The following is a 57,671-nucleotide window of genomic DNA, read 5'->3' on the forward strand; positions in this document are numbered from 1 at the left end:
GAAGCATGCGCTTCTGTGCGCTTATGCGGTATTAGCAGTCATTTCTGACTGTTATCCCCCAGTACAAGGCAGGTTACCCACGCGTTACTCACCCGTCCGCCACTAGAAACAGACCAAATCCGCCGAAGCCTCAATGAAATGTTTCCCGTTCGACTTGCATGTGTTAAGCACGCCGCCAGCGTTCATCCTGAGCCAGGATCAAACTCTCTGATAAAGTGTTTGATGTACTCAAGACAACCAACTAGCTTAGTTATCTCTCGTCATTACTGTTTTTAAAAGTTTCATTCGAAAATGAATTGTATAAAGAAATTTTCGAGAATCGTATGTGTTTCACTGTTTAGTTATCAAGGTTGTTCGCTGTCAGCTCTTTGCGACAGCTTATTTACTTTATCATATCTTCCAGATCTTGTCAAGCACTTTTTTCAAAAGTTTTTGAGATCTTTCAGACCGTATCTAAAGTTGTTTGTTTCTGTCGTTCTGTTTAAGCGACTTGATTACTTTACCATAAGTTCAGTCGATTGTCAACAGTTAATTTGAATTTTCTGAAAACTAATTTATTTTTCAGCATTTCAGAAGCAATTTCTTGCGACAGCTTATTTATAATACCACTGCCGCAAGGAATCGTCAAGCACTTTTTACAAAAAAGTTGATATTTTTTTGTGTAACTTACTATCCAACATTTTTTCAGATAAAAAAGTCCTATTTCCAGGTCAGTTTTCCATTTTTTATCTGCATTGTATATACCTGATCGTAGCGAAGCCGGAATGGATAGCTGGATCTTTTTACCAGAAACAGGTTCTTATTAGTATGTGCTCTCTGCATACTGCAATCAATCATCCGCCATGAAGAACCAATCCGTACTTCACACCATCCATGCTCTGACAACGGATAGCCGGCTCCGCGAGCAGTAACTCCCCCTCCGGCCACACGGCTTTCAAAGCCAAGTACTCTTGCAATATACGCCATTGCCGCTCCATAATAATAACAATCCCCTCGCTTGGACGAGAACATACTTTTTGCAAACGAAGGCATTTTAGATGCACTTACCTTATAATATCTGCCAAAATATGGATATTTGCATAAGGCCTTAAAGCATTGTTTTAAACGTTGGCGGCTGCTGGCTTTTGGATCGGAATTCTTTACCACAAAATTTACAGCCTGTTTTACTTCTTTGTTGGTTACCCTGATCCCATTCTTGTCTACATAGTAATAGCCTTTTTTCTTAGAACCCACAATTTTGTTTTTCGCAAGCCCGTTCTTCCTATCAAAATAATAATATAGCTTTCCTATTTTCTTCCATCCAGTACACTTTTTCCCACCGGCATAATAGAATTTTTTCCCATTCTCTACTCTCCAGCCATAAAAAGTCTTTCCAGTCTCATCACATAGACGACCATTTTGTACCGTATACGTTTTCCGTTGAGTCTCTTCTGCACGCACATGAACCGGCAGCAAAAGCACAGCCAATAACGCTGCGATCAAAATCCAGGTTCTTTTCATTTTCTCTTTCCTCCTTATTTGACCACCACCTTGCAAGTCACCGTTTTCTTTCCGGCTTTTACTTTAATGGTGGCTTTTCCTTTTTTCATAGCTTTGACCACGCCTTTTGAAGTTACCGTTGCAATCTTCTTATTGGAACTGGTATAAGTTAGTTTATCACTGCTGGTAATCGGATTCAAGACCGGTTTTAAAGTAAGTTTTTTTCCTTTTTTCAGAGTTACTGTTTTCTGGACTCCTGTGATCTTAGTGGTGGCAATCTTGCTGTTCTTTACCGTCACTGTCACTTTTGCAGAAGCACCGCTCTTCATAGTTACGGTAATAGTTGCTTTACCTGCCTTCTTTGCTGTGATCTTGAAAGTCTTATTATTGACTGCTGCCACTTTGGCGTTGCTTGTTTTTAAGGAAGAAATGCTGTCACCGAACTTCATGCCTGCGATCAGGGATTTTGCGGAAACAGACTTTTTCACCTGGACTGGCAGGGAGCCAGTGGCGGGAGGATGCAGATAAGACGCAGACTCAGATTGCAGAATACCTTGGTACTTCTCAGACCATGTACGCCCGTTACGAGCGCGGTGCCAATGAGATGCCGATCCGTTATCTGGTTGCTCTGTGCAAGTACTATCAGGTTTCTGCGGACTATATCCTCGGATTTACCAACAGGAAAATCCCCCTGCCCTCTGACACTTCCCGAAGAAAATAACAAATCCGTAACTGTTTTCCTTTTTAGGATGTCCGTTACGGATTTGTTATTTTATACAGGTTATTTGTCGAATCCTGTCGAACTTTTTTTCTTGCAAAATAGCCCAGGCTGTACTATACTATAACAAAGCATTTCATTTCAGTAAGTCTATTTGATATCATCTCTGGTATCCTCGGCGCTCTGCCACTTCAGAAATCTCATGCTTTTCCCATATAACAGCAGGAAGGTTTCTGATCAGAACACAGGAGATCTTATAAGAGGCCTTCCACCATCTTTATAAGGAGGTCTTTTATGAACAACATTCCTTTACCTGTGAACCGAATCTATAAGGACAGGCTTTACAAGATGATCTTCAATGACAAGTCAGAGTTACTGAAACTTTACAATGCAATCAATGGAACCAGCTACGAAAATCCCGAAATGCTCACCATCACCACACTGGATAACGCAATCTACATGACAATAAAGAACGACCTCTCCTTTATCATTGATATGCGCCTGGCCCTTTATGAGCAGCAATCCACGGTGAATCCCAATCTGCCTTTACGTTTTCTCATGTACATAACAGATATTTATTCATCCTACACGAGAGACATGAACCTGTATAGTTCTGCTAAAGTACAGATTCCGCAGCCTTCCTTTGTTATTTTTTATAATGGATCCGCAGCGCAGCCTGACCGGACAGAATATCTTCTGTCAAGTCTCTTCTGTCCTGCCACCGATGAACCAGCACTGGAGCTTAAGGCCATTATGTTGAATATTAATAAAGGACACAACCAGAAATTAATGGATGCCTGCCATACTCTCAGAGATTACTCTGAATATGTTGCACGCATTCGCATCTATTCTGCTGAACTGCCACTTTCTGACGCTGTTGAGAAAGCAATCACCGAATGCATTCAGGAAAATATCTTACGGGATTTTCTACTAAAGAACCGAGCGGAGGCGAAAGCTATGAGTATTTATGAATATGACGAAGAAAAAACAATGCGGATGTTTCGTGAAGAAGCGTTTGAGGAAGGTAAAATCCAAGCGACCATTGAAATGTGTTTGGACTTTAACCTCCCTTCAGATGACATTTTACAAAGGCTAATGACTAAATTTCAGCTTTCTGAAAGCCAGGCCCAGGAATATCTTGACAAATATGGCGCATCCGAGACAGCCCCGTCTCCAAATAAAGACTCTTAACCTATGCAAGCTTTACCCCAAAATGTTACCCCTTCCAAAGGTCAGGCAGAAGATTATCTTAAAGAAATTTTTCAGCCACCAACTCTTGACTAATTATAGTTGTGTAATATTCTTGTACAAAAGCGGCGGGGATAAATTCTTCCCTCGTCTGGAAGGACCTTTATCCCCGCCATCTTATTTCTTACAGAAACTCCTTCAATTTCTCCACATTTTCCTCTTCAAATTCCTGCAGCCGTTCCATCAGTTTTTTGATGTCTTTTTCCACGTCATTTTCGTACTGATGCAGTTTTTTCACGGCTTCAGTAATTCCCATGCTGCTGCCCTGGATCAGCATTTTGGCAATGTGGGAGGTGGAGGCGTCGGCCATGGTCTGAAGGTTGACCATCAGGTAGGTGCGTATTTTTTCAAAAGTGCCAAGACCTTTCTCATCATATCCGTTTCGGTTTAGGATGTCCCTGGCTTCATTGTGAAATTTCCGGTATCCGGTAAGCTGTTTTTCCAGATAAGCCTGGAGCTTCTCATCCTCCGTAATCTCCAGAAGCTGCTCCAAGGTGTCCACACCCATCTGGGAATTCTGATACACATAGTTTAAAAATTCTACATTGGCATTCATTAGCAATTCTCCTTTGCTGTAAAACATATTTCTTACATGTGTTTCTCTATGCTATTGTAGAATTTCCAATTTTGCCATTATTATTCCAAGATGCACTTATGTTTTGCATTCCTGGCTATTTCCCTCATTTTAGCAAGACTTGCAACCATCCTTTTTTCCTTAAGTCATCCATCATTCATACTTCACGATTTCTTTTTTCAGCCTCTTCATGATCCGCTTTTCCAGCCTGGAAATATAAGACTGGGAAATTCCCAGAAGGTCAGCTACCTCCTTCTGTGTTTTCTCCCGCCCTTCCTGCCTTCCAAGTCCGAAACGCAGCTTGATGATGGTCTGCTCCCTTGGAGAAAGTTTGGAGATTGCTTTTCCCAGGAGCTTGATCTCTACCTCATCCTCCAGACGCCTGGAGATCACATCGTCATCCGTTCCCAGAATGTCTGAAAGAAGAAGCTCGTTTCCATCCCAGTCCACATTCAGCGGTTCGTCTATGGAAACCTCCATCTTCGTCTTGCTGTTTCGTCTCAGATACATCAGGATCTCATTTTCAATACACCGGGACGCATAAGTTGCCAGCTTAATATTTTTCACCGGATTAAAAGTATTGATTGCCTTGATCAGCCCGATGGTGCCAATGGAAATCAGATCCTCCACACTCACACCTGTATTGTCAAACTTCTTGGCAATATAAACCACCAGTCTGAGGTTGTGTTCGATCAGAATGGATTTTGCCTCTTTTTCCTCAGAAGTCCCAAGTTTCTCAAGAATCCTCGCTTCTCTCTGGGATTCCAACGGCGGCGGTAAAATGTCACTTCCGCCAATATAATAAACCTCTCCCTGTCTGCCAAGCAGAAATCTTGGCATTACCTGAAATGGATAATAAGCTGCACTTGCTGATCTGTTCATAGATGCGTCCCCTCCTAATGCAATATTCTGGAATTTAACAGTACCTGGTACTCTTTTCCCAAAGCAGAGGGTTCCACAGCCAGCGCCAGCACCGGATTTGCGACATGAATCACCTCCCTGGGAGTGTGAATACAAAGGTCCTCTAACACCACCGCCAGCATCACGCCCTCCTCCCCAATGGTCTGATAGGGTAAAAAGTGCGGGTGCAGGTCGGTAAGTTCTGTACCTTCCAGCTCCCCCGGGTTCTCCTTAAGGTGCCTTAGCCTGTCTGCCTTTTCTTCTGGCATCATCGCTTCCAAAACCTCAGGTTTTATAACAAAAACCTCTTTCTGGTTCATCGGGTCTACAAGCAGATTTCCTGTGTCCAAAAGCCCGAAAAACTGTTGTACATTGCCCTGGTAGGACAAGGTGACCGGATAAATATTTTTCCATCTGGCGCGAAAAGAATCGCTGAGATAGATCAGTGCGTCAAGCCCCATATAGGCTCCAAGTGCCATCACCAGGAACCGGATCAGCGTCATATTTTTTACAGGAGCCGCTTCCATAAGCCCTCCCATAAAAAAAGCCATCAGATAAACGGTCACCAGCGCTTTCAACAGCAGTCCGTTTTTCTTAAGATCCAGTCCAAGCACCAGCATGATCCAGGCGCATCCTCCATGTAAAAGCACCTTCACAGGAAAAATCCCATCCGGCAGTACATATAAGATGAGGCAGGAAAACAGAGCGCCAATGGCTGCCGCCAGCAAAATCCTTCCACGATTTCTTTTTCGCAGGAAAAGCTTTCCCACAATGCGAAGAAGAAGGTAATCCATTAAGAGATTCGTCAGAAAGACGATGTCTATGTATACGTCATAATACATAAAAAGCCCCCTGTGGCCTGTCATCCGCTGCCTTTTACAGCAGCGGCAATCCTTCACTTTGGTAAGTGAACCCATTATACGGTCACAGGGGGCGCAGATTTTGTCAAAAAGGGACGGGAAACCTTAAGAATTTCTCGTCCCAAATCGACAGCATGATCTGTCATTTTTCGTTATTTTATTATTGATTCTTTCTATTATTCAATGTTTCATCTACTGTCATAAGCTGCGCAAACTTGCATTTCTTTGCGCAGATCAGCCTTCTTCATTCTTCTTATGCAAAGCATCCAGAAGACTTCTCAGCTCTCCAATTGGAAACTGTCCCGGTGCAGAAGCGGCGCCTACCGTTCCGAAGGTAATGCCGGAACCGAAATTTTCTCCGGAAATACGGGTAATAGAGCCAATGCTTCCCATAGCCATGGATACCAGCGGTTTTTCACTCTCCTGGCGCATGGCGTTGGTAGCTTCCATAATGGCTGCCACGTCTTCAAAACCTTTTGGCATAACTGCCATCTTCAAAATATCAGCACCGGAGTTTTCCATTTCCCGTAACCGGTTCAGAAGCACCTCCTGGCTGTCTGTTTTGTCAAAATCGTGGGAAGAAGCGATTACTTTCACACCTTCTTTTTGAAGCTCTGCAACCAGTTTTTTCTTCTCCTCCGGATTTCCCATTACTTCCACATCCACCAGATCCGCCTTTTTGCTCTTTGCGGCATTTATGCAGCAGGCAGCGTAATCCTCCAGGGAAATGGAAATATTTCCGCCTTCTTCGCTGGTTCTTATGGTAAAAAGCAATGGCGTTTCTCCAAGGATTTCAGCCAGTGCTTCAAGCACATTCTGGCAGGCTTCGGGATCAAGCAGTCCCTGAAAAAAATCAGCACGCCATTCCACCAGGTCTGCTGCCGCTTTTTTAGCAGCCTCCGCTTCCTGGCAGATTTTTTCCCTGGTGGTTCCGATCAGAGGGACGCAGATTTTCGGGATTCCAGAGCCGATTGTCAAATTCTTTATCTGAATGGGTTTTGTCATTTCTTGACATCTCCTTTCGCATAGAATAATATATACATAGTAACGCTTTAATGATTTCCAGTTTTAAACTAAATGAAAGTTCACGTTCCAATACCTTAAGGCTGTTCATGCCAACCTGGCTCAGTTATGGTGATTGTCCCGAACTTTCACAATAATAGAAACCTCAGGAGGTACCTTATGATTCCAATTACCGGTCACACACAGCTTACCGCACTTCTTGGAAGTCCGGTGGCGCACAGTATTTCCCCCCTTATGCACAATGAAGCTTTCCATCTTCTGGATCTTGATTACACGTATCTTTGCTTTGATGTAAATGAGGAAAATCTGGAAGCAGCTGTCACAGGACTGAAGACCTGCGGCATCCGCGGTTTCAACCTTACTATGCCAAACAAAAATAAGATCGTAGAGCTTCTGGATGAGCTTTCCCCTGCTGCCAGGTTGATTGGTGCCGTGAACACCGTTGTCAATGATAACGGGCACCTGACCGGATACAATACAGACGGTGTGGGCTATATGCAGGCCGTAAAAGATGCCGGATACGATATCACAGGTAAGACCATCACCGTCATGGGTGCCGGTGGCGCTGCTACTGCCATCTGTGCACAGGCTGCACTGGACGGGGTAAAAAAGATCCACATTTTTGCCCGGGAAACCAGCCGTTTCTGGGAGCGCACACAGAAGCTGGTGGAAAATATCAACGCCACACTTCCCTGCCAGGCTGTTCTTCATGAAAACAAGGATAAAGAAGCTCTGGCACATGCCATTTCGGAAAGCGCCCTTCTTCTGAATGCCACTTCTGTTGGAATGGCACCTAATACAGAGGGTACTATTATTGAAGATACCAGCCTTTACCATCCGGATCTGATCGTGTCAGATGTGATCTACAATCCTCGGGAAACACGCTTCCTGAGGGAAGCAAGGGAAGCTGGATGCCGCACCTTCAACGGTATGTATATGCTGCTCTACCAGGGGGCTGAGGCTTTCCATCTGTGGACGGGGAAAGAGATGCCGGTGGAGGAGATTAAGGCAAAATATTTCTCTGAGTCATAGAAAAAACATGCTGCATCGCTTCCCTGCAAGCTCAGCCATTAAACTCAGCAGATTTGCTTTAATATTTATAACATTTTTCAAGAAAGGCGCCGCATCTCACAGCAGCGCCTTTCTTTTATGGAAATCACTTTCCTATTTTTTCACTTCAAAACGTTCTGGCGATCCGGCCAGCGCGTCCAAATTATTTTTTCTCTTCCTGAACCTCTACTTTACGGTTCTCTCTGCTCTTGATCTCAGCTTTGATAGAAGTAATGAACTCACCAAGATCCTTTGCACCTTCGTCTCCAAGGAAACGGCTTCTTACAGAAACTTTGCCCTCTTCCTCTTCCTTCGCACCAACAACCAGCATGTAAGGAATCTTCTGAAGTCTTGCCTCACGGATCTTGTAACCGATCTTCTCTGCACGGGTATCGATTTCAACACGGATGCCAGCCTCTTTCAGCTCATCCAGGACTTTATTTGCATAGTCCATGTATTTGTCAGAGATCGGAAGGACTTTAACCTGTACAGGAGCAAGCCATGTTGGGAAAGCACCTGCAAAATGCTCGATCAGGATACCGATGAAACGCTCGATAGAACCGAATGCAACACGGTGAATCATGATCGGACGATGTTTCTCGCCGTCAGCTCCGATGTACTCGCAGTTAAAACGAAGCGGAAGCTGGAAGTCAAGCTGGATAGTACCGCACTGCCAGGTTCTTCCGATGGAGTCCTCAAGATGGAAGTCGATCTTCGGTCCGTAGAATGCTCCATCTCCCTCGTTTACCACATAGTTCAGGCCAAGGTCATCAAGAGCTCCGCGAAGAGCATCTGTAGCCATCTCCCAGTCCTCATCACTTCCCATGGAATCCTCTGGACGTGTGGAAAGCTCTACATGATATTTGAAACCAAACAGCTGATATACTTCGTCGATCAGTTTGGCTACGCCTTTGATCTCATCACGGATCTGCTCTGGCATCATGAAGATATGGGCATCATCCTGTGTGAAGCAGCGTACACGCATAAGTCCGTGAAGCTGTCCGGATTTCTCATGACGATGTACCAGACCAAGCTCACCCATACGAAGCGGCAGGTCACGGTAAGAACGTGGCTCGGACTGATATACAAGGATACCGCCTGGACAGTTCATTGGTTTGATTGCGAAATCCTGGTCATCAATTACAGTGGTATACATATTTTCTTTATAATGATCCCAGTGTCCGGATGTCTCCCAAAGATGACGCGCCAGTATAATTGGTGTGGAAATCTCAACATATCCTGCTTTCTGGTGAATCTCTCTCCAGTAGTCCAGAAGTGTGTTCTTCAGAACCATTCCTTTCGGAAGGAAGAATGGGAATCCAGGACCTTCGTCGCTCATCATGAACAGGCCAAGCTCTTTGCCAAGCTTTCTGTGGTCACGTTTCTTAGCCTCTTCCATACGATTGATATACTCTTCCAGATCTGCTTTCTTGGTGAAAGAAGTTCCATAGATTCTGGTAAGCATTTTATTTTTCTCGCTTCCTCTCCAGTAAGCACCTGCAATGCTGGTAAGCTTAAATGCTTTTACCGGTTTGGTTGTCATCAGGTGAGGTCCTGCACAAAGGTCCACAAACTCGCCCTGCTGATAGAAGCTGATCTCAGCATCCTCTGGAAGGTCCTCGATAAGCTCTACTTTGTATGGCTCGTTTTTCTCTTTGAAGAAAGCAATTGCCTCTTCTCTGGATTTGGTGAAGCGGGTGATCGGGAGAGCTTCCTTTACTACCTTCTTCATCTCTGCTTCGATTTTCGCAAGATCCTCTGTTGTGATCGGGTTCTCGCTGTCAATATCATAATAAAATCCGTCTGCAATAGATGGTCCGATTGCAAGCTTAACATCTGGGTACAATCTCTTGATGGCCTGTGCCATAATGTGGGATGTGGTGTGACGGAAAGCGCCTTTTCCACCTTCATCCTCGAATGTAAGAATGCTTAACTCGCAGTCCTCATCAACCACATGTCTAAGGTCAACTACTTCCCCGTTAACCTCTCCTGCACATGCAACTCTTGCAAGTCCTTCGCTGATATCAGAGGCAATGTCGATAACGGATTTTGCTTCTGCGTATTCTTTTTTAGAACCGTCTTTTAATGTGATAATCATGATTCGTGTCTCCTTTTTCTTTTTCTGAAACTGTATCACCGCCAAAGGAGGTGATACTTATAAAACGTATGATAACGTTTGCCTTATACAGGGACGAGATGCGCTTCTGTCCGATAGGGCTTTCTATATAATAGACAGTTCCAACGGAATTTCCTATTACATAAAAAAGCCCCTTACAATGCTTCCTGCACTGTAAGGGACGAATATACTCGCGGTTCCACCCTGCTTGCCATAGCATACGTATCTGTAAACCAGGCCACTTATTTGATGGTAACGGAATCACCGGACCGGATTAGGGCCACTCAGAGGTAGTTTTCGACTGCTTCCTGATAAGGCATTTCCAGCTGCCTGCCTCTCTCTGAAACATTCCACAGTTTACTCTTCTCGTCAACGTGTTTTCTTATCACTATGCCCCATTATAGCCTCGGCGTTTTCGTTTGTCAATAAGTTCAAAATAAATATTTCACTGTTGTCCACAGTAACACTTTTTCAGATATTTCCTTTTAGCTTCTCCTTCAAAAGCGCAGCAACCTCCCGTACCACATAATGGACCTGCATGATTGGATCTGATGCTGCTGCAATTCCACAAGGATGTTCATAGCCCATCTTTCTGGCAAGCTTTATGGCACGGTACACGTGAAAATTATTGGACAGGATTCCTGTATTCTTCCTGCCACAACCGGTAAGTGCATCTGAAAACTTCAGATTCTCTTTCGTGCTGGTAGATTTTTCCTCCAGTACCAGTCTTTCCTTATGGATTCCGTGGACCGTAAGATAGTTCTCCATACATTTTGCCTCTGTAATATCTTCCCCGAATCCTTGTCCGCCGGAAAGGATTAAAATAGTATTCTCGTTCTCCCTGGCATAATGTAGTGCTGCTTTTAACCGAAGCTCCAATGCTTTCGAAGGCACATCACCTTTTACGTGAGCTCCTAACACCACCACATAATCCAGATTCTTTTCCCCTGAGGATTTCATTCCAGAGATCACGTGACTGCACAGGATTCCAAAACACAATATGCCAGACAGAGCTATCACTGCAATTCCATATTCCAGCCATTTCAGGGAAAATCCAGGATGCTTCCTTCCATAGCGAATCAGCAATGCTATTCCTTCAAAAAATGCTGCAAGCACTACCCAGATCCAGGCAAAATCTGCTGTGATCCCGGCATATACCACGATCAACAGAAAATATGCCAGACAGATAATACCTGCGCAAAAACATAATAAATTCAAATTCTTATCCCGCTTTCCTGTATATCCTTTCCCATATACACAATCTCTTTCCATATACACAAAACGGATTGCACGGTGGTCATCTCCCCCTGCAATCCGTCTCTTTCTTATCTGGAAGTTATCTGTCTTCCGATTTCCAAAGTCGTAAAAGTCTCTGGCAAATATGCTTATTTATTTCTGCCACAGCAGAATTTATATTTCTTACCGCTGCCGCATGGACACGGATCGTTACGTCCGATCTTGTGTGCCTTTACAACTGTACCGGACTTCTTCTGCTCAAGATAAAGCTCTTTACGCTTCTCAGGTGTAAAGATCTTATCCCACTGTGGAAGGTTGTAGAGCCAGTCAGCCTTAGCATCTACCATGTTCTTGTAAAGAAGCTCTTTGTCGAAGCAAAGGCTTACAGTTGTATTCTCATCCATGGTCTCGATCGGGTTCTGAACCTTAAGGCTGTCATTGATTCCATCAAGGAAACCAACCATTACAAGGACATCCAGTTTATATTTCTCAGCCAGCTCTTTAACAGTACCGGTAACTACTTCGTCCGGATTCTCAAGGAGCTGTGCGTAAATGTTCTTCTCAATATTAAAATATTTCGCCCAGAACTGCTGGAGTTTATTACGATCTGCCTGCTGGTCATAGGCAATGGCACGCCACTGCTCTAAAATGGTCTTGTCGCTCATTTCTTATTCCTCTTTTCAACAAAATTTCGTAATTATGCCGTTATACAGCTGAAATTTATTATACCATCTTTTTAGTGAAAACACAAATCCTATTTTTTCTTCCATATTTTTCATAAAATTTAAGTCCTTTTTATGTGAGAAATGTATAAAAAGCCAGAATCAGGTTCATACTATGACTGTTCAGTAAAATGAACATAAGATTCATTGAACCCCCTTCAATGATACCGTGTTATTACCAGAAGAATGGAATAATACAATACAAAAGATAAGCGAGATTAACTTATATCCTCCCCGAAACGCCCCGGGTTCCTGCATACGTAAGGAAGCCGGGGCGTTCATAATACAGAGATTGATTTTCAGATGGTTATTTTACCCCAAGCTTTTCCAGCTCTTTGGCTGCCTGTTTCAAGTCATGGAACTGGATGGCATGGATGCCAAGGGCTCTCGCTGCTTCGCAATTCTCTGGACGGTCATCCAGAAATACACTTTCCTCTGGCTTCAGACCAAACCTGGAAAGAAGTGTCTCATAAATGTCAGCATCTGGTTTGATCTGCTTTACCTCGCAGGAAAAGATAACACCATCCATATTTTTCAAGAAAGGCATCTGGGTGCTTCTGGTCTGCTCCAGCATATATTCACTGTAATTTGATAAAATATACAGATGATAGCCCTGGCTTTTCAGATAGCTGGTCCAGGTTTCCGCATAATCTTTGGCTTCGATGGTTCTTCCAGATTCTATTATTACCTTTTCCAGATCATCGGCATATTCTGGCGGAAGAGCCTGTGCAAACTGCTTCCGGTACTCTTCTTCTGTAAGAGCGCCCCGGTCTCTCTCGTTCCAGATCTGGCTCTTGAACACTTTTTCACCGATCAGCTTCTCTTCTTCTGCCGGAAAATGGAAGCTTTCCAGATAGCCTTCCCAGTCATAAGAAACCAGAACTTTACCTACATCAAAAATAATATTTTTCACTTTTCCGTCTGCCTCCTTCTCATCTTTCTTCAGAAGTTTATAGACCATAAAAAATACATACGCCAGTACCGGCACCAGGATCACACATCCCACCGCCGCCTTAAAATTCCCCTGGGCATTCTCTCCGCTTCCAAAAGCAAAGATCATGGGCAGGCAGCACACTGCCAATAAAACGATCACACCCAGAATGGCTGCTATTTTTTTAAAATTTTTCATTCTTTTATCCTTTAATATAATATACAACACGCGCCGGAGAAAAACTCCGGCGCCTCTTATCCATTCTTATAAATGGCTTTTTGATTCTATTCTGATTATTTGTTTCTGTAGATGATATCGTTTCTTCCTGGTCCATTAGAAACCATGGTGATCGGATATCCGATCTTCTCCTCGATAAACTCGATATATTTTCTGCAGTTCTCCGGAAGATCCTCGTATTTCTTAATTCCACGGATATCACATTTCCATCCCGGAAGCTTCTCGATAACAGGTTTTGCTTTCTCAAGCTTAGCTGTGGTCGGGAAGTCTGTGGTGATCTCTCCGTCAATATCGTAAGCTACACAAACCGGAATCTCATCCAGATAACCAAGTACATCAAGTACCGTAAATGCCACATCAGTAGCACCCTGCAGACGGCAGCCGTATTTGGAAGCAACACAGTCATACCATCCCATACGTCTCGGACGTCCTGTAGTAGCACCGTACTCTCCGCCGTCACCGCCACGTCTTCTAAGCTCATCAGCCTCTTCGCCGAAAATCTCAGAAACGAAAGCGCCGGCTCCAACAGCACTTGAATATGCCTTACTTACAACAACGATCTTCTGGATCTCATATGGAGGTACACCTGCTCCGATCGCACCGTAAGCAGCCAGTGTGGAAGAAGAAGTAACCATCGGGTAAATACCGTGATCCGGGTCTTTCAGAGTTCCAAGCTGACCCTCAAGAAGAATCTCCTTGCCCTCTTTCAGCGCATTGTTCAGATACAGGGAAACGTCACATACATATGGTGCAACCATTTTCTTGTACTCCATCAGCTCTGCAAAAAGCTCATCAACATTCAGAAGAGGTTTGTGGTATAAATGCTCAAGAAGAACATTCTTAGTCTCACATACACTTGCCAGTTTCTCTTTCAGATGGTCTTCGTCAAAAAGCTCGTTTACCTGGAAACCAATTTTTGCATATTTATCGGAATAGAAAGGTGCAATACCAGATTTGGTAGAACCAAAGGACTTGCCGCCCAGACGCTCTTCCTCATACTGGTCGAACAGGATATGATATGGCATAACTATCTGTGCCCTGTCAGAAATAAGGATCTTCGGTGCAGGAACACCTTTGCTTACTACTTCATTATATTCTTTAAAAAATACAGGAATGTTCAGTGCAACACCATTACCAATTACACTTGTGGTATGTCCGTAAAATACACCTGACGGCAGAGTGTGAAGTGCGAATTTACCATAATCATTAACGATGGTATGTCCGGCATTTGCGCCACCCTGGAATCTGACGATAATATCAGCTTTCTCAGCGAGCATGTCGGTAATCTTACCTTTACCTTCATCTCCCCAGTTTGCTCCAACTACTGCTTTTACCATAACTTTATTTCCTCCTATCACACATTAATCTCGGCTGTCATTCCAAGCATTTCACTATGGGAATCCAGAACTGGCTTCACAACCTTGGCAATAAAGGCCTCTGTCTGTTCTTTGGCACGTCCCACATATTTCTTCGGATCCATGGTCTTCTGAAGTTCCTCCAGAGTCAGGTTAAATGCAGGATCTGCTGCGATCAGCTCGAGAAGATTGTTGTCCTTGCCTTCTACCTTCACATTCTTACCAGCTTCCATGGAAAGCTCACGGATACGCTCATGAAGCTCCTGACGGTCTCCACCGGCTTTTACAGCGTCCATCATAATATTCTCAGTTGCCATAAATGGCAGCTCAGCCATCATATGCTTCTCAATAACTTTCGGATAAACCACAAGGCCATCCACTACATTGAGACACAGATCCAGGATTCCGTCAATTGCCAGGAATCCCTCTGGGATAGAAAGACGCTTGTTAGCAGAATCATCCAGTGTTCTCTCAAACCACTGGGTAGCAGAGGTGATAGCCGGATTCAGGGCATCTACCATTACATATCTGGAAAGGGAAGCGATACGCTCACTTCTCATAGGATTTCTCTTATACGCCATAGCAGAAGATCCGATCTGGGATTTCTCAAATGGTTCCTCCACTTCCTTCAGATGCTGAAGGAGACGAATGTCATTAGACATCTTATGTGCACTTGCAGCGATTCCGGCAAGGATATTCACAACACGGGTATCAACCTTACGGGAATAGGTCTGTCCGGATACCGGATAGCATTCTTTAAAGCCCATCTTGGCAGCGATCATCGGATCGATCTTATCGATTGTTTCCTGGTCTCCGTCAAACAGCTCCAGAAAGCTTGCCTGTGTACCTGTAGTTCCCTTAGAACCAAGAAGCTTGATGGTGCTAAGAACATACTCAAGATCCTCAAGATCCATCAGAAATTCCTGTGTCCAGAGTGTGGCACGTTTTCCTACTGTAGTAGGCTGTGCAGGCTGGAAATGGGTAAATGCAAGTGTAGGCTGGTCTTTATACTTATCTGCAAATTTGGAAAGCTCGGCAATTACATTCACCAGCTTCCTGCGGACCAGCTTCAAGGCTTCTGTCATAACAATAATGTCTGTATTATCTCCTACATAACAGGATGTTGCTCCCAGGTGGATAATTCCCTTTGCCTTCGGGCACTGTACACCGTAAGCGTATACATGGGACATAACATCATGACGCACTTCTTTCTCACGGGCCTTGGCAACATCATAGTTGATGTCATCTGCATGGGCTTTCAGTTCGTCGATCTGTTCCTGGGTAATGTTCAGTCCAAGCTCCTTCTCAGTCTCAGCCAGAGCAATCCAGAGTCTTCTCCAGGTGCGGAATTTCATATCCTGTGAAAAAATGTACTGCATTTCCTTGCTGGCATAACGCTCAGACAAAGGGCTTGTGTATCTGTCTGTACTCATTTTCTCTCTCCTGTTTCTTTTCTAATCAAGTGGATATTTCCTACATTTCGCGGATCATCTGCTTTATTTTGCAGCACAGACTGACAATTCAGCCTGTTTTTCCGTATACAAGGGGATTATATAACATACAAAGATTTTAAGCAAGCCCCTGATGAAATTTCCCCAAGAATTCCTTCATCCGCACATGGTCTGCAGAAAAGACCTCTTCCGGCGTGCCTTCTACTGCGATCAGCCCGTCGTCCATAAATATAATACGGTCTGAAATATCCCGCGCAAAGCTCATCTCGTGGGTGACGATCACCATGGTGATATGCTCTGCTGCCAGATCCTTGATAACCTTCAGAATCTCTCCTGTCAGCTCCGGATCCAGTGCTGAGGTTGGTTCATCAAAGAAAAGAATATCCGGATTCATGCAAAGAGCCCTTGCAATGGAAACTCTCTGCTGCTGGCCACCGGAAAGCTGATAGGGATAATAATTTTCTTTCTCGGAAAGACCCATTTTCTTAAGAAGCTCCCTTGCCTGTGCATAAACTTCTTTTTTGTCTCTTTTCTGTACCTTGATCGGTGCATCCGTAATATTCCGGATCACGGAAAAATGGGGAAAAAGATTGAAATTCTGGAACACCAGACCTATTTTTCCGTTTTTGATGATCTCACCGCCAGCCGGTGTCTCAAGGCCAGTGGCACACCGAAGCAGTGTAGACTTGCCAGAACCGGACGGACCGATGATACTAAGGACTTCTCCTTTTTCCACCTCCAGGGAAATATCCTTAAGCACATCCAAAGCTCCGAAGCTTTTCTTTATATGTTTCATTTCAAATAATTTCATAATTGAATTGCTCCATTCTTTAAATCTTGTATCTGTCTTTCATTCATTAACAGGCGCCAAAGCGTGTCCAAAATAGTTCTAACGATAGTAATTCAGTTTTTTCTCCACCTTATCCATGATCACAGCTACCAAAAGATTAAACACATAATAGAATACCGCAGCCACAACAAAGGGCACCATAGTAGTCTGGGAGCTGGCAATCTGCTTGGCAAGAGTAAACATCTCCGCAACGGCCACGACAAAGGCAAGGGATGTATCCTTAACCAGGGTGATGATCTCATTTGTAACAGATGGAAGGATTCTTTTGATCACCTGCGGCAGAATGATTCTGAAAAAAGTCTGTGCCTTGGAATATCCCAGGATTTTCGCAGCTTCATACTGTCCCACAGGCATTGATTCGATTCCTCCACGGTATATCTCGGCAAAATACGCCGCATAATTAATGGTAAACGCAATAAATACAGCGATCAGACTGTACCCCATGGAAATCCGGATTCCAAAAATAAAGTAAGGTCCGAAATATACTACCATCAGCTGCAGCATAAGAGGTGTTCCACGCATAATAGAAATATAGGCGGAAATGATCCACCGTATCACCGGTATTTTTGACATTTTCCCCCAGCATACCAGAAGTCCTAATGGCAGGGAAAAAATAAGGGTTACAAAGAAAATTTCTGTGGTCACCGTCATTCCCTTTGCAAGCTGGCTTAACATTACACTAAAACTCATTGTTACTACATTCCTCCTGTTTGTCTTTCCGCCAAGAAAAGAGGGTGCACCAGGTACCCTCTTTTCCGCTCTTTATCTGTACATTATAACGTTCCTATCATCATAATAACTTTCAAAGCACCAATGGTGCCATATTTCCATTTATTCTGCCTCATCCTCTGCTGTAGTCTCTTCTGTATCAGCAGCATCCGCACTTGCATTTTCCTCATCCGCATCTGCGCTTTCCTCATCCCCGAGGCAGAGCATATCTGCTACTTCATACTGCTGGGCCAGTTTATCGATCTCCCCATCCTCATACAGCTTCATCACTTCTGCCCATACAGTGTCACGGAGTTCTTCATTTCCTTTGGCAAATCCGATACCATACTGCTCACTCTGGATCGGCTCATCCAGGATCTTATATTTGCCTTCTTCTCTCTGTGCAAGCTGGTACTTGGCAACACCGATATCTACAGCAACTGCATCTGCTGCACCGGAATCGATGTTCATAAATGCTGTATTGTAATCCGGATTCTCAGTAAGGGAACCGAAGCTGTCTGTCAACGCCTTATTGTCATCGCTGTTCAAGGCATCAAGTGCAGCGGAAGCAGCCTGCACTACAACATTCTTACCAGCAAGATCAGCTAATGTCTCAATTCCGGAATCAGAAGCCACTACCATAACCTGCTCATTATTCAGATATGGAGCAGACCAGGTGTAATCGTCCTCACGTCCATTGATTGTAAATCCGTTCCAGATGCAATCGATATTTCCGGAATTTAATTCCATATCCTTGGAATCCCAGTTGATCGGCTTCTTCACAAGCTCCCATCCAAGATTATCACATACCTTCTGGGCAATATCCAGGTCAAAGCCTACATACTCTCCATTTTCATCCATATATCCGAAAGGTGGATACTCCGCATCGAATCCAACTGTTAAAGTCTTGCTGTCCGCATCTGCATAAACAGTCACACCAGAGCACACACCAGCTGCCATCAGGGCACTCATCATAATTGCCAGCATTCTTTTCTTCATAATATCTATCCTCCTGAAAAAATCATTCTATAATTTTAGTACGTTTTCACGCTACCATGCTAAAGCATGTTTGTATGGTAGCATACGAAGCTTGTTCTGTCAACACAATTTTTATTAAAAAAGCACAGGTCCCATCATGAACCCGTGCTTCTATGATATTCTCCAGTCAGTTTCTCCAGAATTTCATCTGTCTTCCCTGGCCTGATGCTGACTTCTTTTTTCTGTGCAAAATTATCCAGAGCCTTTTTTAAGGCTTCCTTTACTTCTTCTGATACCTTCAGCTCCTTTACCCGGTTTTCATATTCTCCCGGCTTCTTCACGCTGCGGTAAGCGAGCAGGTAGCACACCAGCTCTTTCTCATTACTTTCTGTGAGAAATGCCTCCCAGAAGCACTCCATTGCTTTCTCCATCTGGAACAGATAACTGTATGCACATCCAAGATTATGCCAGATACTCATAGTCAGTCCCGGCTTTACCTGATCCAGGCCTTCTTTTTTCAGAAGCTCCTGATAAACCTTTATCGCACTTACATACATCTTATTTTCCACCAGGGCATCCCCTTTTCTCTTTTTCCGAAGAAGTGGTGCTTCCTGATCCAGTCTGGCAAGCTTTACATTTAGTGCTTTCAACTCATCATAAGTAAGATAATTGATCTCTTTGAACACTGGATACAGCACATCTTCTGCGCTGGCAAACTTGCCAAGATGGGGACGAAGCTTGGCTGCCAGCCTTGGCAGATCCAGTTCTTCACTGATCCAGGTACAAAGCGTCTCATTCATAATGGAAGAATCCACCAGATACAGATTGTGGTACAGATAATAACAAAGCTCTTCCAGGGAATATATATTGGTATTGATGCTCTCTACAAAAAATGGCTTATCCGCCTTTTTTGTCTGACATAAAATATAACCGCTCATTCTCTGCCTCCTTTACCACTCTACCAGCTCATCCCAGACCTTGCCGCTTGATGGGAACATCTCCCCGAATCCAAGATCCTTTGCAACAATACGGCATTTTTTCCGGGATACATATGCAAGAGACAGGGATAACCTGGTTGTTTTATTCGGCCGCACAGGAAGCCCTGGAAGTCCCATGATAACCTTCTTTTTCTGCTTTTCCCCAAAGGTACCAACGGTGAAAACAAGCTCCGTTACATCATCCAGGATCAGCTCACATTCCGCTTTGCATTCATACCAGTTTTTTCCGGCTTCGATAAGCGGATAATAGGCTGGTGCGCCCATCACGCGCATATCCATTCCCACATCCTTCAGTACAAGGGCCGGGCTCATATAACGGTAACCTTTTAAAATCTTATCTTCCAGTCTCTCCTTGCCTGCTGCGCATGCACCCTTAGCAAAAAGATTATTTCCATAATACACTTTTCTTCTCTGCATGCAAAGGCTTCCAACTGACAGTTTCGCCCATTTGGGGCTGAACCCATATCCAGTGATCTGGATACTGGAAAAAAGTCCTGTACCAAGAGTTTCCCGGATGAAATCGCGGAAAGCCTCATCTCTTGCCTCAACTGCCTTCTCCCCCTCTTCTTCCGGTGCTGTAAGAGATGGAAGGACAGCCCTCTTTGGTTCCTCAAGCCGCACCAGAACCGGTCTGGTACTGCTATCCATAGTCAGCTGCTGGAACTTCACCTCGTCCTGGTCAAAAGAATACCAACCAATACTGCGGTTCCAGGTTTCTCTTTTCTGGGTAAGGGAATAATAATAAAAGCTCTCCCCATGATCTATCAACATATACTGACTCTTGGAAAAGCCAATGGCTTCACAGGCTTTTTCCATATTTTTTACCTGGATGTCCTCAAGCTGCGGGCTTGTGAGCACCAGGCATTTTGTGTTTTTCACAAGATCTGCCACCCCAAGGAATTTCAGCATTCCTTCCAGAAAAACCTGAAGCAGCTCCCAGGGTTCCACCTGTTCTCCAAGAATCTGTACTTTTTCCTCTTTCTTACAGATCCCATACAGGTCATCGATCATCTGTCCGCCTTTTTCCCTGGCGAAATAAACGGCTTCAAGGCCGATGGTGTATTCTTTATGCTCTCCTCCACGCCTGCAGATACAGGTCGGTGCCTCATATTCCTGTGCCCCGACTTTCATGGACACAGAACAAGGCTCCTCCCCTTTGCGGTCATAATAACAGATCTGGGAATAATCTTTTCCAAAATCAATTCCTATGATCAAATCACGAATTTCGTTCATATATTCAGTCCTCTTCTGTAATGACAAACATTTCTTTCACATATTGTTCCTGGCGGAGATACTGCTTCAGCGCTTTTTTCACCTCATCATGCTTGTCCAGCTTCCTTGCAGACAGGATCTGGTTGATCATCTGGTATTTGCTGAACGGTGTGCCTTCCACCTTGCTCATATTCAGCACTCTCTCCGGTGATTTTTTCGTCTGTCCGTCACATTCTTCCAGGAAATAGTAGTGCAGGGTTTCCCCGTAGAACATGGTAAATGGTTTGGTAAAAATCCCCTGGTATACATTCTTAAGAGGCTCTGTTTTGTATTCCAGCTTTCTGCCAAGACCTGTATCCAGAGCGTACACAAGAGTCACCTTCGCCTTCGGATCCGTATGATACTCCACGCAGGTTTTATCATCCATCTGATACAGACTTAAAATTTCCGTTGGGAGTCGGTGGAAGAAAGAAAATACCATTTCTTTCTCCATACACATCTTAAGAAGCTCTTTTTCTATGGAAAGAAGAGTCTCATTTCTGCCTTTTTCCCTGGAAAGCTCTTTAAACAGGGCAAGATGGCACACTTCGTTCACCGGCCATTTCTGCATATAAGCATTTATCAGACAGTTTTTCACAAAGGGACTCATGGTATACTCTTTTACAAAAATACCGTAGGAAACATGAGTCAGGTAACCACTTACGATCCATTCCCTTCCGGAATGACGGATATAGGACTCCAGCACATGCTCCCCTTCCTTGCGGTAATCTGCTGTAAACATAAGAAGCTGAAGGATCTTCTCTTCCAGGTCGTAGGTATCCAGCTCGAAGCCAACCGCACTTTTCCAGATGGAAAAGATTTCGTCCATAGGGCCGAAACGGTATTTCATCAGATAAGTAAGGGTTACCTCATCATAAAAACCATTTCTGTACACATCCGAAGCAAGGGCAAGAAGCTCCTCATCTTCCAGCATATCACAACGCACGATCATACGGCTGACAAGCTTAAGGAGGCTTCTCATATCCACAGCTTCATAGCCAAATTCCTCGATGATTCCCTGTGCCTGGGAAAATAAACTACGGCTTATAAGAACCTCCAGAAGCTTCTGTCTGTCCACCCGGGCATATTCCCGGTAGTCCATCTGCTTCAGGTATTGGTCAAGGTCTTCGCCGAATACATGCTCTGCATAATAATCCAGGATTCTGTGGCGGACCTTCTGTTTATATTCCATGCAAAAGGCATCTGATTTCACCAGTCTCTGGAAAATGTCCAGATTGTTTTTATCCAGTTCATGGCTTTCACAATAATGAAGAAGCACACCTGGCTCTGTTACGCCAAGGGACAATACTTTCTTAACTGCCTCTTCTTCATCCATGGTTTTCTTAAGACTGTAATCTACCGTCGCACTGTATCTGCGCTGTTTATCATCCTGGAAAAGAATAGCGGCATCTTCTGTATAAATTCTTGGATATGCCACTCCCTGGACACAGGTATAAATCTCTTCCAGCTCCATCTGACTATGCCGCACGATCACATAGCGGACCTTTTTGTCATCAAAATACAACCGATGGGTAAACATCCTCTGTGCTATAGGATCTGCTGCCTCTTTGGTCCTGGGGCTAAGAAGGAACTCCTGATACAGAACTGCATAGCTTTCATTCATTTTGCCCTCAGACAGCTTTTTCTTCGCAAACTCCCGCATACTCTGCATATAGCGTTCGTATGCAGCAGGCTCTTTCTCTTTATTCGCGATAATACAGGAATAGATGAATGCCCTCTTGGAATCTCCCAGTGAATCACTGTTATAGGTAAAGTACATCAAAAGGGCCTTTGGCAGCTCGATCCGCCTGGAGGTATCCATGGTCTCCACATAATACTCATAAAGCCTTGTGAGACGCAGGCCATGCTCCACTGCAAGGGAAAACCAGCGGAAATATTCCGTTTTCCTTGGGTTTCCCTTCATCACATACTTACAGATAGCTTCCAGGGTATCATCCGAAGAATACTGATCATAGCCTTTTGTCATTGCCTGGTAAATACTCTCATTATAGTCTTTCTCATATCCTGAAAGATATGCAAGACGCATTACCAGTTCTTCTGTGAGAAGGTTTCTTCTCGCAGCAAAACGGAACACCTGTCCCCAGAAGCTGTTCAGCCTGTGGAGAAGTGTCATATCCTTACAGATAATTTTCCATGCCTCCAGATAAAGGAACGGACTCCTGCAGCCCTTGTCAAACTGCTCTTCCAGCACAAACAAAGCCTTGGAAGGAGTCTCCTTATATGCCGGATCCAGTTTCAGAAGGATCCATAACAGGGCAAAGCTGTCACTTTTCTGCATATAGAAGTTACGGATTCTGGACACCGCATGGACTTTATCTTTATACAATCCAGTTAACGTACACAGATACAGGTAAATTCCTGCAAACTCCAGGTCATCTCTTGTATAAGATTTGTCCTGATAGCTCTCCAGAAGCTTCCTTGCGTCTTCATGATGATTCTCCATATACAAAAGGAAGGCCTCATACATCTGGTATTCCGGATAATCACAGCCAGACTGGTGCAGCTGGTTCAGAATATAATGACTGCTTGCACTCCATGTGGAAAAATCCATCCAGCCCTTCGCTGCAGGATTCTCTTTCCCCGTCAGACAACTGGCAGCAGCAGTTTCATAGCACAGATAAGCCAGGCAGTCTTTCAGAAGTTCCAGCTTGCTTTTCTCCTGCGCAATACGGATATCCACATCCAGCTTACTGCCTGTAGAAGCAACAATCGTGTAAGTAAGCTCCTGATAAGGACTTTTCACCACGATCCTGCCGAACTGGTTTCCACTTCCAAGCTTCTCCCTGTGGACCAGATATTCCACCTCGTAGTGGCTTCCGAGAAAATCTTCATCTGTCACTACCTTACGGGGAACTTCAAGAAAATCGCCATATGTTTCCACATCAAGACGCAGATGTCCCCATCCGCTTCTCTGAATGTAAAAAGATTCCTTTACCGAATCATTCAGTTCGTAATATTCTTTTGCCACATCCCTGGCACTTATAAGCACTTTTTCTTTCCTGCCAGCGGCAATCAGAAATTCCTCAAGATGCTGGTAGGTTACAGGCTGCCTGGAAAATCCCTGATATAAGGTCTGGATCTTCTGGTCTTCTTTTTCCAGGATCCTGGCAAAACTGCCATCCTTAAAAATGCGGAATGCCTCTTTAAAATCATCCTTCGCAATCTGTGCAAACCCATCCAGATCTTCCACAACACCGGAAAAGCTGCGGATCTCTTCTTTCTCAATTTCCACTTCAAATGGAAGACGGGCTTCTCCCACATTTGTAGTAAAGCACAGCCAGCCCTTCAGACTGTCACCAGGTGCAAGACCTACGGTATCCACGCCAAATGGAAGGCGCACGGTAGTCCCTGAAATATGGTCCATTGCCGGTACTAACCGGCGGCTGGAAGAGGTCACATAACCGCGGATCTTACGGTTATCCTCTGTCCCCACATATACCTCACCCCGTTTGGTCTCTCCTGCCTTCATCCTCAGGGAAATTTTTTCTTTCGAAAATACAAGCTGCGGCTGTTCATATTCAAAATTTCCGTTTAAAAGCTGTTCGATCTTTTTTTTCAAAATCATTCACCTTACGTCTTTCGTATTCTTGCGACGTTACTGCTTTCCTCGCAATCAGCAGTTACTCTTTCATTATTATAATGATTTTCCCCCTTTATTTCAATGTAAATATTGTAAAAAGGATCTGTGGATACAAAAGCCTGGTTTCAGACATGCTCTGGTTTCCTTATAACGAAAAAGCTTTCGCGCCGGGCCGCCGTAAAGCTGCCCTGCTGCGAAAGCTTTTCGTAATTTTTTATCTTACTTCTATACCCTTATTTCTTTTTGTTTCTTTTTCTATAGGAGCAGATTGTCAGTACTTCCCACAATGCAAGAAGCAATACAATAACAACATCAGCTGTTCTGACTATCATTACCCATCCCGGTGTCTTCATATTCCGTTCATCCATAGCATTGGAATTAGCAAGACTGTAAAGAATATTATGGCAAGCCTGACGCATAGCCGTTACAGTTCCAGGATTTTCCACATCTGTCGCATATGCCTTTGCATCACCGGCAGAACTCAGCATTTTATCTCCTCCGGTTCTGATTGCTGCATTTGCATACATAATACCGTCAGTTGTTCCGTTGAACCAGTCAGAAACTGTAGATCCAACAAAGCCCCATTCGTCGCGCAGTACAGTCTGAAGCAGTTCCTTACAGGATCCAGCCCATACATTTCCTACATAGTTAAGCATGTTTCCACTAAATCTGCTATATTCAGAAGAATTTACCTTCACCGGAATATGTACGCAATTTTCAAAGCTTGCCGTATCCGAAACCTGCATTTCTCCATTTCCATGACCACGCAATTCTATGGTTATACCAGTTGGATCAGAAATTTCGAAGTATTTAAACCCAGCTACTGCGCCATCCTGCATATTAGCAATATACTGTCTGGCATTCACATCCCCATCCTTTTTGTCCTGTGTAAAATAAGGATGATCTTTCAGCTTTTTTTTCGGTTTTCCTATATCATATCTTCCTGTTCCCTCTTTTGCCCATAAATGACAAGCGATTCTGGCTTCGTAGATGCCTTCTCCCCGAAGCGGTCCGCCATTTAAGCCACAGCTGGTCATTTCCGCCTGCAGAAATTCACCGTTTTCATTTCTGATAAGCGGCTCTGCACAAGCCTGTCTGGAATAAGAATTCTGGTTTGTCTGCCTGTGATAGAAAATATAGTATTGACTGTCTATTTTTAACATTCCACCATGGTTATTGCCAATATAATTTTTCGCATCTTTTTCTTCCATATGTCTCGTAGGAAAAATATCTCCATTGCTGATCAGTGTTCCCTTGTACACAAAGCCTTCTGTAGGAGAATCGCTGACTGCATAACATAACTCATGGTTTACCCTTGATGAATAAACAAAATAATATTTTCCATCATATTTCCGGATTGAACTTGCCTCAAAAAATTCATGGTTAAAAAATGAGCCGGTTCCCTGCTTAGGAAACAATAGTTTTTCCGGTGTTTTAATGGTTACCATATCTTTTTCCAGCTCCAACACATAGCCGCCCTCACTTTTGAGTTTGTGAAAGCCGGTTACAACAGCTGGAATTGGCGTATAAAATCCGGAATACAAATAAACTTTCCCATCATCATCTACAAGAACCCCGGGATCAAATGGAAAAGAGTCTCCTTTTTTTCTCCCCCATACCGTGCCATCCTTATAATGCACATGCCCATAAAACTCATAAGGTCCTGCAGGGTAGTCACTTACCGCAACCCCCATGATTCCCATAAAATCGAATGCATAATAAAGATAATATCTTCCATCAGCACCAACTACAACATCTGGCGCAAACAGCAGCCGAAGCCCCAGTTTATTTTTAGGATCCTGGTTTCTGCGATAAATAACGCCTTCGTACCGCCAGTCTGACAGATCGCCTTTCGGAGCTGAATAGCACACATAATCATTTGCACAAAACATGGGAAAATTAAATCTGTCATGGGACCCATATACATAAACCCGATTTCCAAATACATACGGCTCTCCATCCGGAATGTATTCATATTGAGGCAAATACGGATTCACGGCTTGCTTCTTCACTTTTTCCCTCCTTTTTTTATTTTTTATCATAATGCCTCCTTATCTGGTGCAAAAATGATCTTATTCACCACAAAGAAAATTACCATGGACACACCGCCATTTAAAACAGTGGTGCCAATATTGTAAAGAAAACTTGGCACATAGCTTCCGGCAACTGCCACCCAGATACAATTAACTGAGTTGACAATACAGGTTACGACACCAAAAGAAACAAGATACGCCAGTCCCTGATACACGATATTTCCCTTACTTCGAAAGACAAAATTTCTCTGTATTGGAAAATTCACACACTCTCCTGCAAACATCGCAATCATATATGCACAAAAATAGGGCAGTCCCCCATGAGACGCATCATATCCAATTATATTCCACTTGAAAGTCTCCCCTAACAAGGTGATCTCTTTTCCCGGAAATCCAAAATCAACCACCGGCAGATTTTGAAATGCATAGGGAAGAAACTGCAGCAGCAGATACTTAAAAACCGTGATCAGATTACAAACGACCACATACAAGCCACCTTCCCGCACCCATTTCGCCAGTCTCGGATTTTTCTTTACAAAGCCCTTCCATTTTTCTGAAAGATACTTCAAAATATTCCTCCTTTCCTTCGTGCAAGATCATCCTAACATATTTTCCCTCTATTGGTTTACCCATTTCATAAACGGATTTTTTATTTCATAAAATGTTTCTTTCTACAAAAAAGGCAAAAGAAGAAACGCTTTTCTCCTTTTGCCGTTCTGTTTTAAATTTCTGTCTTTTAATGTTCAACTTTTTCCTGTGGAGGAAGAGGAATCAGTATATTAATGGTAACCCAGTGATTCTCCGCTTTTATCTCCATTGTTCCATGATATTTTTCTACAGAATACCGAATACTTTTCAGTCCAAAACCATGATTGGCTTTATCCTTTTTTGTGGTTGACGGAAGTCCATTTTCTATTTTCAGTTCCTCCTGCAGATAATTTTCAAACCGGATCAAAACAAATTCTGCCATTTTGGATACCGTCACGTGAATCAGTCTTTTTTCTTTGTCCTCAATCTGTATCACATGTTCAATCGCATTGTCCAGTGCATTTCCGAAAATCGTACACAGATCCATGACATAAATATGATTCAGCAATGTTCCATCTGCTACACAGGTGAAAGTAATGTCACGTCTGGTACATTTAAAGCTGGTTCCGGTAAGCAATGTATCCAGTACACCATTTCCTGTTTTAAACATGGATTCATAGTCTTTGATTCCCTGTTCAATTTCCTCCAGATAAGCTTCTTTCTTGTCCGGATTTTTCTCCTGACGCAATATATTGATCTGATGCTTCAGATCATGATATTTATGATTGATAGTATCAATACTTTCCTGGGATAAACGGTATTGGGAATATTGTGTCCGCAGAATATTCTGTATCGCAGACAATTCTTTTTTCATATGTGCTTCCGAAAGCTGCAGATGATAGGCCAGCAAAAACGCATATCCCCCAACATCGATCAGCGTCCGGATATTAAACGCCTCTCTTGCAAAAGGACTGCTAAATGGCGTATTCGAATAAACATAGCTTAAATTACTCAGACAAAAACACACAATTCCCAGTATAGCTGTAGTCAGCAGCTCCTTAGCCGTAGCACCATCCAGAATATGTTCCTGTCTGCTTTCCACAAAATAAATTCCAGCAGCTCCTGCTATGTACACTGCCAGCATAAAACCGTGTTCAAACACCCTGGTAGCTGTAATCAGGTTTTCCGTTATAAAATAAGAAATCTGCCATTCCAGTGATGCCATCATTTCTGCCAGAACAAAAGCTCTTACCAACCAATAGCCAGCAGTGATCCGATTGCTTTTTCCGCACAAAATGAAAAATCCATACATAACTGTCACAGCCACGATCATCCCTGGAATCCAGAACATCAAAGGAGCCGCACCAATCGCCACCTGAATCATGGCCAGTAGTATCAGTGTTCCCCCAGATACCAGCCATTCTTTTTTGGAAAATGGATTTCCCTTTCGCATAATCACAAGATAAACCATACAGGAAAGCCATTCTGCAAGTGCAGTATATATTTTGGGTATATCCCTGATTGCCGTTACACTATCCATTATTTTACATTTTCTCCTGCATAAGTCGTCAATGCCTTTTGAAATTCTGTTTTCTTGGATCTGCTGATCATTACCTGGCCATTTGACAAAATTGCCCATCCATCCCGTATTGCCCTCACATGTGCCAGATTTACCAGATATCCCTTATTGCATCGAAAGAAATTACAATCCTTTAATTCGTTCTCTATTTCCTTCATGGAACGAATCGTTGATTCATAAACCTGATTCCGGGTATGATAAATCAGTCTGTGCCCTTCGCTTTCAATCCAGCTGATTTCAGATACCGGTACTTTGTCCACTCCGTTTTTAGAAATAATATGAATATACCGCTCTACTCTTTTCTTCATTCGTCCTACCGCTCTTAAGATTTTCTGTGAAAAAGCAAAATAAGAAATTGGTTTCAGGACATAATCCAGTGCATCTACCTCATACCCCTGGATTGCATATTGTACCATATTAGTTATAAAAATGATGATAACCTCCCGGTCAGATTCCCGGATTTTTTTTGCCGCATCCATTCCATTCATAAACTGCATTTCAATATCCATTAAAATAATATCGTATTTTGCAGAATAATTCTCTACGATCTCATCACCATCTGCAAAAACAGAGATCTGAACCTCTTCGTTATTTTCCTGTTCATAGCGCTTCAGATATTCGTATAGAATATTTCTGTAATTCTCTTCATCTTCTACGATTGCAATATTCAGCATAGTTCCGTCTCCATTTTAAGCACTTAAATTTCTTTGTATTCCATAATAGTAGCACAATTTAAATTTATGGTAAAGTTCTGAAAATGTTTTTTCCATCTGCTGAAAAGCACTTCTGGCAAGCTTTCTTCATAAAATATATAAAACTCCCCTTTGAGGTAGCGATTTGAAGACTTTTATGAAACCTTTGACAATAGCCGAGGAGCGGTATTATCTTGCGCAGTACCAAAGGGGCGATATGGAAGCGAAAAATATTCTCATAGAACGTAATCTGCGGCTTGTTGCCCATGTGGTAAAAAAATATCAGGGAACGGATCTGGAACTGGACGATCTGATTTCCATCGGAACCATCGGTCTTATGAAAGCAATCTCTACTTTTAACCCTGAAAAAACAGCCCGGCTGTCCACATATGCCGGAAAATGCATCAACAATGAGCTGCTGATGTTACTTCGTTCAAGAAAAAAACATGCCAGAGAAATTTCCTTATATGAGCCTATCGGAACAGACAAAGAAGGAAATGAAATCAGTCTTCTGGATGTAATAGAAGGTCCTGCGGTGGATGTTGTGGAGGAGTACTCCACACGGGAAGATATCCGTCATTTGCTTAATTCTTTGAAATTTGTCCTGTCCAAGATGGAATATCAGGTAATCTGCTCCCGTTATGGACTTTTCGGGCAAAGGGAACAGACCCAGCGTGAAATTGCCCATCAGCTTCACATCAGCCGTTCCTATGTTTCCCGAATTGAAAAAAACGCCCTGCAGAAACTGCGGACGCTTTTTCCTGAAACATGATTTATTTAATCCAACATTCTCCTTACCTGTAAAATACAAGGCAAGACAAAACAGCCCATGTAAAATACAGTTTGTATTTATCCTTCACTACGGCGGAGGATATCATAAACCTGTACCTCGCCGCCAAGGTCTACAAACAGCTTCTGCTGCGGATGGGGAGCGCTTTCTACTGAATTGCCCTCCTCATCATAGATTGCCTTAACCGGAACCTGCAAATTGGTTCCATCCGGCTTCATGATCTCAATGATCTCGCCTACCGTAAATTTGTTTCTCTGCGTGATCTGGACATAGCCCCTCTCGTCAATGGCCTCTGCAAATCCGAGATACGTATATCCCTTCTCATAAGTATTATTATCATAAATCTGAGCTTCCTGGTTTGGTTTCCCATAGAAAAATCCAGTCGTAAACTTCCGGTAAGTGCATCCGGCAATCTGCTCCTGATACCAGGACATATTCGCCTGATACTTCGCAGGATCCTCCAGATAATCATCAATGGCCTTGCGGTAGGTACGGGCAACCGTAGCTACATAAAGAGCAGTCTTCATACGGCCCTCAATCTTCAGGCTGTCGATTCCGCTTGTAAGCACATCATCCATATGCTCGATCATACAAAGATCCTTAGAATTAAAAATATAAGTTCCCCGTTCATTCTCATAAACCGGCATATATTCTCCCGGTCTCGACTCTTCCACGATGGAATATTTCCAGCGGCAGGGATGTGTACAAGCACCCTGGTTCGCATCTCTTCCTACCAGGAAATTGCTGAGGAGGCAACGTCCTGAATAAGAAATGCACATAGCCCCGTGGATAAAGGTCTCAATCTCCATATCCTCCGGAATATTGGCACGGATCTGGCGGATTTCCTCCAGGGAAAGCTCACGGGCACTTACCACACGTTTCGCCCCAAGATTATACCAGAAACGGTAAGTCTCATAATTGGTGTTATTTGCCTGGGTACTGATATGCCGCTCGATTTCCGGACAGATTTCCTTCGCGTAAGTATAAATACCTGGATCTGCTATGATCAGGGCATCCGGCTTCAGTTCCTTCAGCTCTTTCAGATATTCCCTTACACCGGCCAGGTCGTAATTGTGTGCAAGAATGTTTACCGTCACATAGACCTTAACACCATGCTTATGGGCAAACGCGATTCCCTGAGCCATCTCTTCTTTTGAAAAATTACGGGCCTTGGCACGAAGACCAAAAGCCTCTCCTCCGATATAAACAGCATCTGCTCCGAATACAGTGGCAATCTTCAAAACTTCAAGACTGCTTGCCGGAACTAATAATTCTGGTTTACGCATGCTTCTCCTCTTTCTTTACGCTGATGGCAGCTCCGTCTCCCAAGGGAAGAATCGAAGTCTCCAGCAGCGGGTTATGTTTCAATTCATAGAGATACCTGCGCATCCGTTTGTAAATCGTACGGTTGCGCCGTTCCACAAGATAATGGGATTCAATAATATCCCCCTCCTGAAGAACATTATCAGAAACAAGAATGCTGCCCTCATGCATTAATCGAAGCACATCCGGCAGCCAGTTAATATACTGCCCCTTGGCAGCATCCATAAAAATAAAATCATATGTTCCTTCCAGTTCTTTCAGGATCTCGCCTGCGTCCCCGGTAAGAAAACGGATTTGTTCTTCCCTTCCTGCCTTTTTGAAATTCTCTCTGGCAATGGGAATCCTTTTTTCATAATTTTCGATTGTTGTTATCTTCAGATTCTCAGGTCCGTACTCGCACATCAGCAAGGTGGAAAAACCTACAGCAGTCCCAACCTCCAGTATACTTAAAGGACGTGTAGCAGCAAGAAACATTTTCAGAAAGCTCTGCATTTCCTTGCGAATAATGGGCACCCTTCCTGCAAGAGCTTCTTTTTCCAGTTCTTCCAGAAAAGGAGTATTCCCCATATCAAGAGAATTGATGTACGTACGCATCCTTTCCTCAACGATCACTGTGCAGACTCTCCTTCCTTAGCTGTGCCATCCTCAGCTGCATCTGCGGTCTGGGTATCTGCAGTCCCGGTATCTGCAGTCTGGGTATCAGTGGTGGCAGCTGTATCCTGTGTAACACCGGTCTGTTCTTCATCTCCTGCAAGAATTCCCATAATACGTGTCGGAGTATAAGCAGTACTTAAAAGATAAGTTCCAGCCTTCATCTGCCCCTTATATGTAGAAAGCTTCTCCTGCGCAAAAAATACCAGACTGTCATCGATCAGGCCCTTACTTTTCAGGATCTTTGCGACATCATAAGTAGAAGAACCTTCCGGAATCACCACGGTTACTTCCTGTCCTGCTCCAGGACTGACTGCCTGCTGGTTAAAAACATTATACCCAAATTGATATGCTGACTTGCCGATCCAGAAGATCAGCACTGCGACACAGACATAAAAAGCTGTACGGAAAATTCCGCTGGCAACAAAAAGCCCCGCCTTTCCTACCTGATCTCTTGTATTACCCATGTTTCCTCCTTATAATCCAGGATAACCGTTCAGAGTAAATTTCCCCAATACTCCTTATTGGCTCTGAACCTTTACAACTCCGGAATATCCAGTTCAATTCCCTCTGTAAGTGTCTTACAGATTTTCTGCATAAGCTTACAAAGTGCAAGCTCAGCGTCAAGAAATGCATTCACAAGTGGATCTCTTCGAAGCTCCCTGGATTCTCTGTTGAGCTGCTCCGTAACACGGAACAGCTCTTCTCTGTTTGCTTCATTCTGTAATCTGAAATTATTCCCCCTGAATGCATCCACTCTGCTCATAAGCTCCGGATTCTCCTTCAGGAGATCTCTGTATTTTTCAAATTCCTGATACTCTTCACTATTGTGTACAGCTACTAAAAGAGCATCTATACACGCTTTCATTTCATCCATTGCTGCCTCCGCTTATGCTTCCATAATGATCGGAAGGATCATCGGACTTCTCTTGGTCCGTTTCCATACATAATCACTAAGGGCATCTTTCACTGCTGTCTTAATCTTACTCCAGTCAGTAATGCCTCTGTCCAGACAGTTATCAAGTGCCTGTTCCACCACTTCCCTTGCATGATCCATAAGATCCTCGGACTCCCTTACATATACGAAACCTCTGGATACAATATCCGGTCCTGCAAGAACTACATTGCTATGCTTCTCAAGCGTCATGACAACGATCATGATACCATCCTCTGCAAGGTGCTGTCTGTCCCGAAGTACGATATTTCCAACATCTCCCACACCAAGTCCGTCTACCAGGATCGCACCTGTGTGCACAGAACCTGTCACTGCAGCACTGTTCTCATCCAGCTCCAGAACATTTCCGGATTTCAGGATAAAAATATTATCCTTGGAATATCCCAGCTCTTCCACAACCTGCTTCTGAGCAGTAAGGTGACGGTACTCGCCATGTACCGGGATCGCATATTTCGGTTTTACAAGAGAGTAGATCAGCTTGATCTCCTCCTGACATGCATGTCCGGATACGTGTGCATCCTGGAAAATAACTTTTGCACCTTTCATGGACAGTTCATTGATAACCTTTGAAACAGCTTTCTCATTGCCCGGAATCGGATGAGAACTGAAAATAATGGCATCATTCGGCTTGATGGTGATCTTCTTATGAATACTTGCAGCCATACGGGAAAGTGCTGCCATAGATTCACCCTGGCTTCCGGTGGTAATCAGTACCAGCTGCTCATCCGGATAATTCTTCACCTGATCGATCTCGATAAGAGTCTGATCCGGAATACGTAAATATCCAAGCTCTGCGGCCGTGGTAATAACATTTACCATACTGCGGCCTTCTACTGCTACCTTACGTCCAAAACGGTATGCTGTATTGATGATCTGCTGCACACGGTCTACGTTAGATGCAAAAGTAGCGATAATGATACGTGCTGTCTTATATTCATTAAAAAGATTGTCAAAAACATGACCTACTGTACGCTCAGACATGGTAAAGCCCGGGCGCTCTGCATTGGTAGAGTCACACATAACAGCAAGGACACCTTTGCGTCCGATCTCTGCAAATCTCTGCAGATCAATGGCATCGCCAAATACAGGTGTGTAATCCACCTTAAAGTCGCCTGTGTGTACCACGATTCCCACAGGGGAATAGATTGCCAGTGCGGAAGCATCCTGGATACTGTGGTTTGTCTTAATAAATTCGATGGCAAAATCGCCCAGATTGATCACCTGACCGTGTTTTACCTCTTTTAATTTGGTAGTCTTGGTCAGATTGTGCTCTTTCAGCTTGTTGCTGATCAGTGCCAGGGTCAGCTTGGTAGAATAGATCGGGGCATTTACTTCCTTCAGTATATACGGAAGTGCTCCAATATGATCCTCATGGCCATGGGTGATCACAAAGCCCTTGACCTTGGAGATATTCTCCTTCAGATAGGTTACATCCGGAATTACAAGGTCAATTCCCAGCATATCATCTTCCGGGAAGGAAAGTCCGCAATCCACTACTACTATACTATCTTCGTACTCAAATGCTGTAATATTCATTCCGATCTGTTCCAGGCCGCCAAGTGGTATGATCTTCAGCTTGGAACCGTTGTTATTCTTGCGCGGTCTTTTTAATGCAGGCTTGCCCTGGCTGCGAAGCTGTGGCTTATAATTGCCCTTCGCATTTCTGCCCTCTCCTGCTGGTTTTTGTCCTTCTTTTTTAGGCTGCGCCTTATATCTGTAATTTTTATGTCTGAAATTTGGTTTTCTTGTTCCATTTCCGGCAGCCGGAGTCTTCTGCCCGCTGCTGTTCATTTCATTTTCCGTCTTCAATCGATCCATCCTCCATTTTTGCGCACTTTACCCTCCAGATTCACGGCTCGAGAATAAAGCGTCTTTATTTTGTAAAAAGCCAGTCCACCCGGCCTGCGTAAGGAGCATTCTGCCAGATTTAACTAATCATGCCTGATAACAATGGCACTATTATACTTCAAGATCCACGTCATCCAGCATCTGTTCAAACACTTTGGAAATCGCGATCAGTTCATCCTCATCTTCTACCATCTCATAGCTGGCTTCCTCGCTTCCTTCTTCGGAAACGTCTTTCATAATATAGGCATTCGCCTCATCATCCTGTGAATCGGAAACCAGAAGGTATGTGATTCCTGCCACTGTAGTCTGTTCTTCCACAAAAAATTCTATAATCCCGTCCTCGGATTGAAATTTAATTTTCTCCATTCTCTTCTTCCTTATTCATCATGCTCATTCTGTCCAGATATCCCTGTAAGATCAAAACCGCTGCCATCTGGTCAAGGAACTGCTTCCGGTTCTCACGTCTGACACCGGTCTCCATCAAAGTACGCTCCGCTTCTGCCGTGGTCAGCCGTTCATCCCACATCACAACAGGCAGGCCAGTCCGATTCTCCAGTTTTTCTTTAAACTCGAGAGATTTCTCTGCCCGCTCGCCGATGGTATTATTCATATTCTTCGGATATCCAAGGACAATACGCTCTACCTGATATTCCGAAATCAGTTCTTCGATCCGTGCCATTGTCTGGCGAAGCTTATTTTCCTGCTTGCGCCAGATTGTCTCCACACCCTGTGCGGTCAGTCCCAGAGGATCACTGACGGCAACGCCCACCGTCTTTGAGCCATAATCTAATCCCATTAATCTCATAATCAGTATTCCCAGGATCTGTTCTTAATATACTCGGTCAGCAATTCCTCAACAAGTTCGTCACGCTCAACCTTCATGATCATGCTTCTGGCCCCTTTATGGCTGGTGATATAAGTCGGATCACCGGACATAATATAGCCTACGATCTGATTCACAGGATTATAGCCTTTTTCCTCCATCGCGTTATAAACCAGGTCCAGGATTTCCTTTACTTCAAGCTCCTGATCTGGTTTCGTTCTGAAATATTGTGTACTTCCCAGATTATTTTCTGCCATTTTTCTCACGTCCTTACGATTATTTCTTTTTTATTTTAATATAACTACGGGTAAATTACAATCCTAATTTTTTGTAACTGTTCCAGGCCAGAAAAATTTCCATATAATTATCATTTTTCATGACAAAATATGTGGCTGCAAGGTATTTTCCACTTTCACAGCAACAATATCGTTAACACCATACTTTTCTGTTTTTGGCACTGCTACCTTCACATACTCCCTTGAATGACCCAGATAGTAGATTCTGCCATCTATTTCTACTTCCTCTTCCAATAGCACTTCCAGAGTCTGTCCCAGAAGGGAGTTTTCATATTCGGTTGCACGGATCTGGTGCAATTCCAGCATTTTGTCACTCCGGACGCCTTTTTCGGCCTCTGTCAGCTGTCCTTGCATGGCTGCCGCCTTGGTTCCATGACGACGGGAGTATTTAAAAATATGTGTCTCATAAAAATGAATCTCTTTCACAAAGTCATAGGATGCCTGGAAATCCTCTTCTGTCTCCATTGGGAAGCCGACGATCACATCTGTAGTCAGCGCCGGATTTTTGAAATATTTTCGGAGAATTTCACATTTTTCTTTATATTCTGTGCTTCTGTATCTCCGGTTCATTCTCTCCAGAGTCGTATCGCATCCGCTTTGAAGGGAAAGATGGAAATGTGGGCAGACCTTTGGCATGGAAGACAGCTCTTTGGCAAATTCTTCTGTCACAATGCCCGGTTCAAGAGAACCAAGTCGGATTCTTCTGATTCTTTCCACTTCATTTACAGCCTGGATCAGGGAAAGTAAGGTCTCTCTCTTATCCTCTGGGAAATCCACACCATAAGAGCTAAGATGGATTCCGGTAAGCACTACTTCTTTATAGCCAGCCTTGGCAAGCTTGTGTACTTCTCTTAAGATATTTTCTTTCTCTCTGCTTCGCACCCTTCCTCTTGCATAAGGAATGATACAATATGTGCAGAACTGGTTACAGCCATCCTGAACCTTGATATAAGCACGCACATGCTCTGCTGTACGGCTGATTTCCAGTTCTTCGTATTCTTTCGTCTGATTGATCTTGATAATATGTGCCTGCCGCTGATGCGCTTCCTCATATTCTGCAAGAACTTCCACAATGTTTTTCTTCTGGTTGTTTCCAAGCACCAGATCCACTGCCTCATCCTTTTCCAGTTTTCCTTCATCTGTCTGGACATAACAGCCTGTAGCTACTACCACAGCATCTGGATTCATCTTTTTCGCTTTGTGGAGCATCTGGCGTGATTTACGGTCTGCAATGTTCGTTACCGTGCAGGTATTTATCACGTATACATCAGCACCTGGTTCAAAAGGCACGATCTCGTACCCGGCCTGTTCCAGAAGCTGCTGCATAGCTTCTACTTCATAAGCATTCACTTTACAACCAAGATTGTGTAATGCAACCTTTTTTTTCATGCTTTCCTCCAAAACCCTTTATTTTTTGTATCTGTTCAGAGCCAGTTACTATTTTTTATACAATTTCACTAATTCTACTTCCAATTTTTCTCTTTTTTCACCTTGACTTTTATTCAGCCTACAGTTAATATGAGTACTGTAAAGCAATACAACAACTATTCTAGGGAGGTTATATCACAATGAAAACAGCAAAAATCTCACTTAACTCTATCGATAAAGTGAAAGCATTTGTAAACGAAATCAGCAAATTTGACTGCGACTTCGACCTGGTATCCGGAAGATATGTGATCGACGCTAAATCTATCATGGGCATCTTCAGCCTGGATTTATCCAAACCGATCGACCTCAATATCCATGCTGACGGAGCTGCTCTTGACAGCGTTATGGAAATCATCGATAAATATACAGTTGAATAATAGTAAGTAAAGAATCCTGCATAGCAGGATTCTTTTTTTATTCACTGGATTTTTCTTACTGGATTTCGATCACTTCTGTTGTTCTGAGGGCTTCTTCCATAAGCTCATCAATCTTCTCAGACAATTTCTCCTCTGATTTACGGATTACATTCAGATTCGGCTTTGTAACCGGATGCTTTGCAACAAAGATGGTACAGCAGTCTTCATATGGAAGTACAGAAGTATCGTAAGTTCCGATTTCCCAGGAACGTTCTACAATTTCCTGTTTGTCAAAACCGATCACCGGACGGTATACCGGAAGTGTACACACTTCATTTGTAGCTGCAAGACTCTGCAGGGTCTGGCTTGCTACCTGTCCGATGCTTTCACCTGTAATTAGTCCCAGGCAGTTATCCTTCTTTGCAAAATGTTCTGCAATCCTCATCATATAACGGCGCATGATAATAGTCAGCTCATCATGTGGACACTGATCATAGATATACAGCTGGATATCCGTAAAGTTTACTACATGGAGTCTGATCGGGCCACTGTATTTCGCAACCAGCTTCGCCAGATCTACCACCTTCTGTTTTGCACGTTCACTGGTATATGGCGGAGCATGAAAATAAACAGCTTCAATCTTAACTCCACGTTTTGCGATCATATAGCCTGCTACCGGACTGTCAATTCCACCGGAAAGAAGCAGCATTGCTTTTCCATTGGTTCCAACCGGCATGCCGCCTGGTCCCTTGATGCTCCTGGAATATACATAGATTTTCTCGCGGATTTCTACGGATACGGTCAATTCCGGCTGATGCACATCCACCTTCGCCCCGGGGAAAGCATCCAGAATGCTCTCTCCGATTCTTGCACTTACTTCCATGGAATTTACCGGATAAGATTTCTTGGCACGTCTTGTATAAACTTTGAAAGTTCCATTGTAATCCGGGTGTACATTTTTCATGTATTCTACAACGTCCGAACGCATCTGCTCGAATCCATTGTCCTCGTAGATCACAACCGGACAGATATACACAATACCAAATACAGTCTTTAATGCAGCCACTGCTTCGTCAAAATCATATTCTTCCGGACAGAACACATAAACACGTCCCTGTTCCTTAACCACACGGTAATCTCCCTCGATCTTCGAAAGAGCAATATTCATCTGCTTTACAAGAGCATCCTCGAACAGGTATCTGTTCTTACCCTTGATCGCTATTTCTGCGTATTTTATCAAAAATGCGTGAAATATCATTTCGTCTTATTTCCTCCTTGTTCCTGAACTCTTTTCTCCATTGCTTGTCTATAAGATCATTTCTGCAATCTATCTGCTCTACTTTGAGAAAAATTATGCAAAAATCTTTCTCAGACAGATCTTAACGTCTGGAGTATCTTCTAAGCATGGGAAGCACCTGTCCGATCACCTCCAGGCAGTAATCCACTTCCTCAAATGTATTTTCCTCTGAAAAGCTGAATCTTAAAGTACATTCTCTCTGGGCATCTTCCATTCCCATTGCACTTAAGGTTCCGGCAGCTTTTCGCTTATGACTGGAGCAGGCACTTCCTGCGGAAACATAAATGCCCTTCTCCTCAAGAGTATGAAGCAGTACTTCACTTCTCACCCCCATAAAGCTGGCACTTAATATCTGGGGGGTGCCTTCCCGAAGCTCCATTCCATTTATGCGTACATCCGGCAATTCAGAAAATCCCTTTGCCAGACGCTCCTTCAGCTGATACATATGTTCAATTTTTTCATCAAAATCCGTATATACGATCCCGGCTGCAACACCAAGTCCTGCAATTCCAGGTACGTTATCAGTACCAGAGCGCATCCCGGCCTGCTGACCGCCGCCCAAAATCTGAGGCTGGACCTTTGCTTTTTCATTCACGTATAAAAAGCCAACCCCTTTGGGACCATGAATTTTATGACTGCTTACGGAAAGCATGTCAATTCCGGCTTTTTTCGGGTAAATACGGTATTTGCCAAATGCCTGAATCGCATCCACATGATATAGAGCCTTTGGGCTTTTTTCGTGGACAAGCTTTGCGATCTCTTCCACTGGCATTACCGCACCAACTTCGTTATTTACATACATGGTAGACACCAGAATGGTATCCGGGCGCAAAGCCTTTTCCAACTCATCCAGACGGACCACACCTCTGTGATCTACAGGAACTATGGTCACCTCATATCCCATCTGTTCCAGGCGCGAAACCGGCTGTCCTACAGCCGCATGCTCTACAGAAGTTGTGATAATGTGGTTCCCGCTTCTTTTGTTTGCCTCTGCCCCGCCAAATAAAGCCAGATTGTTGGACTCTGTACCACCAGAGGTAAAAATGATCTCTTTTTCATTTACCTTCAGAAGCTTAGCCAGTGTCTGTGCTGCTTCGCGGACGTACTTCTCAGCTTCCACACCTTTTAGATGCATGGCAGAAGGATTTCCGAAATCCTCCGTCATTGTCTTTACTACAATATCTGCAACCTCAGGATAACATCTTGTAGTCGCAGAATTATCAAAATATGCTTCCATTTCTTATTCATCCTCATTTTCCAGCGTATACATAAGGATTGACAGCATCGTCATGCCTGCTGTCTCTGTACGCAGGATTCTTTTTCCCAAGGTAACAGGCCTTGCGCCGACTTCCATGGCATTTCTTACTTCTTCCTCTTCGAAACCACCCTCAGGACCTATAAAAATCCCCACTGACTGGCCTGGCTTTATGGAAGAGATGATTTCTCTTGTTTCCTTCATTCCCTTTGCAAGCTCATAAGGGATCAGAAGCACATCCAGTTCTTTCGCAAGCGCCAGTGCCTCCTTCCAGCCTGTTACATTCTGCACCTGGGGAATCAGCATCCGTTTGGACTGTTTGGCTGCGCTTTCGGATATCTGCTGCCATCTGGCTGTCTTTTTCTGGGCTTTTTTTGCATCCAGCTTCACTACACATCGCCTGGTTTCCACCGGAATAATGGAATATACACCAAGCTCCACAGCCTTCTGAATGATCAGCTCCATCTTATCACCTTTGGGAAGGCCCTGGAACAGATAAATACGGCTTGGAAGCTCATACCGGGGCTCCTGCGCATATAGAATATGCAGAACCGCACAATCCTCCTGAAATTCCTCTATCGTACAGTGATATTCCTTCTCCCCGCCGTCACTGATCCATACATCCTCACCAATACGCATACGGAGCACGTTTTTCATATGGTTAAGATCGGAGCCTGTAACAGTGATCCTGTGTTCTTCTTCCTGAACCTGACATGGTTCTACAAAAAAGCGCTGCATAATCAGTCCTTTCTGGCAGTTACAGATACCCATTCACCCTGATGGGTCACCTCTACCAGCTGAAGGCCTGCTTCTTTTACTGCCTGTACCACTACTTCTTCTTTCACATCCAGAATTCCGGACGTAATGTAATAGGCACCTTTTTTCATCTGATTTACGATAACCGGAGTAAGCGGTACCAGTACATCTGCCAGGATATTAGCCGTTACAATGTCATATTTCTCATATCCGACTGTATCCTGTACCTCTTTATCGTCAATGATATTTCCGATCAGCATATCGAAAGTCTCATCTTTGATTCCATTAGCCTCTTTATTGTCAGCCACTGCAGGAATGGCACATGGATCTAGGTCGGTTCCCACAACGTGGGAAGCACCCAGCTTCAGCGCTACGATTCCAAGAATTCCGCTTCCGGTTCCAACATCCAGCATCTGTGTATCCTTAGTCACAAATTTCTTCAGCTGACGGATCACCAGCTGGGTAGTCTCATGCATTCCGGTTCCAAACGCTGTACCAGGATCAATGTGAAGGATCATCTTATCTTTATCCTCCTCCTTCACCTCTTCCCAGGATGGAACGATCAGGATATCATCCACATAGAACTGGTGGAAATATTCTTTCCAATTGTTGATCCAGTCCTTATCCTCTGTCTGGGATTCTGTGATCGTTCCCTCGCCAATATCCATATACCCACGTACTTCCTCAAGTACAGCACGTACTCTTTCCAGGACAGGCTCTACTTCTGTATCCTCTTCCAGATAAAAATTCAGATAAGCAATTCCGTCATCTGCAGGGCCTTCTGGCATAATGTCCACAAACATCTGCTCCTTATCCGTCTCCGTAAGCGGCTGCTTGTCCTGAATCTCCACGCCTTCAACCCCAACATCTGCAAGTGCAGAAATGATAACGTCTTCTGCTTCTGTTTTTGTTTTAATGGTAAAGCGGTTCCACTTCATAGTCATTCTCCAATCTCTTTATAATTACTGTTCGTTTCTACTATCTGATCAACTGTGGGCCAACTACTTCTTTCCTGAAAAAATCCGGTATACCCATCTATGTCTCTGACCTTTCTGATAAAATCTCCAGAAACCTTCCACCAGTACCAGTGCAGCCACTGCATCTGCTATATAGTGCTGTTTCAGCACCTGGGTGGAAATAATGATCAAAATGGCAAATACCAGCGAAAATTTCTGATACCACCGGGGCACCTTCTCCTGTCCTGCAACTCCACGCCAGCACAGCCAGCTTACATAACAGTGAATAGAAGGAAAAAGATTCGATGGGGCATTTCCGCCATCCAGTGCATACACCAGTGCAAGAACTTTCTCCGAAAGGGTATTTCCTGCAATTTCCGGTCTTATATTCGTAGTCGGCATTAAGATAAAGCATATAAAGCAAATGAAATGTATGGTCAGGTCTGTGGCAACAAACCGGTAAAATTCATCCCTTCCCCGTCTTGCTGCCAGAATATAGCCTGCTGCCCAGAACGGGAAAGCCAGGATATAAAACCATACGAACGCTGGCAGTACCGGAACTGCCCTGTCAAATGCCGTTGTAAGATCATAGTGGTATCTGCCTGCCGTAAGCGCACTGCTCCCCCAATAGATTAGGCAGTTCACTGCCAGAATTGTCACAAGGGGCAGGATTGTCCAGCGGGGAATATATTCATTTAACAGATCTTTTAACTTCGTCTTCAAGGCAGAACTCCCTTCCGAATTCTTGCGGCTACTCTTTAATATACAATAAGTAACAAAAAAAGAAAAGAGGATATCTCCCCTTTTCTTTATTCTTTTATGAAAAACCGTCTTTTTTACTCTTTTTTACTCTTCAAATGTCTCTTTCAATTTGTCCATGAAGCTTTTTTTCTTTTTCTCAGACTTCTCTGCGCCATCGCCATCACCGGATGCCGGACGGTTGCCACAGGCTTCATCGAATTTCCGGAGTGCTTCCTTGGCTTCCTCATTCAGATTAGTCGGCACCTGAACTACAAGTGTTACATAGTGGTCACCACGGACATTCTTATTGCGAAGAGATGGAACACCCTTTCCTTTCAGGCGGATTCTGGTATCTGTCTGTGTCCCCGGTTTCACCTCATAAAGTACTTCACCATCCACAGTATTCAGTTTCACTTCTCCACCAAGTGCAGCCTGTGCATAAGTGATCGGTGCAGTAGAATAGATGTTCATATCCTGTCTCTGGAAAATCGGATGACGGCCTACATTCACCTCTACCAGCAGATCCCCTCTCGGGCCTCCATTGGTACCTGGCTCACCTTTGTCACGGATACGGATGCTCTGTCCATTGTCAATACCAGCAGGAACGGATACTTTGATCTTCTTGCGGTTTGCAATATATCCGGTACCACGGCAGTCCGGGCATTTGTCTTTAATGATCTTACCACTACCATGGCAGTCCGGGCACACCTGGACATTACGCACCATACCAAACATGGACTGCTGGGTATAAACGATCTGGCCCTCACCATTACATTTCGGACAAGTAACTGGTGATGTACCTGCTTTCGCACCGGTACCATGGCAGCTGGTACATTCGTCCTTCAGAGTGATCTCCAATTCTTTTTCACAGCCAAATACAGCATCCTCAAAGGTGATATTTACACGTGCACGTAAGTTTGCACCTTTCATAGGGCCATTATTGGCACGTCTGCGGCTTCCACCGCCTCCGAAAAGATCTCCAAAGATATCTCCGAAAATGTCGCCCATATCGGAACCGGAGAAATCAAAGCCGCCGAAACCGCCAGCTCCACCACCGCCGCCATTTTCAAAAGCGGCATGACCAAACTGGTCATACTGTCTTCTCTTGTCCGGGTCACTTAAGACGCTGTAAGCCTCTGTTGCCTCTTTAAATTTTGCTTCAGCTTCCTTATCTCCCGGATTCACATCGGGATGATACTTCTTGGCAAGCTGACGATATGCCTTTTTTAACGTAGCCTCATCCGCGTTTTTGTCAACGCCTAAGACTTCATAGTAATCTCTTTTATCAGCCATGATTTCTTTCTTTTCCTAACTTTTTGTATTTAGTGTAAACAGATGCCAAAAACAGCCGTCAAAACGTGTTTCACCTGCGGCATCACAATATGTCCTGTACCACCATTGCCCGGTCATGAATCTCACGACCGGGCTGCTGGTTCATGTTCCAGAATTCCGGAACCTTTTATTTAATTTAATTACTGTATCATTAAACCTCTTTGTAGTCAGCATCTACAACATCATCGCCATAGCCTGCTTCGTTACCGCCCTGGGTAGCTCCTCCCATATCTGGTCCTGGACCAGCCTGGCCAGCGCCGCCCTGTGGGTTCTGTGCTTCATACATCTTAGCGAAAAGCTTCTGTGCACTTTCCATCATCTTCTCCTGGGCTGCTTTGATCTCTGCGACCTGTGCCTCTCCAAGATCTTCTGTATTTGTGTATTTAGCAAGGATATCTTTTAATGCATTCAGATCAGCCTCTACAGCAGCCTTATCGTTTGCATCAATCTTATCTCCAGCTTCTTTCAGTGCATTCTCAACCTGGAATACCATGGAATCTGCATTGTTCTTTGTATCAATTGCCTCTTTACGTTTCTTATCCTGTGCTTCGAACTCAGCAGCTTCCTTAACGGCCTTGTCGATTTCAGACTCGGACATGTTAGAACCAGCTGTGATTGTGATGTGCTGCTCTTTACCAGTTCCAAGATCTTTAGCAGATACATTTACGATACCATTGGCATCGATATCAAATGTAACCTCGATCTGCGGAACACCACGACGTGCTGGCGGGATTCCATCCAGACGGAACTGTCCAAGGGATTTGTTATCTTTCGCGAACTGACGCTCACCCTGTAATACGTTAATATCAACAGCAGTCTGGTTATCAGCAGCTGTAGAGAAGATCTGGCTCTTCTTGGTCGGGATTGTTGTATTTCTCTCGATCAGACGTGTAGCGATACCACCCATTGTCTCGATGGACAGGGAAAGTGGTGTAACATCCAGAAGAAGGATATCACCTGCACCAGCCTCACCAGAAAGTTTACCACCCTGGATAGAAGCACCAAGTGCAACACACTCATCTGGGTTCAGAGCCTTGCTTGGCTCTTTGCCTGTCAGCTGTCTTACTTTATCCTGTACAGCCGGAATACGTGTAGATCCACCAACAAGAAGTACCTGTCCAAGATCAGAAGCTGTAAGACCTGCATCAGAAAGTGCACGGCGAACCGGCTCTGCTGTCTTCTCAACAAGGTCATGTGTAAGTTCATCAAATTTTGCTCTTGTAAGGTTCATATCAAAGTGCTTCGGTCCCTCAGCAGTTGCTGTGATGAATGGCAGGTTGATATTGGTTGTTGTTGCAGAGGAAAGCTCTTTCTTTGCTTTCTCAGCTGCTTCTTTCAATCTCTGAAGAGCCATCTTATCATTGCTTAAGTCAACGCCCTCTGTTCTCTTGAACTCGGAAAGCATGTAGTCTGTAATTCTCTGGTCAAAGTCATCACCACCAAGGCGGTTGTTACCAGCTGTTGCCAGAACCTCGATAACTCCATCACCGATCTCGATGATAGAAACATCAAATGTACCACCACCAAGGTCATAAACCATGATCTTCTGCTCTTTTTCATTGTCAAGGCCATATGCAAGAGCTGCTGCTGTAGGCTCGTTGATGATACGTTTTACATCAAGGCCTGCAATCTTACCAGCATCTTTGGTTGCCTGACGCTGTGCATCATTGAAATATGCAGGAACAGTGATAACTGCCTCTGTAACAGATTCTCCAAGGTATCCCTCAGCATCTTTTTTCAGTTTCTGAAGGATCATAGCTGAAATTTCCTGTGGGGAATATTTCTTATCGTCGATTGTTACACGGTAATCTGTACCCATCTCTCTCTTGATAGAGGAGATTGTTTTCTCTGCGTTTGTTACTGCCTGACGTTTTGCAGGCTCACCTACCAGACGCTCACCAGTTTTTGTAAATGCTACAACTGATGGTGTTGTTCTGGATCCTTCTGTATTTGCGATAACGGTCGGCTGTCCACCTTCCATAACAGCTACACAGCTGTTTGTTGTACCTAAGTCAATACCAATGATTTTTCCCATGATAATTTTCCTCCTGTTTCATATTGGATTATCTATTCTGAATGTTGTAAAATGTCTTTTTAAGGAAGTTCAATTCACTAAATTCGGTCTGCGCCTACGGCTTGCTCTCATTAAGTGAGATTGAACGAGCTCGCACTAAGTTCAGGCTTCGCATCCTGCTCGCCTTCACTAAGTTGCTTTCGCTCAATTCGCAACCTTTACCATGCTGTGTCTTACGACGAAATCTTTGTAAGTGTATCCTTTCTGGAATTCCTCCACAACGATGTTCTCACCAACGGATTCGTCTTCTACATGCATGACTGCATTATGCAGATTCGGGTCAAATTCCTTACCTACAGTTTCGATTGGCTTTACGCCCATCTCATCAAACGCTGTCATCATCTGTTTGTAGATCATCTTCATGCCTTCAGCAAAAGGATCATCTTCCGGTGCCTGTGCAAGACCTCTTTCGAAGTTATCCACAATGGGAAGCATCTTCTCGACGATGTCTTTCGCACCAATGATGTACATGCTGGATTTTTCTTTCTCCGTTCTTTTGCGGTAATTATCAAATTCAGCCATGCTGCGCTTCAGTCTGTCTGTAAGTTCCTCGATCTGCTGTTCAAATTTATCTTTTTCTTTTTTCTTCTTACCGAAGAAAGAAGTTTTCGTCTTATTTTCCGGTTCTTTTGACTCTTCGGTCTCCTGGTCTGGCTGCTTCGTTTCTTCTGTATCGGCTGCCTCTTCGGTTTCCTTCGAAGCTTCTTCTGATGTCTGGGCTGTGTCTGCTGCCTCTTCTTCACTTCCGTCGGTTACCGGAATATCAACTGCTTCTTCCTGTACTTCGGCTTCTTTATTCATTTCTTCTGACACGCTTTCAACCGCCTTTCTAGGTTTTCTTATTTACCATTTCATCAAGCTGGACTTTTAATTTCTTCAAGCTGTCTACCACATTCTCGTAATCCATCCGCTTCGGACCAATGATTCCAATGGTTCCGCGCATTCCATCACCCAGCTCGTAAGTAGCTGTCACCACACTGCAGTCCTTCATGGTACGTACCGGAACTTCATCTCCGATATAAACCTGAACTCCTGTACTCTTAGGATCTCCCATTTCCTCACGAACCATATCCGCAAGCTCCTGCTTATCCTCAAAAGTAGAAATCAGCTCGCTTGCCTTGGATGTATCTGCAAGCTCAGGATACTTAAATATGTTAGTCGCTCCCGATGTATATACCTTCATATCTTCTTCATCCACATGAATGGTAGCTGCAACTGCGTCCAGCACATTTGCAACCACACCGCTGTGGCTTCCAGCCTGTTCTTTCAGTCTGGCGATCATGCCAAGATTGATGTCCTGGATAGGAACACCGTTCAGGTTCGTATTAAGAAGAAGATTCAGCTTCAGGATCGTCTGGTCATCCATCTCCTCATCAATATTAATGATCTGGTTCCGGATCACATTGCCTTCACATACAACTACGGCAATCAGCTGTCTTTCATTGACACGTGAAAGCTGAATGAACTTCAAGGTACTTCCTTTATACTGGGGAACTGCAACCATGGTCGCATAATTGGTATTATTGGCAAGTACTTTAGCAACCTGCTTCAATACCTTATCCATCTTATCTGACTTTTCAATCATCATATCGCGGATCTCTGCGATCTCGGCTTCCTTCTCCCTGGTAAGCTCATCCACATAAAGGCGATAGCCTTTATCTGATGGAATTCTTCCGGCTGAGGTGTGGGGCTGTACAATATAGCCCATATCCGTCAGGTCGGACATCTCATTTCGGATTGTAGCAGAGCTGACATTTAAATCCGGATACTTGGAAATGGTTCTGGAACCTACCGGCTCACCAGTTTCCATATAAGTCTTGATGATTGCTTTCAGTATTTTCCGTTTGCGCTCATCTAATACTTCATCCATGAAATATCTGCTCCTTTCTGAAAAGCAGACGGTCATGCCTGATATCTTATCTCCCGTCTGGCTTCCCTGAATTCCTTTGTTAGCACTCATTATTTAGGAGTGCTAACATCTATGCTCTTAAGATACACCTCAGTATCCCATTTGTCAATATTTTTTACAAATTTTTTTCATCTTTTTTAGTGGTTTTTGTAGTGCTCTATGTAGTCCAGTATCTCATCCGGCTTATTCAGAAATGCAATCAGACTCATAACAGACGGCTCCATAAACTTTTCCTCCACCGTATGCTCAAGCAACGCTTTCATTTTATCATAATAGCCATTGATATTATAAAGAACGATTGGTCTGTCTATCCGGTTCAGGCTTTTTAATGTCAGGATCTCAAAAAATTCCTCGTAAGTTCCGATTCCGCCTGGTGCTACTACTGTGGCATCGGACTTTTCTTCCAGAAGCTTTTTCCTCTCTCTCATGGTTTCTGTAAAGATAAATTCTGTGCAGTTCTCAAAAAGTACCCCCGGCTGGTCAAAAAAGCGCGGCGCAATTCCTATTATATATCCATTTTCTTCTGCAACACCTCTTGCAGCAGCTCCCATCATTCCCGTAGCTCCACCGCCAAACACAAGGCCATGTCCTCTTTTTCCCATTGCCCTGCCCAGTTCTTCTGTTTTTTCATAATAAACTGCTTCCAATTTTGCGCTTGATGCACCATAAACACAAATATTCATTTTTTCTCCTTTCATATACCGCCTGTAATAACTACATAGGCCACATTTGCCACACCACAAAGTACCATAACCAATATAGGATTCATCTTCATTTTTCTAAGAAGTACAAGTGCCCCTGCAAAAAAGAGGATCATTCTCACACATACATTCTGGTATACCAGGCTTATTGTTCCATCTATAAAAAATGAAGATATGAGAATTGCCACCCCTGCTTTGGCGATCATCGCTACTATTGCCGGACGGAGCGACGCCAGCGTTCCCTGAAGCAGCGACAGATTGCGGTATTTCGTGTAAATATATGCAAGAAATGTCACAATGATACAAGATGGAAGGATGCAGCCCAAAGTGGCTGTTACTGCTCCAAGTGGACCTGCGATCTGGCTTCCCACAAATGTTGCGGAATTTACTGCGATCGGTCCCGGAGTCATCTCTGCGATCGTTACAAGGTCTGTAAATGCTTCCATGGAAAGCCAGGAATGAAGACTTACTACCTGTTCCTGTATCAGTGGCATTGCTGCGTATCCGCCACCAAAGCTGAATGCCCCGATTTTAAGAAAGCTGAAAAAAAGCTGTAAATAAATCATTTTTCCCGGTCTCCTCTTATTAATGTACGCACCATTCCAAATAGCGCAACTGCAAGTATAATGTATATAATATTTACGTTCAGGAAATAGCTGGCACAAAAGCTGGCGGCCATAATCACCACATTCACCCAGTCCTTTGCTTTCACGATCTTTTTTCCCATATCATAAACCACTGAAATAATGACTGCTCCAACACCTGCAGTCATGCCTTTTAAAAGAACTGCAATATAAAAATTGGAACGAAAGGCATTATAAAACATGGAAATCAACGACAAAATCACCATCGGCGGAAGAATCGCACCAAGAACAGATAGTACCATTCCCGGAATCCCTCCCAGCTTATAGCCCACTACGATTGCTCCATTTACCGCCACCGCACCAGGCGAGGACTGGGCAATTGCCACCAGATCCAGCATCTCCTCCTCATCGATCCAGTGATATTGATCTACAAACTTTTCCTTTAATAAAGTAACGATCACATATCCGCCTCCAAAAGTGAAGGTACTTAAATACAACGAAGCGAAAAACAATTTTCGCAATACATATCCCTTATTTTCTGGCTTTTTTTCCATCTCTGATCTCCGGATTCTGTAAATACTTTACTCTTTTTCCTCTTCAAAGATACTGCACAATTACCATTTCTGTCAATTCCCGTTTCTTTCTGCCAGACTTTGTCTTCTATTCCATCCAGTTTCTGTTCACAGTAACCTCCCTCGCGCTACAGTTATTCAGAACAGACATTCGATTTTACTGTACTTTTTCTTTTTTCAATGCTATACTAAAAAATACAAGTATGTTTGATAAAGAGAAAGGAATCTTATGGATCATTTTGAATTACACTCTGAATACAAACCAACCGGTGACCAGCCTCAGGCAATCTCCAAACTGGTAAAAGGATTTAAAGAAGGCAACCAGTTCGAGACATTGCTTGGTGTCACGGGCTCCGGTAAGACATTTACCATGGCAAATGTCATCCAGGCACTTAACAAGCCAACATTAATTCTGGCCCACAATAAAACACTGGCCGCACAGCTCTACGGCGAATTCAAAGAATTTTTCCCAGAGAACGCAGTGGAATATTTCGTTTCCTACTATGATTATTACCAGCCAGAAGCCTACGTCCCGTCCTCAGATACCTACATTGCCAAAGACTCCGCCATTAATGACGAGATTGACAAGCTTCGCCTTTCTGCAACTGCAGCCATGTCTGAACGAAAGGATGTTATCATTATCTCTTCTGTTTCCTGTATCTATGGTTTAGGTTCTCCTCAGGAATTTCAGGATATGATGATTTCTCTTCGCCCAGGTATGACGAAAGACCGGGATGAAGTGATCCGGGAACTGATTGATATCCAGTACACCAGAAATGAAATGGATTTCCACCGAAGTACCTTCCGGGTGCGTGGAGATACCCTGGAGATTTTCCCGGCTAACAGCTCGGATACCGCCGTACGTGTAGAATTTTTTGGGGATGAGATTGACCGTATCTCTGAAATTGATGTACTCACAGGAGAGATCAAATGTCAGCTTGCACACATTGGTATTTTCCCTGCATCCCACTATGTAGTACCAGCAGAACAGATTCAGAAGGCAGCTCTTGCCATTGAAGAAGAATTAAAAGAACGGGTAGATTATTTCAAAAGCGAGGATAAGCTTCTGGAAGCCCAACGGATCTCAGAACGTACCAACTTCGATATCGAGATGATGAAGGAAACCGGCTTTTGTTCTGGTATTGAGAATTACTCCCGGCATCTTTCCGGACTTGAGCCAGGACAGCCACCTTATACACTATTGGACTATTTCGGGGACGATTTTCTCCTTATCATCGATGAGTCCCACAAAACAGTCCCCCAGGTAGGCGCCATGTACGCCGGGGACCAGAACCGTAAGCAGACACTGGTGGATTATGGGTTCCGTCTTCCTTCTGCCAAAGATAACCGTCCTCTCAGTTTCGAGGAATTTGAGAATAAACTGGATCAGGTTCTGTTCGTATCTGCCACCCCAGGTGACTATGAATATGACCACGAGCTTCTCCGCGCCGAGCAGATCATCCGTCCTACCGGACTTTTGGATCCCAAGGTGGAAGTGCGCCCTGTAGAGGGACAGATTGATGACCTGATTTCGGAAGTAAATAAAGAAACCGCTAAGAAAAACAAAGTCCTGATCACCACCCTTACCAAAAGAATGGCGGAAGACCTTACCCAGTATATGAAAGATGTGGGAATCCGCGTCCGTTACCTTCATTCTGATATAGACACCCTGGAACGGGCTGAGATCATCCGGGATATGCGTCTGGACGTATTTGATGTTCTTGTGGGGATCAACCTTCTACGAGAGGGACTTGATATTCCGGAGATTACCCTGGTTGCCATTCTGGATGCAGATAAAGAGGGCTTTCTCCGTTCTGAGACCTCGCTGATCCAGACCATCGGTCGTGCAGCCCGTAACAGTGAAGGGCATGTTATCATGTACGCAGATGTAATGACAGATTCCATGCGAAATGCAATTGATGAGACCAACCGCCGCCGGGAGATCCAGGAAGCCTATAATGAGGAACACGGCATCACTCCTACCACCATTAAGAAGGCCGTCCGCGATTTGATCGCAGTTTCCAAGGCTGTTGCACAGACGGAGGTGAAGCTGAAGAAAGATCCTGAATCCATGAGTCAGAAAGGACTGAAGAATCTGATCTCCCAGCTGGAAAAACAAATGCGTCAGGCAGCTGCGGACCTGAACTTCGAGCAGGCAGCCGAGCTGCGTGACAAAATGATCGAGCTTAAGAAAAATCTTGCTGATGCACGGAAATAAAATGCAGTAGGAAATTAAACGTAGTAGGAAATTCAGAACGAATTTCCTACTGCATAAAAGGGCTTTGGGGTTACGGTTCTACTTTCACAGAAAATGCCTTAAAGTGTCCTTCTACACCTTCTGCAAACATTCCAATATAAGTTCCGGTAAAACTCATATCCATAGTTCCCTCTGTGGCCAGGCCTGCTGTAGAACCATTTCCCAGCTTCTTATAATTTTCTCCATCCTCACTGTACCAGAACTCATAGTTCAGCTCATCTCCGATAATACGAAAACGGATATTTTCTAAAGATGTAACCACTGCTTCTGCCGTTTTGGCAAACATGTCGTGAATGTGTTTTGCAAGGCATACCTTATACTGCCCGTCTTCCTCTGTGAGATAGATTTCATAATGATAGTCCTGATTGTAAAACGCACATAATCCTGCTCTTTTACCGGCTGTGTTTTGGCCATTTGGGACCAGACTTACCGTAACATCTGCCTGAACTTTAAATTCTTTCTGCCGGATTCCGATCCAGGTTGGCGTATCCCTGTCATTTAAGGTTACTTCTGTTCCTTTCAGAACCAGCTGTCTGTTTTCTGTATCCCGTACATAATTTTCCATATGTGGATTCCGGATCCAGTTATAATGCAGGCTGAATTTTTCTTCTGAAAAATCATCCTCAAAATCTCTTTTCACTGGCTGGATCTCATCACCTGGAAGCGGTCCCTCCATTTCCAAAGCAATCCTTCCAGTATTTCCAACAACCGGCCAGCCATCTTCATCCCACACTACCGGACTTAAAAAGGTCTCTCTGCCAAGGTGATGAAGCTTCAATCCACGCTGTGGTGTGCAGGACGGCCGGATTCCCAGGCAGACCAGCCACCAGTTCCCATTCTGATCCATTTCCAGATCTGCATGTCCAGTACAGGAAATAGAACCATCCGGGTTATCTCTATGACTGAGAATTGGGTTGTGGGGACATGGTTCATAAGGACCAAATACAGAATCGGCCCTTTGCATGGTAACCATATGACCATATTCCGTGCCTCCCTCAGCCAGAAGGAGGTAATATTTTCCATTTAATTTATAAATATGCGGTCCCTCCGGACAGATTCCGCCGCAGCCATGGCTGATACATACGCTTTCAGACAATTTTTCCCCTGTATAAGGATTAATTTTGCACATAAAAATCCCAGCTTTTCCATTCTCATCTGTGGATGTAGATGCGAAATAAACATCTTCGCCGTCAAAAAGAAGAGTTGGATCAATACCTTCCTGGTCTATCCACACCGGGGCAGACCATTCTCCATAAATGTCCTTTGTATGTACGATCATATGTCCCTTATAGGTCACATTTGTTGTAGTCATAAAAAATTCCCCGTTATGATAGCACAGCATTGGCGCATAAATTCCACCGGATGGTCTCACGCCTTCCAGATAAAGCTGTTCTTTATTCTTCAGACAGTAATTGACCAGTTCCCAGTTTACCAGGTTTTTGCTGTGATAAACCGGCACTCCGGGGTAAAATTCAAAAGTCGAATTCACCAGATAAAAATCATCCCCTACCCTGCAAATGGATGGATCCGGATTGTAACCGGAAATAATCGGATTTTTAAATTTCTGCAAACCATTCTTCTTCATTTTCATTTCCACTCCCAATAATTATTTTAAGCATATACTTTCTATAGTTGCATGCTCGCGTCGTCATCATATAAGCCTTGCATTTATTAACAATAATAACATGAAAGATATAAATAGCAACAATATAATTTCCAGTACTCTTTTTCCCTTGCATTCCCCTCCTGAATATGCTATACTCACCTCCGTTGAAAAGCCCATAAAAACAAGGTCGTACAGGGCTTTTGGGGCGGTCACCGCCTATAAATGTGCCGAGTGTTCGTGACCTTCCACTCGTAAAACAAAACTAAAGGAGACAAATGAATATGAAAAACAAGAGTACCCTGTTCCTGGTGCAGGCAGCGCTGATCGCGGCTGTCTATGTTGTACTGACACTGGTGTTTGCACCATTTAGTTATGGAGAGATTCAGGTCCGGATTTCCGAAGCCTTAACGATTCTCCCATTTTTCACACCAGCTGCCATCCCTGGCCTTTTTGTAGGCTGCATCCTGGCCAACATGCTTGGCGGCGCAATTCCTCTGGATATCGCATTCGGAAGCATTGCCACCCTCATCGGAGCTGTATTTACCTATAAGCTCAGAGGCAGCAGCAAATGGCTCGCACCAGTTCCGCCAATCGTTGCAAACGCAGTCCTGGTACCATTCGTCCTTCGTTACGGATATGGCACCAACCTCCCGATCCCGCTTATGATGCTTACTGTAGGCGCTGGTGAGGTCATCTCCTGCGGTGTCTTTGGAATGGTGCTTCTCACCGCGCTTTCCAAATACAAGAATACATTGTTTGGCAGACAGGAAGCTGTAAAATAAACCAGACCAGATTTTCAGATTTTCAGATTCTAAGAAATCCGGATAAGACATTTTCTTTCGTCTTACCCGGATTTTTTTGCATATAAATCTATCTGACTCCAGCCGGTTATCTATTCTCATTTTTTCATCTTGGTTATCCTTTCCGCTATTTTATATCCATTATCTATTTTCCACATAATTTGTCATATATTTAGTTGCAGAATCCACCTGCATACTATATAATCATCTTATTAACGTTTTACCAAACTAAAGAAGGAAAGAGGGAAAGAAAAATGAAAAAACTATGGAAAACCTGGACCGAGATCGCACTGGTCAAGCGAATCGTCGTCGGTCTGATCCTGGGTGCCATCCTGGGAGTTGCAGTTCCTGGTGCTACAAGTATCGCCATTCTGGGAGATGTATTCGTAGGAGCCTTAAAAGCCATTGCTCCTCTCCTGGTATTCTTCCTGGTTCTCAGCTCACTGTGCAACGCAGGAAAATCCCATGGCGGTGTCATCAAAACAGTAGTTGCCCTGTACATGTTCAGTACCGTACTGGCAGCTGTCATCGCTGTATTTGCCAGCATGATCTTCCCGGTGGAAATGACTCTTACCAATGCTGCGGCTGACGCAACCGCACCTCAGGGAATTGTGGAAGTTCTCAGCAATCTTCTGCTCAATATCGTTGCAAACCCGGTATCCTCCCTGGTAAATGCCAATTATGTAGGAATCCTTACCTGGGCGATTCTCCTTGGACTTGCCTTCCGCGCAGCAAACGATACTACCAAGAAAGTTCTTGCCGATATCGCAGACGGCACCTCCCTGGTAGTCAGCTGGATCATCAACCTGGCGCCTTTTGGAATCTTTGGACTTGTATTTAATACAGTATCCACCAATGGACTGGATATTTTCACTACTTATGGAAAGCTCCTTCTTCTGCTTGTAGGCTGCATGCTTTTCATTTACTTTGTAACAAATCCGCTTCTGGTTTACTGGTGCATCCGTCAGAATCCATACCCTCTGATTTTCCACTGCCTGAAGAAAAGTGCTATCACCGCATTCTTCACCAGAAGCTCCGCAGCCAATATTCCTGTAAATATGAAAGCCTGTGAGGAAATGGGTCTTGACCGTGACACTTACTCTGTAACCATTCCTCTTGGCGCAACTATCAATATGGATGGTGCTGCTATTACCATTACCGTCATGACAATGGCAACCGCTTTTACCCTTGGAATCCATGTGGATATCCCAACCGCAATCATTCTCAGTCTTCTCGCGGCACTTTCCGCATGTGGTGCTTCCGGTGTCGCCGGCGGATCTCTTCTTCTGATTCCTATGGCATGCTCCCTGTTCGGAATTTCTGACGACATTTCCATGCAGGTAGTTGCTGTTGGCTTCATTATCGGAGTAATCCAGGACTCTGTGGAAACAGCCCTGAATTCTTCCTCAGACCTGCTCCTCTCTGCTTCTGCAGAATTCAGACAGTGGCGTCTGGAAGGAAAGGAAATTAAATTCTAATTACTAAGAATAATATTTATAATGCCCTGGAAAATAAGAACCGGATTTATCATTTTCTTATTTTCCAAGGCATTTTTACATTCATTATCCATATCATTTTCCAGAACGTGTTTGAAAAGATTTTCGTGGCAGGCTTTACTTCTCCGCTTCCCTCATTTTCTTTAATATCCTCTTCTCCATCCGGGAAACCTGCACCTGGGACACCCCCATTCTTTTCGCAACCTCCGTCTGTGTCATATCTTGAAAATACCGAAGGCCGATCAGCTGCCGCTCTTTACCTTCCAGTTTTTCCAGGATTTCTTCCACCCAGATCCGATTCAGAAGTTTTTCGTGACAGTCTTCATTCTCAGGAAGCCTGTCCACCAGCTGCAGATCTGCCCCATCCCCCTGATACACGGTTCTGTAGATAGACTCTACTTCAGCAGCAGACTCCATTGTCATAGCAAGCTCTTCCACAGGCATATCTATGGCTGCTGAAAGTTCCTGCATGTCCGGCTCCCTTCCAAGCCTTTTCTCCATTTCCTCTCTCACTTTGTAAATCTTATACCGGTTCTCTTTTATGGAACGGCTTACCTTCAGCATTCCGTCATCCCTAAGAAACCTTTTAATTTCCCCAATGATCATTGGTACCGCATATGTAGAAAATTTCACATCAAACTCAGGATTGAAATTATCCACAGCCTTTAGAAGACCGATACTTCCAATCTGGAAAAGATCCTCCATTTCCACGCCTCTTCCCAGAAAACGCCTGGATACACTATATACCAGTCCCATATTTTCCGAAAACAAAGTATCTCTTGCCTCTTTATCTCCCTGGTGAATACGCCCAATGAGAGCAAGAGTATGATCCATGCTTCCTCCTGATCAATTTCCGATTTTTTTACTCATATGCACACAGGTTCCTTTTCCCACAGAAGAAGTGACTTTTACCTCATCCATAAAAGCTTCCATGAAGGTAAAGCCCATTCCTGACCGGTCCTGGTCTGCGCGGGTAGTATACAAAGGCTCCATCGCTTTCTCCACATCTGGAATCCCCACACCATCATCTTCAATATCTACATAAATAGTCCTGTCCTTCCTGGTACACCGCATACGGATCTTGCACACTTCCCCCTGATAACCGTGAATGATACAATTGGTCACAGCTTCTGAAACTGCTGTCTTCAGATCAGAGACCTCTTCCAGAGTAGGATTCAAATGGGTACAAAATGCCGCAGCCGCGATTCTGGCTAGTCCTTCATTTTCCGCTCTGCTGTCAAAAATAAGCATCATTTCATTAGAATTCTCCATCATATCCCCCTCCCTTCCAGACAGGTCTCATTTGTTTCTCTTTCCAGTTCAAGGAATCTGCTCACTCCGGAAAGCCGCAGCAGTTTTTCAATATATCCACTTACATGACAGGCTTTCATACAGCCCGAACGCATTCCAAGCGCCCGGTAGCGTCCCATGATCAGCCCAACTCCGGAACTATCCATAAACACAGTCTCTCCAAAATCAAAACATATCGTCCGAATATATATTTTTCCCATAATTCTGTCCGATTCCCTCCGGATCAGCTCAGACGCAGGATGATCCAGTTCCTCTGGCAGTTTAATATTCAGACAGGTTCCCGTAGTTTCAAAAACAGGTTTCATACCCCAAACTCCCCCTTATTTATTATTGCCCTAGAGCATGCCCCCAAAAGGCTTTCTGCAAAATATACCGCAAAGTGGGGCATGCAGATTGCAGATTTGCATAAAACCATATTTAAAAAGGGATGTGCACA

General features: G+C 44.0%; 55 protein-coding genes and 1 rRNA gene. 8 read left to right on the forward strand and 48 right to left on the reverse strand.

All coding sequences use genetic code 11. The features are described from left to right. From ACTQWB_RS14295 to ACTQWB_RS14305, 3 genes are all read right to left on the reverse strand, one after another. Window positions 1–214, reverse strand: a 16S ribosomal RNA gene (locus tag ACTQWB_RS14295); the annotation flags it as partial. Between the two features lie 485 nt (window positions 215–699). Then, the gene (locus ACTQWB_RS14300) at window positions 700–1,500 is read right to left on the reverse strand and encodes a transglutaminase domain-containing protein (RefSeq protein ID WP_441502128.1); all 801 of its coding nucleotides are present in this window, start codon (window positions 1,498–1,500) and stop codon (window positions 700–702) included. Between the two features lie 14 nt (window positions 1,501–1,514). After that, window positions 1,515–1,967: an Ig-like domain-containing protein gene (locus ACTQWB_RS14305; RefSeq protein ID WP_226817811.1), complete on the reverse strand. Its 453-nt coding sequence runs from the start codon at window positions 1,965–1,967 to the stop codon at window positions 1,515–1,517. On the opposite strand from ACTQWB_RS14305, the gene ACTQWB_RS14310 reads away from it, so the two are divergent. Together ACTQWB_RS14310 and ACTQWB_RS14315 are read left to right on the forward strand one after the other, a co-directional pair. Further along, entirely contained in the window at window positions 1,946–2,200 is a 255-nt protein-coding gene (locus ACTQWB_RS14310; protein ID WP_226817812.1) for a helix-turn-helix domain-containing protein, read from the forward strand. The genes ACTQWB_RS14305 and ACTQWB_RS14310 overlap by 22 nt on opposite strands. A gap of 291 nt (window positions 2,201–2,491) precedes the next feature. Next, window positions 2,492–3,388, forward strand: coding sequence for a hypothetical protein (locus ACTQWB_RS14315; RefSeq protein ID WP_226817813.1), 897 nt, complete (start codon window positions 2,492–2,494; stop codon window positions 3,386–3,388). 181 nt (window positions 3,389–3,569) lie between these two features. Here the strand turns inward: ACTQWB_RS14315 and ACTQWB_RS14320 are convergent, their stop codons facing one another. The 4 genes from ACTQWB_RS14320 to aroD form a co-directional block, all read right to left on the reverse strand. Continuing rightward, window positions 3,570–4,001 carry a hypothetical protein gene (locus ACTQWB_RS14320; RefSeq protein WP_441502129.1) on the reverse strand — a complete coding sequence of 144 codons (432 nt, stop codon included), beginning with the start codon at window positions 3,999–4,001 and terminating at the stop codon, window positions 3,570–3,572. A gap of 171 nt (window positions 4,002–4,172) precedes the next feature. Then, window positions 4,173–4,901 (reverse strand): RNA polymerase sporulation sigma factor SigE, encoded by a 729-nt coding sequence (sigE, locus tag ACTQWB_RS14325; protein ID WP_441484380.1) that lies wholly within the window; start codon window positions 4,899–4,901, stop codon window positions 4,173–4,175. Between the two features lie 14 nt (window positions 4,902–4,915). Then, entirely contained in the window at window positions 4,916–5,761 is an 846-nt protein-coding gene (locus tag ACTQWB_RS14330) for a sigma-E processing peptidase SpoIIGA (RefSeq protein WP_441484381.1), read from the reverse strand. Between the two features lie 252 nt (window positions 5,762–6,013). Next, window positions 6,014–6,784 (reverse strand): type I 3-dehydroquinate dehydratase, encoded by a 771-nt coding sequence (gene aroD, locus ACTQWB_RS14335; RefSeq protein ID WP_441484382.1) that lies wholly within the window; start codon window positions 6,782–6,784, stop codon window positions 6,014–6,016. 177 nt (window positions 6,785–6,961) lie between these two features. Between aroD and ACTQWB_RS14340 the strand changes: the two genes are divergently transcribed. Further along, entirely contained in the window at window positions 6,962–7,834 is an 873-nt protein-coding gene (locus ACTQWB_RS14340; protein WP_441502130.1) for a shikimate dehydrogenase, read from the forward strand. A gap of 181 nt (window positions 7,835–8,015) precedes the next feature. Here ACTQWB_RS14340 and thrS read toward each other — a convergent pair whose 3' ends face one another. From thrS to ACTQWB_RS14420, 16 genes are all read right to left on the reverse strand, one after another. After that, complete coding sequence (gene thrS / locus ACTQWB_RS14345) at window positions 8,016–9,950, reverse strand: threonine--tRNA ligase (RefSeq protein ID WP_441502131.1); 1,935 nt, start codon at window positions 9,948–9,950, stop codon at window positions 8,016–8,018. 489 nt (window positions 9,951–10,439) lie between these two features. Next, entirely contained in the window at window positions 10,440–11,186 is a 747-nt protein-coding gene (locus ACTQWB_RS14350) for a YdcF family protein (protein WP_441502132.1), read from the reverse strand. A gap of 167 nt (window positions 11,187–11,353) precedes the next feature. Continuing rightward, window positions 11,354–11,869: an SEC-C metal-binding domain-containing protein gene (locus ACTQWB_RS14355; RefSeq protein ID WP_441502133.1), complete on the reverse strand. Its 516-nt coding sequence runs from the start codon at window positions 11,867–11,869 to the stop codon at window positions 11,354–11,356. A gap of 364 nt (window positions 11,870–12,233) precedes the next feature. Further along, the gene (locus ACTQWB_RS14360; protein ID WP_441502134.1) at window positions 12,234–13,055 is read right to left on the reverse strand and encodes an HAD family hydrolase; all 822 of its coding nucleotides are present in this window, start codon (window positions 13,053–13,055) and stop codon (window positions 12,234–12,236) included. Window positions 13,056–13,150: 95 nt separating this feature from the next. Further along, window positions 13,151–14,431 (reverse strand): adenylosuccinate synthase, encoded by a 1,281-nt coding sequence (locus ACTQWB_RS14365; protein WP_441502135.1) that lies wholly within the window; start codon window positions 14,429–14,431, stop codon window positions 13,151–13,153. Window positions 14,432–14,448: 17 nt separating this feature from the next. Next, window positions 14,449–15,882: an adenylosuccinate lyase gene (gene purB / locus ACTQWB_RS14370; protein ID WP_441502136.1), complete on the reverse strand. Its 1,434-nt coding sequence runs from the start codon at window positions 15,880–15,882 to the stop codon at window positions 14,449–14,451. Window positions 15,883–16,018: 136 nt separating this feature from the next. Then, entirely contained in the window at window positions 16,019–16,711 is a 693-nt protein-coding gene (locus ACTQWB_RS14375) for an amino acid ABC transporter ATP-binding protein (RefSeq protein WP_441502137.1), read from the reverse strand. A gap of 78 nt (window positions 16,712–16,789) precedes the next feature. Beyond that, window positions 16,790–17,440, reverse strand: coding sequence for an amino acid ABC transporter permease (locus tag ACTQWB_RS14380; RefSeq protein ID WP_441502138.1), 651 nt, complete (start codon window positions 17,438–17,440; stop codon window positions 16,790–16,792). Window positions 17,441–17,581: 141 nt separating this feature from the next. Further along, window positions 17,582–18,457 (reverse strand): amino acid ABC transporter substrate-binding protein, encoded by an 876-nt coding sequence (locus ACTQWB_RS14385; RefSeq protein ID WP_441502139.1) that lies wholly within the window; start codon window positions 18,455–18,457, stop codon window positions 17,582–17,584. Window positions 18,458–18,591: 134 nt separating this feature from the next. Then, complete coding sequence (locus tag ACTQWB_RS14390; protein ID WP_441502140.1) at window positions 18,592–19,374, reverse strand: hypothetical protein; 783 nt, start codon at window positions 19,372–19,374, stop codon at window positions 18,592–18,594. Between the two features lie 12 nt (window positions 19,375–19,386). Next, the gene (locus ACTQWB_RS14395; RefSeq protein WP_441502141.1) at window positions 19,387–20,667 is read right to left on the reverse strand and encodes a DUF5716 family protein; all 1,281 of its coding nucleotides are present in this window, start codon (window positions 20,665–20,667) and stop codon (window positions 19,387–19,389) included. 4 nt (window positions 20,668–20,671) lie between these two features. Next, complete coding sequence (locus ACTQWB_RS14400; RefSeq protein WP_441502142.1) at window positions 20,672–24,265, reverse strand: DUF5717 family protein; 3,594 nt, start codon at window positions 24,263–24,265, stop codon at window positions 20,672–20,674. Window positions 24,266–24,519: 254 nt separating this feature from the next. Then, a complete protein-coding gene (locus tag ACTQWB_RS14405) occupies window positions 24,520–26,328 on the reverse strand; it encodes a family 43 glycosylhydrolase (protein ID WP_441514612.1) in 1,809 nt (602 codons plus the stop codon). Then, window positions 26,325–26,888, reverse strand: a complete 564-nt coding sequence (locus tag ACTQWB_RS14410) for a hypothetical protein (RefSeq protein ID WP_441502144.1) — start codon at window positions 26,886–26,888, stop codon at window positions 26,325–26,327. Before ACTQWB_RS14410 ends, ACTQWB_RS14405 begins: the two co-directional genes overlap by 4 nt. 167 nt (window positions 26,889–27,055) lie before the next feature. Beyond that, window positions 27,056–28,387: an ATP-binding protein gene (locus ACTQWB_RS14415; protein WP_441502145.1), complete on the reverse strand. Its 1,332-nt coding sequence runs from the start codon at window positions 28,385–28,387 to the stop codon at window positions 27,056–27,058. After that, on the reverse strand, window positions 28,387–29,100 hold the full coding sequence (locus ACTQWB_RS14420) for a LytR/AlgR family response regulator transcription factor (RefSeq protein WP_441502146.1): 714 nt from the start codon (window positions 29,098–29,100) through the stop codon (window positions 28,387–28,389). The genes ACTQWB_RS14415 and ACTQWB_RS14420 overlap by 1 nt, the downstream gene beginning before the upstream one ends. A gap of 163 nt (window positions 29,101–29,263) precedes the next feature. Between ACTQWB_RS14420 and sigK the strand changes: the two genes are divergently transcribed. Then, complete coding sequence (sigK, locus tag ACTQWB_RS14425) at window positions 29,264–29,890, forward strand: RNA polymerase sporulation sigma factor SigK (RefSeq protein ID WP_441502147.1); 627 nt, start codon at window positions 29,264–29,266, stop codon at window positions 29,888–29,890. Between the two features lie 77 nt (window positions 29,891–29,967). Here the strand turns inward: sigK and ACTQWB_RS14430 are convergent, their stop codons facing one another. From ACTQWB_RS14430 to mtaB, 9 genes are all read right to left on the reverse strand, one after another. Beyond that, a complete protein-coding gene (locus ACTQWB_RS14430; protein ID WP_441502148.1) occupies window positions 29,968–31,194 on the reverse strand; it encodes a peptidase U32 family protein in 1,227 nt (408 codons plus the stop codon). Further along, entirely contained in the window at window positions 31,187–31,843 is a 657-nt protein-coding gene (locus tag ACTQWB_RS14435; protein WP_441502149.1) for an O-methyltransferase, read from the reverse strand. The genes ACTQWB_RS14430 and ACTQWB_RS14435 overlap by 8 nt, the downstream gene beginning before the upstream one ends. Beyond that, window positions 31,840–32,349 carry an endolytic transglycosylase MltG gene (locus ACTQWB_RS14440; RefSeq protein ID WP_441502150.1) on the reverse strand — a complete coding sequence of 170 codons (510 nt, stop codon included), beginning with the start codon at window positions 32,347–32,349 and terminating at the stop codon, window positions 31,840–31,842. The genes ACTQWB_RS14435 and ACTQWB_RS14440 overlap by 4 nt, the downstream gene beginning before the upstream one ends. Window positions 32,350–32,420: 71 nt before the next feature. Beyond that, the gene (locus ACTQWB_RS14445) at window positions 32,421–32,759 is read right to left on the reverse strand and encodes a YlbF family regulator (RefSeq protein ID WP_441502151.1); all 339 of its coding nucleotides are present in this window, start codon (window positions 32,757–32,759) and stop codon (window positions 32,421–32,423) included. A gap of 12 nt (window positions 32,760–32,771) precedes the next feature. Then, complete coding sequence (locus tag ACTQWB_RS14450) at window positions 32,772–34,655, reverse strand: ribonuclease J (protein ID WP_441502152.1); 1,884 nt, start codon at window positions 34,653–34,655, stop codon at window positions 32,772–32,774. A 141-nt stretch (window positions 34,656–34,796) separates the two neighbouring features. After that, window positions 34,797–35,051, reverse strand: coding sequence for a DUF1292 domain-containing protein (locus ACTQWB_RS14455; protein ID WP_441502153.1), 255 nt, complete (start codon window positions 35,049–35,051; stop codon window positions 34,797–34,799). Then, a complete protein-coding gene (ruvX, locus tag ACTQWB_RS14460) occupies window positions 35,038–35,490 on the reverse strand; it encodes a Holliday junction resolvase RuvX (protein WP_441502154.1) in 453 nt (150 codons plus the stop codon). Before ruvX ends, ACTQWB_RS14455 begins: the two co-directional genes overlap by 14 nt. 2 nt (window positions 35,491–35,492) lie before the next feature. After that, window positions 35,493–35,765, reverse strand: a complete 273-nt coding sequence (locus ACTQWB_RS14465; protein WP_021925017.1) for an IreB family regulatory phosphoprotein — start codon at window positions 35,763–35,765, stop codon at window positions 35,493–35,495. A 117-nt stretch (window positions 35,766–35,882) separates the two neighbouring features. Beyond that, complete coding sequence (mtaB, locus tag ACTQWB_RS14470; RefSeq protein ID WP_441502155.1) at window positions 35,883–37,193, reverse strand: tRNA (N(6)-L-threonylcarbamoyladenosine(37)-C(2))-methylthiotransferase MtaB; 1,311 nt, start codon at window positions 37,191–37,193, stop codon at window positions 35,883–35,885. A 179-nt stretch (window positions 37,194–37,372) separates the two neighbouring features. Between mtaB and ACTQWB_RS14475 the strand changes: the two genes are divergently transcribed. Continuing rightward, window positions 37,373–37,609, forward strand: a complete 237-nt coding sequence (locus ACTQWB_RS14475) for an HPr family phosphocarrier protein (protein WP_021925019.1) — start codon at window positions 37,373–37,375, stop codon at window positions 37,607–37,609. 55 nt (window positions 37,610–37,664) lie between these two features. Here the strand turns inward: ACTQWB_RS14475 and thiI are convergent, their stop codons facing one another. From thiI to ACTQWB_RS14535, 12 genes are all read right to left on the reverse strand, one after another. Beyond that, entirely contained in the window at window positions 37,665–38,846 is a 1,182-nt protein-coding gene (gene thiI / locus ACTQWB_RS14480; protein WP_441502156.1) for a tRNA uracil 4-sulfurtransferase ThiI, read from the reverse strand. A 121-nt stretch (window positions 38,847–38,967) separates the two neighbouring features. Beyond that, window positions 38,968–40,122 (reverse strand): cysteine desulfurase family protein, encoded by a 1,155-nt coding sequence (locus ACTQWB_RS14485; protein ID WP_441502157.1) that lies wholly within the window; start codon window positions 40,120–40,122, stop codon window positions 38,968–38,970. 3 nt (window positions 40,123–40,125) lie between these two features. Further along, the gene (locus tag ACTQWB_RS14490) at window positions 40,126–40,878 is read right to left on the reverse strand and encodes a 16S rRNA (uracil(1498)-N(3))-methyltransferase (RefSeq protein ID WP_441502210.1); all 753 of its coding nucleotides are present in this window, start codon (window positions 40,876–40,878) and stop codon (window positions 40,126–40,128) included. Between the two features lie 2 nt (window positions 40,879–40,880). Further along, a complete protein-coding gene (gene prmA, locus ACTQWB_RS14495; protein ID WP_441502211.1) occupies window positions 40,881–41,834 on the reverse strand; it encodes a 50S ribosomal protein L11 methyltransferase in 954 nt (317 codons plus the stop codon). Between the two features lie 63 nt (window positions 41,835–41,897). Next, window positions 41,898–42,575, reverse strand: coding sequence for a phosphatase PAP2 family protein (locus ACTQWB_RS14500; RefSeq protein ID WP_441502158.1), 678 nt, complete (start codon window positions 42,573–42,575; stop codon window positions 41,898–41,900). Between the two features lie 123 nt (window positions 42,576–42,698). Next, entirely contained in the window at window positions 42,699–43,886 is a 1,188-nt protein-coding gene (gene dnaJ, locus ACTQWB_RS14505; RefSeq protein ID WP_441502159.1) for a molecular chaperone DnaJ, read from the reverse strand. Between the two features lie 190 nt (window positions 43,887–44,076). Continuing rightward, window positions 44,077–45,960 (reverse strand): molecular chaperone DnaK, encoded by a 1,884-nt coding sequence (gene dnaK / locus ACTQWB_RS14510; RefSeq protein ID WP_441502160.1) that lies wholly within the window; start codon window positions 45,958–45,960, stop codon window positions 44,077–44,079. 183 nt (window positions 45,961–46,143) lie between these two features. Next, a complete protein-coding gene (gene grpE, locus ACTQWB_RS14515) occupies window positions 46,144–46,800 on the reverse strand; it encodes a nucleotide exchange factor GrpE (RefSeq protein ID WP_441502212.1) in 657 nt (218 codons plus the stop codon). 28 nt (window positions 46,801–46,828) lie between these two features. Continuing rightward, window positions 46,829–47,869 (reverse strand): heat-inducible transcriptional repressor HrcA, encoded by a 1,041-nt coding sequence (gene hrcA / locus ACTQWB_RS14520; protein WP_441502161.1) that lies wholly within the window; start codon window positions 47,867–47,869, stop codon window positions 46,829–46,831. Window positions 47,870–48,045: 176 nt separating this feature from the next. Then, a complete protein-coding gene (locus ACTQWB_RS14525) occupies window positions 48,046–48,591 on the reverse strand; it encodes a TIGR00730 family Rossman fold protein (RefSeq protein ID WP_441502162.1) in 546 nt (181 codons plus the stop codon). An 11-nt stretch (window positions 48,592–48,602) separates the two neighbouring features. After that, complete coding sequence (locus tag ACTQWB_RS14530) at window positions 48,603–49,175, reverse strand: chromate transporter (protein ID WP_441502163.1); 573 nt, start codon at window positions 49,173–49,175, stop codon at window positions 48,603–48,605. After that, complete coding sequence (locus ACTQWB_RS14535; RefSeq protein ID WP_441502164.1) at window positions 49,172–49,747, reverse strand: chromate transporter; 576 nt, start codon at window positions 49,745–49,747, stop codon at window positions 49,172–49,174. The genes ACTQWB_RS14530 and ACTQWB_RS14535 overlap by 4 nt, the downstream gene beginning before the upstream one ends. Window positions 49,748–49,994: 247 nt before the next feature. Between ACTQWB_RS14535 and uvrB the strand changes: the two genes are divergently transcribed. Beyond that, window positions 49,995–51,983, forward strand: a complete 1,989-nt coding sequence (gene uvrB / locus ACTQWB_RS14540) for an excinuclease ABC subunit UvrB (RefSeq protein WP_441502165.1) — start codon at window positions 49,995–49,997, stop codon at window positions 51,981–51,983. A 70-nt stretch (window positions 51,984–52,053) separates the two neighbouring features. Here the strand turns inward: uvrB and ACTQWB_RS14545 are convergent, their stop codons facing one another. Further along, window positions 52,054–53,613, reverse strand: a complete 1,560-nt coding sequence (locus tag ACTQWB_RS14545; RefSeq protein WP_441502166.1) for a glycoside hydrolase family 43 protein — start codon at window positions 53,611–53,613, stop codon at window positions 52,054–52,056. A gap of 296 nt (window positions 53,614–53,909) precedes the next feature. On the opposite strand from ACTQWB_RS14545, the gene ACTQWB_RS14550 reads away from it, so the two are divergent. Both ACTQWB_RS14550 and sstT read left to right on the forward strand, forming a co-directional pair. Then, window positions 53,910–54,410, forward strand: coding sequence for a QueT transporter family protein (locus ACTQWB_RS14550; RefSeq protein ID WP_441502167.1), 501 nt, complete (start codon window positions 53,910–53,912; stop codon window positions 54,408–54,410). Window positions 54,411–54,682: 272 nt separating this feature from the next. Beyond that, window positions 54,683–55,906 carry a serine/threonine transporter SstT gene (sstT, locus tag ACTQWB_RS14555; protein WP_441502168.1) on the forward strand — a complete coding sequence of 408 codons (1,224 nt, stop codon included), beginning with the start codon at window positions 54,683–54,685 and terminating at the stop codon, window positions 55,904–55,906. Window positions 55,907–56,041: 135 nt separating this feature from the next. Here the strand turns inward: sstT and ACTQWB_RS14560 are convergent, their stop codons facing one another. Genes ACTQWB_RS14560 through ACTQWB_RS14570 form a run of 3 tightly spaced genes read right to left on the reverse strand, consistent with a single transcriptional unit; the run spans window position 56,042 to window position 57,540 of the window. Next, on the reverse strand, window positions 56,042–56,758 hold the full coding sequence (locus tag ACTQWB_RS14560) for a SigF/SigG family RNA polymerase sporulation sigma factor (RefSeq protein WP_441502169.1): 717 nt from the start codon (window positions 56,756–56,758) through the stop codon (window positions 56,042–56,044). Between the two features lie 12 nt (window positions 56,759–56,770). Then, window positions 56,771–57,196: an anti-sigma F factor gene (gene spoIIAB, locus ACTQWB_RS14565; RefSeq protein WP_441502213.1), complete on the reverse strand. Its 426-nt coding sequence runs from the start codon at window positions 57,194–57,196 to the stop codon at window positions 56,771–56,773. Further along, complete coding sequence (locus ACTQWB_RS14570) at window positions 57,196–57,540, reverse strand: STAS domain-containing protein (protein WP_441502170.1); 345 nt, start codon at window positions 57,538–57,540, stop codon at window positions 57,196–57,198. Before ACTQWB_RS14570 ends, spoIIAB begins: the two co-directional genes overlap by 1 nt. Window positions 57,541–57,671 lie beyond the last annotated feature (131 nt).

The organism is Blautia sp. HCP3S3_H10_2 (assembly GCF_052122375.1).
Lineage (GTDB): Bacteria > Bacillota > Clostridia > Lachnospirales > Lachnospiraceae > Blautia_A.

What these genes read in the sequence shown, in the direction of transcription:
- ACTQWB_RS14300 (WP_441502128.1), bottom strand. Translation starts at nt 1,500, where the DNA reads ATGAAAAGAACCTGGATTTTGATCGCAGCGTTATTGGCTGTGCTTTTG.
- ACTQWB_RS14315 (WP_226817813.1), top strand. Translation starts at nt 2,492, where the DNA reads ATGAACAACATTCCTTTACCTGTGAACCGAATCTATAAGGACAGGCTT.
- ACTQWB_RS14320 (WP_441502129.1), bottom strand. Translation starts at nt 4,001, where the DNA reads ATGAATGCCAATGTAGAATTTTTAAACTATGTGTATCAGAATTCCCAG.
- sigE (WP_441484380.1), bottom strand. Translation starts at nt 4,901, where the DNA reads ATGAACAGATCAGCAAGTGCAGCTTATTATCCATTTCAGGTAATGCCA.
- ACTQWB_RS14330 (WP_441484381.1), bottom strand. Translation starts at nt 5,761, where the DNA reads ATGTATTATGACGTATACATAGACATCGTCTTTCTGACGAATCTCTTA.
- aroD (WP_441484382.1), bottom strand. Translation starts at nt 6,784, where the DNA reads ATGACAAAACCCATTCAGATAAAGAATTTGACAATCGGCTCTGGAATC.
- ACTQWB_RS14340 (WP_441502130.1), top strand. Translation starts at nt 6,962, where the DNA reads ATGATTCCAATTACCGGTCACACACAGCTTACCGCACTTCTTGGAAGT.
- thrS (WP_441502131.1), bottom strand. Translation starts at nt 9,950, where the DNA reads ATGATTATCACATTAAAAGACGGTTCTAAAAAAGAATACGCAGAAGCA.
- ACTQWB_RS14355 (WP_441502133.1), bottom strand. Translation starts at nt 11,869, where the DNA reads ATGAGCGACAAGACCATTTTAGAGCAGTGGCGTGCCATTGCCTATGAC.
- ACTQWB_RS14360 (WP_441502134.1), bottom strand. Translation starts at nt 13,055, where the DNA reads ATGAAAAATTTTAAAAAAATAGCAGCCATTCTGGGTGTGATCGTTTTA.
- ACTQWB_RS14365 (WP_441502135.1), bottom strand. Translation starts at nt 14,431, where the DNA reads ATGGTAAAAGCAGTAGTTGGAGCAAACTGGGGAGATGAAGGTAAAGGT.
- purB (WP_441502136.1), bottom strand. Translation starts at nt 15,882, where the DNA reads ATGAGTACAGACAGATACACAAGCCCTTTGTCTGAGCGTTATGCCAGC.
- ACTQWB_RS14375 (WP_441502137.1), bottom strand. Translation starts at nt 16,711, where the DNA reads ATGAAATTATTTGAAATGAAACATATAAAGAAAAGCTTCGGAGCTTTG.
- ACTQWB_RS14380 (WP_441502138.1), bottom strand. Translation starts at nt 17,440, where the DNA reads ATGAGTTTTAGTGTAATGTTAAGCCAGCTTGCAAAGGGAATGACGGTG.
- ACTQWB_RS14385 (WP_441502139.1), bottom strand. Translation starts at nt 18,457, where the DNA reads ATGAAGAAAAGAATGCTGGCAATTATGATGAGTGCCCTGATGGCAGCT.
- ACTQWB_RS14390 (WP_441502140.1), bottom strand. Translation starts at nt 19,374, where the DNA reads ATGAGCGGTTATATTTTATGTCAGACAAAAAAGGCGGATAAGCCATTT.
- ACTQWB_RS14395 (WP_441502141.1), bottom strand. Translation starts at nt 20,667, where the DNA reads ATGAACGAAATTCGTGATTTGATCATAGGAATTGATTTTGGAAAAGAT.
- ACTQWB_RS14405 (WP_441514612.1), bottom strand. Translation starts at nt 26,328, where the DNA reads ATGATAAAAAATAAAAAAAGGAGGGAAAAAGTGAAGAAGCAAGCCGTG.
- ACTQWB_RS14415 (WP_441502145.1), bottom strand. Translation starts at nt 28,387, where the DNA reads ATGGATAGTGTAACGGCAATCAGGGATATACCCAAAATATATACTGCA.
- ACTQWB_RS14420 (WP_441502146.1), bottom strand. Translation starts at nt 29,100, where the DNA reads ATGCTGAATATTGCAATCGTAGAAGATGAAGAGAATTACAGAAATATT.
- ACTQWB_RS14430 (WP_441502148.1), bottom strand. Translation starts at nt 31,194, where the DNA reads ATGCGTAAACCAGAATTATTAGTTCCGGCAAGCAGTCTTGAAGTTTTG.
- ACTQWB_RS14440 (WP_441502150.1), bottom strand. Translation starts at nt 32,349, where the DNA reads ATGGGTAATACAAGAGATCAGGTAGGAAAGGCGGGGCTTTTTGTTGCC.
- ACTQWB_RS14445 (WP_441502151.1), bottom strand. Translation starts at nt 32,759, where the DNA reads ATGGATGAAATGAAAGCGTGTATAGATGCTCTTTTAGTAGCTGTACAC.
- ACTQWB_RS14450 (WP_441502152.1), bottom strand. Translation starts at nt 34,655, where the DNA reads ATGGATCGATTGAAGACGGAAAATGAAATGAACAGCAGCGGGCAGAAG.
- ACTQWB_RS14455 (WP_441502153.1), bottom strand. Translation starts at nt 35,051, where the DNA reads ATGGAGAAAATTAAATTTCAATCCGAGGACGGGATTATAGAATTTTTT.
- ruvX (WP_441502154.1), bottom strand. Translation starts at nt 35,490, where the DNA reads ATGAGATTAATGGGATTAGATTATGGCTCAAAGACGGTGGGCGTTGCC.
- ACTQWB_RS14465 (WP_021925017.1), bottom strand. Translation starts at nt 35,765, where the DNA reads ATGGCAGAAAATAATCTGGGAAGTACACAATATTTCAGAACGAAACCA.
- mtaB (WP_441502155.1), bottom strand. Translation starts at nt 37,193, where the DNA reads ATGAAAAAAAAGGTTGCATTACACAATCTTGGTTGTAAAGTGAATGCT.
- ACTQWB_RS14475 (WP_021925019.1), top strand. Translation starts at nt 37,373, where the DNA reads ATGAAAACAGCAAAAATCTCACTTAACTCTATCGATAAAGTGAAAGCA.
- thiI (WP_441502156.1), bottom strand. Translation starts at nt 38,846, where the DNA reads ATGATATTTCACGCATTTTTGATAAAATACGCAGAAATAGCGATCAAG.
- ACTQWB_RS14485 (WP_441502157.1), bottom strand. Translation starts at nt 40,122, where the DNA reads ATGGAAGCATATTTTGATAATTCTGCGACTACAAGATGTTATCCTGAG.
- ACTQWB_RS14490 (WP_441502210.1), bottom strand. Translation starts at nt 40,878, where the DNA reads ATGCAGCGCTTTTTTGTAGAACCATGTCAGGTTCAGGAAGAAGAACAC.
- prmA (WP_441502211.1), bottom strand. Translation starts at nt 41,834, where the DNA reads ATGAAGTGGAACCGCTTTACCATTAAAACAAAAACAGAAGCAGAAGAC.
- dnaJ (WP_441502159.1), bottom strand. Translation starts at nt 43,886, where the DNA reads ATGGCTGATAAAAGAGATTACTATGAAGTCTTAGGCGTTGACAAAAAC.
- dnaK (WP_441502160.1), bottom strand. Translation starts at nt 45,960, where the DNA reads ATGGGAAAAATCATTGGTATTGACTTAGGTACAACAAACAGCTGTGTA.
- grpE (WP_441502212.1), bottom strand. Translation starts at nt 46,800, where the DNA reads ATGAATAAAGAAGCCGAAGTACAGGAAGAAGCAGTTGATATTCCGGTA.
- hrcA (WP_441502161.1), bottom strand. Translation starts at nt 47,869, where the DNA reads ATGGATGAAGTATTAGATGAGCGCAAACGGAAAATACTGAAAGCAATC.
- ACTQWB_RS14525 (WP_441502162.1), bottom strand. Translation starts at nt 48,591, where the DNA reads ATGAATATTTGTGTTTATGGTGCATCAAGCGCAAAATTGGAAGCAGTT.
- ACTQWB_RS14530 (WP_441502163.1), bottom strand. Translation starts at nt 49,175, where the DNA reads ATGATTTATTTACAGCTTTTTTTCAGCTTTCTTAAAATCGGGGCATTC.
- ACTQWB_RS14535 (WP_441502164.1), bottom strand. Translation starts at nt 49,747, where the DNA reads ATGGAAAAAAAGCCAGAAAATAAGGGATATGTATTGCGAAAATTGTTT.
- uvrB (WP_441502165.1), top strand. Translation starts at nt 49,995, where the DNA reads ATGGATCATTTTGAATTACACTCTGAATACAAACCAACCGGTGACCAG.
- ACTQWB_RS14545 (WP_441502166.1), bottom strand. Translation starts at nt 53,613, where the DNA reads ATGAAAATGAAGAAGAATGGTTTGCAGAAATTTAAAAATCCGATTATT.
- ACTQWB_RS14550 (WP_441502167.1), top strand. Translation starts at nt 53,910, where the DNA reads ATGAAAAACAAGAGTACCCTGTTCCTGGTGCAGGCAGCGCTGATCGCG.
- sstT (WP_441502168.1), top strand. Translation starts at nt 54,683, where the DNA reads ATGAAAAAACTATGGAAAACCTGGACCGAGATCGCACTGGTCAAGCGA.
- ACTQWB_RS14560 (WP_441502169.1), bottom strand. Translation starts at nt 56,758, where the DNA reads ATGGATCATACTCTTGCTCTCATTGGGCGTATTCACCAGGGAGATAAA.
- spoIIAB (WP_441502213.1), bottom strand. Translation starts at nt 57,196, where the DNA reads ATGGAGAATTCTAATGAAATGATGCTTATTTTTGACAGCAGAGCGGAA.
- ACTQWB_RS14570 (WP_441502170.1), bottom strand. Translation starts at nt 57,540, where the DNA reads ATGAAACCTGTTTTTGAAACTACGGGAACCTGTCTGAATATTAAACTG.